General features: G+C 67.6%; 53 protein-coding genes and 2 pseudogenes. 28 read left to right on the top strand and 27 right to left on the bottom strand.

Annotated elements, in window-relative coordinates; translation table 11 throughout:
- The 8 genes from ACU0DV_RS22300 to ACU0DV_RS22265 all read left to right on the top strand — a co-directional run bounded on the left by ACU0DV_RS22300 (window position 1) and on the right by ACU0DV_RS22265 (window position 9,103).
- On the top strand, window positions 1-1,311 hold the full coding sequence (locus tag ACU0DV_RS22300; RefSeq protein ID WP_446242957.1) for a DUF5930 domain-containing protein: 1,311 nt from the start codon (window positions 1-3) through the stop codon (window positions 1,309-1,311).
- Complete coding sequence (locus ACU0DV_RS22295; RefSeq protein WP_100926890.1) at window positions 1,301-1,822, top strand: bactofilin family protein; 522 nt, start codon at window positions 1,301-1,303, stop codon at window positions 1,820-1,822. Before ACU0DV_RS22300 ends, ACU0DV_RS22295 begins: the two co-directional genes overlap by 11 nt.
- Before the next feature lie 90 nt (window positions 1,823-1,912).
- A complete protein-coding gene (locus tag ACU0DV_RS22290; protein WP_446242956.1) occupies window positions 1,913-3,283 on the top strand; it encodes a hypothetical protein in 1,371 nt (456 codons plus the stop codon).
- Window positions 3,284-3,554: 271 nt separating this feature from the next.
- The gene (locus tag ACU0DV_RS22285) at window positions 3,555-5,159 is read left to right on the top strand and encodes a glucan biosynthesis protein (protein WP_446242955.1); all 1,605 of its coding nucleotides are present in this window, start codon (window positions 3,555-3,557) and stop codon (window positions 5,157-5,159) included.
- The gene (locus tag ACU0DV_RS22280) at window positions 5,144-5,296 is read left to right on the top strand and encodes a hypothetical protein (protein ID WP_157814878.1); all 153 of its coding nucleotides are present in this window, start codon (window positions 5,144-5,146) and stop codon (window positions 5,294-5,296) included. The genes ACU0DV_RS22285 and ACU0DV_RS22280 overlap by 16 nt, the downstream gene beginning before the upstream one ends.
- Entirely contained in the window at window positions 5,289-7,106 is a 1,818-nt protein-coding gene (gene mdoH, locus ACU0DV_RS22275) for a glucans biosynthesis glucosyltransferase MdoH (protein ID WP_446242954.1), read from the top strand. The genes ACU0DV_RS22280 and mdoH overlap by 8 nt, the downstream gene beginning before the upstream one ends.
- 16 nt (window positions 7,107-7,122) lie before the next feature.
- Window positions 7,123-8,322, top strand: coding sequence for an OpgC family protein (locus ACU0DV_RS22270; protein ID WP_446242953.1), 1,200 nt, complete (start codon window positions 7,123-7,125; stop codon window positions 8,320-8,322).
- A gap of 64 nt (window positions 8,323-8,386) precedes the next feature.
- Complete coding sequence (locus ACU0DV_RS22265) at window positions 8,387-9,103, top strand: hydratase (protein ID WP_446242952.1); 717 nt, start codon at window positions 8,387-8,389, stop codon at window positions 9,101-9,103.
- Here the strand turns inward: ACU0DV_RS22265 and ACU0DV_RS22260 are convergent.
- Window positions 9,100-10,029 (bottom strand): LysR family transcriptional regulator, encoded by a 930-nt coding sequence (locus ACU0DV_RS22260; RefSeq protein ID WP_100926895.1) that lies wholly within the window; start codon window positions 10,027-10,029, stop codon window positions 9,100-9,102. The two genes, ACU0DV_RS22265 and ACU0DV_RS22260, sit on opposite strands and share 4 nt — an antisense overlap.
- A gap of 128 nt (window positions 10,030-10,157) precedes the next feature.
- Between ACU0DV_RS22260 and hydA the strand changes: the two genes are divergently transcribed.
- From hydA to ACU0DV_RS22230, 6 genes are all read left to right on the top strand, one after another.
- A complete protein-coding gene (hydA, locus tag ACU0DV_RS22255) occupies window positions 10,158-11,576 on the top strand; it encodes a dihydropyrimidinase (RefSeq protein ID WP_446242951.1) in 1,419 nt (472 codons plus the stop codon).
- Window positions 11,573-12,325 carry a maleate cis-trans isomerase family protein gene (locus ACU0DV_RS22250; RefSeq protein ID WP_446242950.1) on the top strand — a complete coding sequence of 251 codons (753 nt, stop codon included), beginning with the start codon at window positions 11,573-11,575 and terminating at the stop codon, window positions 12,323-12,325. Before hydA ends, ACU0DV_RS22250 begins: the two co-directional genes overlap by 4 nt.
- 40 nt (window positions 12,326-12,365) lie before the next feature.
- Window positions 12,366-13,391, top strand: a complete 1,026-nt coding sequence (locus tag ACU0DV_RS22245; protein ID WP_446242949.1) for a TRAP transporter substrate-binding protein — start codon at window positions 12,366-12,368, stop codon at window positions 13,389-13,391.
- Window positions 13,392-13,456: 65 nt separating this feature from the next.
- The gene (locus tag ACU0DV_RS22240; RefSeq protein WP_283983126.1) at window positions 13,457-14,011 is read left to right on the top strand and encodes a TRAP transporter small permease subunit; all 555 of its coding nucleotides are present in this window, start codon (window positions 13,457-13,459) and stop codon (window positions 14,009-14,011) included.
- Between the two features lie 3 nt (window positions 14,012-14,014).
- Window positions 14,015-15,316, top strand: coding sequence for a TRAP transporter large permease (locus tag ACU0DV_RS22235; RefSeq protein ID WP_446242948.1), 1,302 nt, complete (start codon window positions 14,015-14,017; stop codon window positions 15,314-15,316).
- Window positions 15,313-16,638, top strand: coding sequence for an amidase (locus ACU0DV_RS22230; protein WP_446242947.1), 1,326 nt, complete (start codon window positions 15,313-15,315; stop codon window positions 16,636-16,638). The genes ACU0DV_RS22235 and ACU0DV_RS22230 overlap by 4 nt, the downstream gene beginning before the upstream one ends.
- Window positions 16,639-16,663: 25 nt before the next feature.
- On the opposite strand, the gene ACU0DV_RS22225 is transcribed toward ACU0DV_RS22230, so the two are convergent.
- The 8 genes from ACU0DV_RS22225 to ACU0DV_RS22190 all read right to left on the bottom strand — a co-directional run bounded on the left by ACU0DV_RS22225 (window position 16,664) and on the right by ACU0DV_RS22190 (window position 24,732).
- The gene (locus ACU0DV_RS22225) at window positions 16,664-17,128 is read right to left on the bottom strand and encodes a RidA family protein (RefSeq protein ID WP_446242946.1); all 465 of its coding nucleotides are present in this window, start codon (window positions 17,126-17,128) and stop codon (window positions 16,664-16,666) included.
- Complete coding sequence (locus ACU0DV_RS22220) at window positions 17,125-18,297, bottom strand: amidase (RefSeq protein WP_446242945.1); 1,173 nt, start codon at window positions 18,295-18,297, stop codon at window positions 17,125-17,127. The genes ACU0DV_RS22225 and ACU0DV_RS22220 overlap by 4 nt, the downstream gene beginning before the upstream one ends.
- A 19-nt stretch (window positions 18,298-18,316) precedes the next feature.
- Entirely contained in the window at window positions 18,317-19,294 is a 978-nt protein-coding gene (locus tag ACU0DV_RS22215; RefSeq protein WP_446242944.1) for an ABC transporter ATP-binding protein, read from the bottom strand.
- The gene (locus ACU0DV_RS22210) at window positions 19,291-20,340 is read right to left on the bottom strand and encodes an ABC transporter ATP-binding protein (RefSeq protein ID WP_446273600.1); all 1,050 of its coding nucleotides are present in this window, start codon (window positions 20,338-20,340) and stop codon (window positions 19,291-19,293) included. Before ACU0DV_RS22210 ends, ACU0DV_RS22215 begins: the two co-directional genes overlap by 4 nt.
- Window positions 20,327-21,226: an ABC transporter permease gene (locus ACU0DV_RS22205; RefSeq protein ID WP_100930780.1), complete on the bottom strand. Its 900-nt coding sequence runs from the start codon at window positions 21,224-21,226 to the stop codon at window positions 20,327-20,329. The genes ACU0DV_RS22210 and ACU0DV_RS22205 overlap by 14 nt, the downstream gene beginning before the upstream one ends.
- A gap of 24 nt (window positions 21,227-21,250) precedes the next feature.
- Entirely contained in the window at window positions 21,251-22,204 is a 954-nt protein-coding gene (locus ACU0DV_RS22200) for an ABC transporter permease (RefSeq protein ID WP_100926906.1), read from the bottom strand.
- Between the two features lie 57 nt (window positions 22,205-22,261).
- Window positions 22,262-23,863, bottom strand: coding sequence for an ABC transporter substrate-binding protein (locus ACU0DV_RS22195; RefSeq protein ID WP_370312428.1), 1,602 nt, complete (start codon window positions 23,861-23,863; stop codon window positions 22,262-22,264).
- A 230-nt stretch (window positions 23,864-24,093) separates the two neighbouring features.
- Window positions 24,094-24,732, bottom strand: a complete 639-nt coding sequence (locus tag ACU0DV_RS22190) for an aspartate/glutamate racemase family protein (RefSeq protein ID WP_446242942.1) — start codon at window positions 24,730-24,732, stop codon at window positions 24,094-24,096.
- Window positions 24,733-24,865: 133 nt separating this feature from the next.
- On the opposite strand from ACU0DV_RS22190, the gene map reads away from it, so the two are divergent.
- The gene (gene map / locus ACU0DV_RS22185; protein ID WP_100926908.1) at window positions 24,866-25,612 is read left to right on the top strand and encodes a type I methionyl aminopeptidase; all 747 of its coding nucleotides are present in this window, start codon (window positions 24,866-24,868) and stop codon (window positions 25,610-25,612) included.
- Between the two features lie 161 nt (window positions 25,613-25,773).
- On the opposite strand, the gene ACU0DV_RS22180 is transcribed toward map, so the two are convergent.
- From ACU0DV_RS22180 to ACU0DV_RS22165, 4 genes are all read right to left on the bottom strand, one after another.
- The gene (locus ACU0DV_RS22180) at window positions 25,774-26,358 is read right to left on the bottom strand and encodes an HNH endonuclease (RefSeq protein WP_100926909.1); all 585 of its coding nucleotides are present in this window, start codon (window positions 26,356-26,358) and stop codon (window positions 25,774-25,776) included.
- A gap of 352 nt (window positions 26,359-26,710) precedes the next feature.
- Window positions 26,711-27,376 (bottom strand): alpha/beta hydrolase, encoded by a 666-nt coding sequence (locus tag ACU0DV_RS22175; RefSeq protein ID WP_100926910.1) that lies wholly within the window; start codon window positions 27,374-27,376, stop codon window positions 26,711-26,713.
- Between the two features lie 23 nt (window positions 27,377-27,399).
- The gene (locus ACU0DV_RS22170; protein WP_446242941.1) at window positions 27,400-27,798 is read right to left on the bottom strand and encodes a hypothetical protein; all 399 of its coding nucleotides are present in this window, start codon (window positions 27,796-27,798) and stop codon (window positions 27,400-27,402) included.
- Window positions 27,795-28,433, bottom strand: a complete 639-nt coding sequence (locus ACU0DV_RS22165; protein WP_100926912.1) for a DNA-3-methyladenine glycosylase family protein — start codon at window positions 28,431-28,433, stop codon at window positions 27,795-27,797. The genes ACU0DV_RS22170 and ACU0DV_RS22165 overlap by 4 nt, the downstream gene beginning before the upstream one ends.
- Before the next feature lie 184 nt (window positions 28,434-28,617).
- Between ACU0DV_RS22165 and ACU0DV_RS22160 the strand changes: the two genes are divergently transcribed.
- Together ACU0DV_RS22160 and ACU0DV_RS22155 are read left to right on the top strand one after the other, a co-directional pair.
- Entirely contained in the window at window positions 28,618-29,847 is a 1,230-nt protein-coding gene (locus ACU0DV_RS22160; RefSeq protein ID WP_446242940.1) for an MFS transporter, read from the top strand.
- Between the two features lies 1 nt (window position 29,848).
- A complete protein-coding gene (locus ACU0DV_RS22155; RefSeq protein ID WP_283983114.1) occupies window positions 29,849-30,520 on the top strand; it encodes a hypothetical protein in 672 nt (223 codons plus the stop codon).
- A gap of 73 nt (window positions 30,521-30,593) precedes the next feature.
- On the opposite strand, the gene ACU0DV_RS22150 is transcribed toward ACU0DV_RS22155, so the two are convergent.
- The 6 genes from ACU0DV_RS22150 to ACU0DV_RS22125 form a co-directional block, all read right to left on the bottom strand.
- Complete coding sequence (locus tag ACU0DV_RS22150) at window positions 30,594-31,373, bottom strand: squalene/phytoene synthase family protein (RefSeq protein ID WP_446243059.1); 780 nt, start codon at window positions 31,371-31,373, stop codon at window positions 30,594-30,596.
- Window positions 31,370-32,080 carry a class I SAM-dependent methyltransferase gene (locus tag ACU0DV_RS22145; protein WP_446242939.1) on the bottom strand — a complete coding sequence of 237 codons (711 nt, stop codon included), beginning with the start codon at window positions 32,078-32,080 and terminating at the stop codon, window positions 31,370-31,372. Before ACU0DV_RS22145 ends, ACU0DV_RS22150 begins: the two co-directional genes overlap by 4 nt.
- Entirely contained in the window at window positions 32,080-33,696 is a 1,617-nt protein-coding gene (gene cimA, locus ACU0DV_RS22140) for a citramalate synthase (RefSeq protein WP_370312469.1), read from the bottom strand. Before cimA ends, ACU0DV_RS22145 begins: the two co-directional genes overlap by 1 nt.
- Window positions 33,697-33,805: 109 nt before the next feature.
- A complete protein-coding gene (gene cysS / locus ACU0DV_RS22135; RefSeq protein ID WP_446242938.1) occupies window positions 33,806-35,290 on the bottom strand; it encodes a cysteine--tRNA ligase in 1,485 nt (494 codons plus the stop codon).
- A gap of 183 nt (window positions 35,291-35,473) precedes the next feature.
- Window positions 35,474-36,106 carry a BPSL0067 family protein gene (locus ACU0DV_RS22130; protein ID WP_446242937.1) on the bottom strand — a complete coding sequence of 211 codons (633 nt, stop codon included), beginning with the start codon at window positions 36,104-36,106 and terminating at the stop codon, window positions 35,474-35,476.
- A 126-nt stretch (window positions 36,107-36,232) separates the two neighbouring features.
- Window positions 36,233-36,610 carry a VOC family protein gene (locus ACU0DV_RS22125; RefSeq protein ID WP_446242936.1) on the bottom strand — a complete coding sequence of 126 codons (378 nt, stop codon included), beginning with the start codon at window positions 36,608-36,610 and terminating at the stop codon, window positions 36,233-36,235.
- Between the two features lie 93 nt (window positions 36,611-36,703).
- Here ACU0DV_RS22125 and soxR point away from each other — a divergent pair, with 93 nt between their 5' ends.
- From soxR to ACU0DV_RS22110, 3 genes are read left to right on the top strand one after another with little or no spacing between them, the layout of a single operon-like run.
- A complete protein-coding gene (gene soxR / locus ACU0DV_RS22120) occupies window positions 36,704-37,156 on the top strand; it encodes a redox-sensitive transcriptional activator SoxR (protein WP_283983109.1) in 453 nt (150 codons plus the stop codon).
- Between the two features lie 24 nt (window positions 37,157-37,180).
- On the top strand, window positions 37,181-37,525 hold the full coding sequence (locus ACU0DV_RS22115; protein ID WP_446242935.1) for an MmcQ/YjbR family DNA-binding protein: 345 nt from the start codon (window positions 37,181-37,183) through the stop codon (window positions 37,523-37,525).
- Window positions 37,526-37,583: 58 nt separating this feature from the next.
- Complete coding sequence (locus tag ACU0DV_RS22110; protein WP_283983107.1) at window positions 37,584-37,925, top strand: cupin domain-containing protein; 342 nt, start codon at window positions 37,584-37,586, stop codon at window positions 37,923-37,925.
- Between the two features lie 96 nt (window positions 37,926-38,021).
- Here ACU0DV_RS22110 and mltG read toward each other — a convergent pair whose 3' ends face one another.
- Both mltG and fabF read right to left on the bottom strand, forming a co-directional pair.
- Window positions 38,022-39,179: an endolytic transglycosylase MltG gene (mltG, locus tag ACU0DV_RS22105; RefSeq protein ID WP_100926923.1), complete on the bottom strand. Its 1,158-nt coding sequence runs from the start codon at window positions 39,177-39,179 to the stop codon at window positions 38,022-38,024.
- 111 nt (window positions 39,180-39,290) lie between these two features.
- A complete protein-coding gene (fabF, locus tag ACU0DV_RS22100) occupies window positions 39,291-40,553 on the bottom strand; it encodes a beta-ketoacyl-ACP synthase II (RefSeq protein WP_446273599.1) in 1,263 nt (420 codons plus the stop codon).
- Window positions 40,554-40,812: 259 nt separating this feature from the next.
- Between fabF and ACU0DV_RS22095 the strand changes: the two genes are divergently transcribed.
- The gene (locus tag ACU0DV_RS22095; RefSeq protein ID WP_446242934.1) at window positions 40,813-41,049 is read left to right on the top strand and encodes a hypothetical protein; all 237 of its coding nucleotides are present in this window, start codon (window positions 40,813-40,815) and stop codon (window positions 41,047-41,049) included.
- Window positions 41,050-41,297: 248 nt separating this feature from the next.
- On the opposite strand, the gene ACU0DV_RS22090 is transcribed toward ACU0DV_RS22095, so the two are convergent.
- From ACU0DV_RS22090 to ACU0DV_RS22065, 6 genes are all read right to left on the bottom strand, one after another.
- Entirely contained in the window at window positions 41,298-42,098 is an 801-nt protein-coding gene (locus ACU0DV_RS22090; protein ID WP_446242933.1) for a glycosyl transferase, read from the bottom strand.
- Between the two features lie 62 nt (window positions 42,099-42,160).
- A complete protein-coding gene (locus ACU0DV_RS22085; protein ID WP_446242932.1) occupies window positions 42,161-42,859 on the bottom strand; it encodes an SDR family oxidoreductase in 699 nt (232 codons plus the stop codon).
- Entirely contained in the window at window positions 42,859-44,028 is a 1,170-nt protein-coding gene (locus tag ACU0DV_RS22080) for a M20 aminoacylase family protein (protein WP_100926929.1), read from the bottom strand. The genes ACU0DV_RS22085 and ACU0DV_RS22080 overlap by 1 nt, the downstream gene beginning before the upstream one ends.
- 145 nt (window positions 44,029-44,173) lie before the next feature.
- Window positions 44,174-45,517 carry an NAD(P)/FAD-dependent oxidoreductase gene (locus ACU0DV_RS22075; protein WP_446242931.1) on the bottom strand — a complete coding sequence of 448 codons (1,344 nt, stop codon included), beginning with the start codon at window positions 45,515-45,517 and terminating at the stop codon, window positions 44,174-44,176.
- On the bottom strand, window positions 45,514-46,674 hold the full coding sequence (argE, locus tag ACU0DV_RS22070; protein ID WP_283983099.1) for an acetylornithine deacetylase: 1,161 nt from the start codon (window positions 46,672-46,674) through the stop codon (window positions 45,514-45,516). Before argE ends, ACU0DV_RS22075 begins: the two co-directional genes overlap by 4 nt.
- 98 nt (window positions 46,675-46,772) lie before the next feature.
- Window positions 46,773-48,635 carry an ABC transporter ATP-binding protein gene (locus ACU0DV_RS22065; protein WP_254698256.1) on the bottom strand — a complete coding sequence of 621 codons (1,863 nt, stop codon included), beginning with the start codon at window positions 48,633-48,635 and terminating at the stop codon, window positions 46,773-46,775.
- A 671-nt stretch (window positions 48,636-49,306) separates the two neighbouring features.
- Between ACU0DV_RS22065 and ACU0DV_RS22060 the strand changes: the two genes are divergently transcribed.
- From ACU0DV_RS22060 to ACU0DV_RS22030, 7 genes and pseudogenes are all read left to right on the top strand, one after another.
- Window positions 49,307-51,007, top strand: coding sequence for a peptide ABC transporter substrate-binding protein (locus ACU0DV_RS22060; protein ID WP_100926932.1), 1,701 nt, complete (start codon window positions 49,307-49,309; stop codon window positions 51,005-51,007).
- Window positions 51,008-51,431: 424 nt separating this feature from the next.
- Window positions 51,432-51,693: pseudogene (locus ACU0DV_RS22055) on the top strand (ABC transporter permease); the annotation flags it as partial.
- Window positions 51,694-51,812: 119 nt separating this feature from the next.
- Window positions 51,813-52,541, top strand: a pseudogene (locus ACU0DV_RS22050) (ABC transporter permease); the annotation flags it as partial.
- Window positions 52,534-53,532, top strand: coding sequence for an ABC transporter permease (locus ACU0DV_RS22045; protein WP_100926935.1), 999 nt, complete (start codon window positions 52,534-52,536; stop codon window positions 53,530-53,532). The pseudogene ACU0DV_RS22050 and the gene ACU0DV_RS22045, both read left to right, overlap by 8 nt.
- Before the next feature lie 60 nt (window positions 53,533-53,592).
- Entirely contained in the window at window positions 53,593-54,108 is a 516-nt protein-coding gene (locus ACU0DV_RS22040) for a DUF1697 domain-containing protein (RefSeq protein WP_446242930.1), read from the top strand.
- Window positions 54,109-54,133: 25 nt separating this feature from the next.
- Complete coding sequence (locus ACU0DV_RS22035) at window positions 54,134-54,580, top strand: hypothetical protein (protein WP_446242929.1); 447 nt, start codon at window positions 54,134-54,136, stop codon at window positions 54,578-54,580.
- A 50-nt stretch (window positions 54,581-54,630) separates the two neighbouring features.
- Window positions 54,631-55,899: a carboxylate-amine ligase gene (locus tag ACU0DV_RS22030; RefSeq protein WP_446273598.1), complete on the top strand. Its 1,269-nt coding sequence runs from the start codon at window positions 54,631-54,633 to the stop codon at window positions 55,897-55,899.
- Window positions 55,900-55,963: the final 64 nt, after the last annotated feature.

Raw genomic sequence — 55,963 nt, 5'->3', positions numbered from 1 at the left:
GTGCGAACACGTCTGGCAATAAAGACACATGCAATTCTAGAGCGCTTCTTTCCGGAGCGCCGACTCTTCCTCCGATCGGACAACGACACCCGATTCATCCGACTGAAATCCAGCACACAGGCCATCGCCTTTCTCGGCACCGCGCTCGTGATCAGCTGGACGACCATCGCGACCGCCATCCTGCTGATGGACTCCATCGGCGCCGGGAACTTCCGGGAGCAGGCGAAACGCGAACAGATCACCTACCAGCAACGGCTCAACGCCCTGTCGGCGGAACGCGACAACCGCGCCTCCGAAGCGCTGGCCGCGCAGAACCGGTTCAACGCCGCTCTGAAGCAGATCTCCTCCATGCAGACCGAACTGCTGGAGTCCGAGACCCGGCGCCGCGAACTGGAAACCGGCATCGACGTCATCCAGACGACCCTGCGCGACACCATGAAGGCGCGCGAGAGCGTGTCCGACCAGCTCGCCGCGCTCGAAGAGCAGATCCAGGGCGGTTCGGTGGCTGTGTCCGGCACCTCGCAGGAAGACAACACGCTCGACATCCTGTCCGACGCGCTGGCCCGCACCGCGGCCGAGCGTGACCAGGTGATCGCCGACGCACAGGACGCACTGATCCGCGCCTCCGAGATGCAGGCCCAGATCGAGATGATGGAAGAGAAGAACGACACGATCTTCCGCCAGCTCGAAGATGCCATGACCGTTTCCGTCAAGCCGCTCGACAAGATGTTCGAGAAGGCCGGCATGGACCCCGACCGCATCCTCAACCAGGTGCGCAAGGGCTACACCGGCCAGGGCGGCCCGCTGACGCCGCTGTCCTTCTCCACCATGGGTCAGGAGCCTTCGGGCGACACGATGCGCGCCAACAGCATCCTGAACCAGATGGACCGCCTGAACCTCTACCGCATCGCCGCGCAGAAGGCCCCCTTCGCCACGCCGCTGAAGGACCCGTTCCGCTTCACTTCGGGCTTCGGCTACCGCTGGGGCCGCCTGCACGCGGGCACCGATTTCGCGGCGCCGCACGGCACGCCGATCTATTCGACAGCCGATGGCGTCGTGGTCCACGCGGACTGGTCTTCGGGCTACGGTCGACTGGTCAAGATCCAGCATGAATTCGGCATCGAAACCCGCTATGCGCACATGTCGAAAATTCGGGTGAAGACCGGTCAAAGGGTCTCGCGCGGGCAGCGGATCGGTGATATGGGGAACACTGGACGGTCGACCGGGACCCACCTGCACTACGAGGTCCGTGTCGGCGGCAAACCCGTCAATCCCATGATCTATATCAAGGCTGCGAACGATGTTTTCTAAAAGCAAAATCAACGAACCCGGTCCCGGCAGCGATGCCGCGGCAAAACCCAGCGTTCCCGAGTCTGCGAAACCGTCCACCGGCGATTTCAAGCCCTCCGCTCCGAAGCCGAAGCCGCCGGCCTCCGTGCTGTCCCCGGACCTGCACGTAACAGGCAACATCAAGACCACCGGCGACATCCAGGTCGAGGGCACGGTCGAGGGCGACATCCGCGCCCACCTGCTGACCATCGGCGAAAGCGCCACCATCAAGGGTGAGGTCGTCGCAGACGACGTCGTCGTGAACGGTCGCATCGTCGGTCGCGTCCGCGGCCTGAAGGTCCGCCTGACCGCCACCGCGCGTGTCGAGGGCGACATAATCCACAAGACCATCGCGATCGAATCCGGTGCCCACTTCGAGGGTTCGGTGCAGCGCCAGGACGATCCGCTGAACGGCGGCAAGGCCCGCCCGATCGGCCAGGCCACCGCACAGGCCACGGCGATTCCGCCGCAGACCGGCGGCCAGCAGGGCTGACGCAAGCCACAGAAATTCCGGAAAAGGCCTCGCCAAAAGCTGGGCCTTTTGCTTTTCTGGACCGGACGATTACCGGAACGGACCTATTCAATGCCCAGACTTCTTGCCGCCCTTTTGATCACCCTCCTGCCGTCCGCCAGCATGGCCGCGACCCTCGCCCTGACCGACGATCCCGAATTCGGCTGCCTCGTGACCCTCGACGGCCCGATTGCTCCGGGCGACACCGAAACGTTCCTGTCGCTCATCAAACAGGCGTCCACCAATTCCCGCCACGCCGACCTGATCTGGTACACCGAATACGATGACGGCACACCGCCGGACATCGACCTCAAGGTGCCGTTGAACCTGTGCCTGAACAGCCCCGGCGGCGCGCTGACCGAGGCCATGAAGCTGACCGACGCGGTGCACGGCAGGCTGGGCACGATGGTGCGGCCCGGCGCGCGGTGCGAAAGCGCCTGCGCCCTCGTCTTCATGGCCGGCTCCTACGACACGGGCAGCGACATCGGCTATATCACCAGCCGCCACCTGCACGTCGACGGCAAGCTGGGCTTTCACGCGCCAAGCCTCTCGGTGCCGGAGGGCAGCTACGATGCGGCCTCCGTCGCGCGGGCTTACCAGGTGTCCGTCGCCGCCACGGCCAAGATCTTCCGCAACCTGGTGAACTACCGCTTTGCGCCCTCGCTCGCCGCGCGGATGCACGAGACGCCGCCGGAACAGATGTTCTACGTTTCCACCGTCCGCGAGGCCGCGCGCTGGGGCATTTCGGTGGTGGGTGTCGATACGCCCTCTGCCATCTCCGACGCGGTGATCCGCACCGCTTGCGGGAACCTCTATCGCCGCACCAGGGACCAGCTGAACAGTGACCCCGACTCGTGGAGCCGCAACGGCCACAACGGCGCGCCGGTGGACCGCCCCGAGCGCGAGACCTTCACCTACACCAACTTCGGGATGGAGGCGCTCGGCACCTGCGAGGGCCGGTTCCTCGACCCGGGCGACGAGTACAACCTTGCCCGCACATGGTGGCCCGTCAGCAGCGTCGTGCAGAATGCCACCTGGGCCACCGCCGCCTTCCCCGACGCCCAGCCGACGCTGTTCTTCTCGTTCCTGCAGTCGTTCATGGCCTGGCCCGGCGAGGTGCCGCTGGCCGCCCTGCCCCGCAACGGTCAGGCGATCGAGATGACGCAGCCCGGCAACTGCTTCGTCTACGACTCCAGCGACAGGCTGATCGACCGGGAGCCCTGCACCCGCATCCAGAGGGCCGAACCGGACGGGCGGCTGGTGTCGCTGCACGACTGGCCGTCCGGTGCGCGCACCGTGATCGAACTGGAGGGCGGCATCCGGCGGATCAACGGCGGCGAAGCCTACGCCTGGTACTGGCCCGAACCGAAACCGCAGGGCGCCGGTGAGACCTGCACGCAGAACACATCGTCCGGCAACTCCTTCTGTTTCCATCTGGACTGAGTCGCACCGCGGCGGCGGGCAAGACGCGCCAGTTGCCCCAGCGGCAGGACGAGTCGCATGCCCCTTTCGAGGGGCACGTTCGCGTTTCAGTTGCGCTCGAAATGCAAGCAGGTTCCCTCAGGACGCATGTTTTCGGGACGTTTTTTGCCGCGATGCGGCGGAATTGCGCGCAACTCGTTGCCCGGCGCAAAAATGCGGCGTTTCGGCGCTTGAAAAACCGCTCGCGGAAAGCAACCTAGGCTCGACAATACAGAGGCGACGCCGCAAACATATGCCCGCAACTTACCGTAATGCTGTAACTTCTTCGTTCCTCACCCGCAGGACCCTGTTCGCTCAGACCTTCGCCGCGGCCATGCTTGCCGCTTGCCGCGGCGCAGCACAGGCAGAGCCCGAGAGCAGCCCCGAACCGGAGGCCGAAGGCGCCCCCTTCTCCTTCGACTGGCTGGCCGACCGGCAGCGCGAGAGCGCCGGGCGCGAATGGGTTCCTCCTCCCGTTCTGGATGAGGAGGTGTCGGGTCTCGACTACGACGCCTACCGCCAGATCCAGTTCCGCCCGGACCACGCCCGCTGGTCCGGCCCGAAGTCACGCGTCGTGCTGCACGGCTACCATCCGGGCTGGCTGTTCGACCGCCCCGTGCGCCTGAACGAGATCGTCGACGGCACCGCGCGCCCGATGCGCTTCACCGGCGGCGACTTCCGCTACGGCGAGAACGTCGCTCAGCGCTTTCCCGACGACTTCGAGTTTCCGGGCGTCGCGGGCTTCCGCCTGAACGCGCCGGTGAACTCGCCCGACCGCTTCGACGAGGTCGTGTCTTTCCTTGGCGCGAGCTACTTCCGCGCGCTCGGCAAGGGCAACGTTTATGGCCTCAGCGCCCGCGGTCTGGCGCTCAACACCGCCATCGGCGGCGAAGAGGAATTCCCCTTCTTCTCGGAGTTCTGGATCGAGCGTCCCGAACCGGGCACCTCGCACGTGGTCTTTTACGCCGCGCTGGAAAGCCCCTCGGTCGCCGGCGCCTACCGCTTTGCCATCACGCCGGGCGAGACCACGACGATCGACGTGGAACAACGCCTGTTCTTCCGCAACGACGTGCGCCAGCTCGGTATCGCGCCGCTGACCTCCATGTTCCTGTTTGCGCCGAACGACGTGGGCCCGTTCCACGACTACCGCGAACGGGTGCACGACAGCGAGGCGCTGATCGTAGATACCAGCGACCACCGCTTTTTCCGTCCGCTCAGCAACCCGGAGACGCTGGCAAACTCCTATGTCGGGGCAAACGCGCCGACTGCCTTCGGCCTCGTGCAGCGCAACCGTGCCTTCGAGGATTACCTCGACGCCCACGCTTACTACGAAAAGCGTCCCTCGCTCATCGTGGAGCCGGTGGGCGACTGGGGCCGCGGCGCGGTCCGGCTGATCGAGATCCCGACCGACCTGGAAAGCAACGACAACATCGTGGCCTTCTGGGTGCCGGAGGCCGAGGTGCAGGCCGGAGACGCACGGGAGTTCTCCTACCGCCTTCACTGGGGCATGGCGCCGCTCGGCAGCGATACACAGTATGCCCGTGTTTTGCGCACTTTGACCGGTTTTGGCGGCGTAGCAGGCATAAATCCGCAGAAGGATCGGCAAAAATTCGTCATCGACTTCGATGCGGAACGAATGACGGAACTCGACGACGACACGCCTGTTGAGGAAGTGGTTTCCGCGGTCAACGGCGAGATCGTGGAAACCATTCTGGAACGCCTCGAGGAGCCGCACCTCTGGCGACTGGTGATCGAGGTCCGCGCAACAGGGCCTCAACCGGTCGAACTCAAGGCCGACCTTCAACAGGGTAATCGCCGTCTGACGGAAACATGGTTGTACCAATGGAAGAAAAACTGATGGGCCGGTCCGAAACTCAGGACATGTTCGGACTGCCGCCGAACGCGCCGCTCGACATGCCATCTCAGGTTCTGGAACGCAGCCGGCCGCGCTACGTTCCTCTGCTGTCGCGCTGGCTGATGTGGCGCAATGCCTGACCGGAGCGCCGTCCGTCCGGACGCCCCGACGGTTCTCGTCCGCACGCTGGCCCTGACCTTCACCTTCGGTGCGGCGGCTTTTGCCGCGACGCTGATGGCCGACGCCGCGATCAGCGACGGTGTGCAGGCGCTCGACCTCGCGCGCATCGCGCTGATCTTCGTCACCACGCTGTGGCTGGCGTGGGGCGCGGTGCAGGCGCTTGTCGGCCTGCCCCGGTTGCGGCGCCGCATCGACATGGATTCCCTGCCGAAGCCCACCGCGCCCACGGTCGTGCTCCTGCCGATCTGCAACGAGGACCCCGAGGCCGCCGCCAACCGCATCCGTGCGATGATGCGCTCGTGCATGTTCGCCGAGGTAAAGGTCGACTTCGCGATCCTGTCGGACACCCGCGATCCCAAGGCGCAACTGAAGGAGCGCGCGGCCTTTGCCGACCTGCTCCAGCCGCGCGACGACGGGCTGCGCGTGTTCTATCGCCTGCGCGAGAACAACCACGGCCGCAAGGCCGGCAACGTCGAGGAGTTCATCCGCCGTTTCGGGGGCGCCTACGAATTCGCGGTGATCCTCGATGCCGACAGCCTCATGGAGGGTGCCACCATCGGGCACCTGATTTCGCGCATGATGGCGGACCCGCGCCTTGGCCTTCTGCAGACGCTGCCGAAGGTGATCGGCGCCTCGTCGCTGTTCGGACGGGCGATGCAGTTCGCCGCCAGCTTTCACGCGCCGGTCTTTGCGCGCGGCCTGCAGCGGATGCAGGGCGGCACCGGGCCGTTCTGGGGGCACAATGCCATCGTGCGCGTACGCGCCCTCGCCCAGTGCTGCGGTCTGCCCGTGCTGCGCGGCACGCCGCCCTTCGGCGGTGTCATCCTGAGCCACGATTACGTCGAGGCGGCGCTTCTGGCGCGCGGCGGCTGGCGGGTCGAACTCGACAGCACCATTCCCGGCTCTTACGAGGAAGGCCCGGACAACATCGTGGCCTTTGCCCGCCGCGACCGCCGCTGGTGCCAGGGCAACCTGCAGCACATGCGGCTGGTCGGCGCGCCGGGCCTTCTGGGGTGGAGCCGCTTCGTCTTTGTTCAGGGCATCGCATCCTACCTCGTGCCGCTGCTCTGGGCCGCGTTCCTCGTGACCTCCGTCGCCGCGACCGCGACCGCGCCCCTGCCGGACTACTTCCCGGAACCGCACCAGCTTTTCCCGGTCTTCCCCGACGACCGCACGCGCGAGATCGTGGCGCTGGCCATCGGGATCATCGGCCTCCTTTTGCTGCCCAAGTTCGGCATCCTGCTGCACGCGGCGCTCGACCGCCGGACGCGCGATTTCGGCGGCACCGCACGCTCCGCTGCCTCAGTCACGACAGAGATCCTGCTTTCCTCGCTGCTGGCGCCGGTCATGCTGATGTACCAGACCCGCGCGGTTGTGCAGGTGCTGTCCGGTCAGGACGGCGGCTGGCCCGCGAACCAGCGCGGCGAGGGGCGGCTGTCCCTGCTCGACGCATGGCGCGCCTCCGGCTGGATCGCGCTTTGCGGACTGGCCGCCCTTCTGGCCGCCACCTACCTCGCCCCTGCGCTGACCGTGTGGCTCCTGCCGGTGACCGTGCCGATGATCGGTGCGCCGCTCCTGCTGGCCTCGACGTCTCACCCGGTCGGCCGCAGCGTCTTCCTCACCCCCGAGGAAACCGCCCCCGCGCCCGTGATCGCCGCCTTCCGGGTCCTGAGCGAGCGCGCGCGGACCGACCGCGCCCAAGACACCGCGGCAGAGCAGACCTCTGACGCCAACCCCGAGACGTCCGATGTCCCCGTCCGCGCAACCTGACCGCAAGATCGTCCCCATGCCCGCACGGCCCGGCCCCGCGCCGAAGGAGCGCGATCCGCGGATCGACTTCTTTCGTGGCGTCGCGCTGATGATGATCCTCATCAACCACATGCCCGGCAACCCGTGGGAGGCGATCACCAACCGCGAGCTCGGCTTTTCCGACGCGGCAGAGGCGTTCTTTGTCATGTCCGGCATCGCGGCGGGCATCGCCTATTCCCCTGCCATCGCCCGCTGGCTCGACGGCAAGGGCGGGCTGCGCGCGGCGCTGACGCCGATGTGGCGACGGGCATGGACGCTGTACCTTGTGCAGATCCTGCTGACGGTCATCGCGCTCGGCCTCTTTGCCTGGGCGGCGGACACCTTCCTGCTGTCGAAGTTCAGGACGATGCACAATCTGGGCCTGATCTACTCCGACACGCGGGCGGCGCTGACCGGCATTCCGATCCTCGGCTACCAGATCGGCTACGTGAACATCCTGCCCACCTACATCGTCCTGATGATGGCCGGGCCGCTGATCCTCGCCGCCGCGATCCGCTGGCCGTGGCAGACGCTGACCGCCTCTGTCGCGCTGTGGTGGGTCGCCGGTGCCTACCGGCTGAACATCCCCAACCATCCGGGCGGCGGCGGCTGGTTTCTGTCGCCGCTGTCATGGCAGCTGATCTTCCTCGTCGGGCTAATGATCGGCCACCGGCACCGGCGCGGAGAGCGGATGGTCCCGGTCAACCGCACCCTGTTCTACGCCGCGCTGTTCTTCGTGGTCTTCGCCTTCGCGTGGCGGCATGTTCCGGCCCTCGGATCCTTCATGAACCACAAGATGGCACAGCTCAGCAGCCTTGGCGCGCCGTACCACATCACGACGCACAACAAGACGCTGCTGGCCGCGCCGCGCCTGCTGCATGTGCTGGCGATGCTCTATGTCCTGTCCTGCCTGCCCGTGGTGCGCAGCATTGCCGCGCATACGGCATCGGCGCCGCTGCGGCTTCTGGGGCAGCATGGTCTGCTGGTCTTTGCGATCGGCACAGTGCTGGCGCTGATCGGGCAGATCCTGATGGATGTCGAACCGAATGTCGCATGGCTGCCTTGGATGCTGCCGCCGCTCGCTGCGCTGATCTCCTACGCGGCGGTGCGGATCGCCATCTGGGGTACCGTGCCGCGCAGCCCGACGCCGGACCGGGCGGCCACGGTCCCGGCGGCGCCGATGCGGGATCTCGCCTGAAACCGGCTTGCATGGGCGCGGTTGCCGCACGAGAGTGACGCAAACCGCGCCCGGAGCCTGACCGATGACCACCACCGAAGCCTATGCCGCCGCCCTCACCGGGGCGCACACCTCGCGACAGCGGGCGGACGCCAGCGCGCTTCCCGCGCCCACCTACGAAGAGGCGCTGGCCATCCAGTCCCTCGTGATGCCGGCCCTCGGCGCGGTCAGCGGCTTCAAGGTCGGGGACCGTGTCGACGGCCCGCCAGTCATTGCACCGATCCCGGCCAGCCGGACGCTCGCTTCGGGGGCGGTGGTTCCGGTCATCGACCTTCTCGGCATCGAGCTTGAGATCGGGTTCGAATGCCTGACCGACGACGCACCTGACCTCAGGAACCCCGCGCAAAGCTTCCGCCCGCGGATCGTTCTCGAACTGGTGGACACCCGCCTGACGGGCCGCGAGCTCGATCCGATGACCAAGCTGGCGGACATGCAGATCAACGCGGGCCTGATCCTCGGCCCGGCGCTGGAGAATTGGGACGGCAGCGACTTTTCCACCGTCAACGCGCGGCTCATCTGCAACGACCGCACGGTGATCGACGGGCCTGCGACGGTGCCCGGCGGCTCCGCCCTCGCCAACCTCGCGCTGTTCTGCGCACATGTGGGCCGGCATTGCGGCGGGCTGCACAAGGGGCAGACCGTCATCACCGGCTCGCTCTCCGGTCTCGAGTATTTTCCCGCCGGGACGAAGGTGCTCGGGCACATCGACGGCTTCGGCGGCATCGGCTGCACCCTCGGCTAGGTGTCCTCGCGCGCCTCCGCCAGCAGACCGCCTGTCCGCTCGACCAGGTACTCCGCCACCAGCCGCGCCGCCCGCGACAGCGCCCGCCGCGCATCGATCACGACGGAGATCGTCGGCGGCACCAGCCCCTTGTCCTTCAGCGGCAGGAACAGCAGATCGCCGCTGCGCAGCTCCGGCAGCACGTCGAGTTCGGAGGTGATCATCGCCACATCGCCCCTGAGCAGTGCACGTTTCAGCACCTGAAGCGAGTTCGACGCCAGCACCGGCACGTTCTCTGCGAAAAACCAGGCGTGGCGGTTGTCCATGTATTGCCGGATCGGCAGCCGCGCGCTTTGCGACACCAGCGCATGGCCCGACAGCTTGGCGAGCGAGACCTCCGCCTCCACCGCGAGGGGATGTTCCGGCGCGACGATACAGCCGAAGCGCAGCTTGTCGGTCCACAATACGTGCTGATGGCGCAGGCGCGGCATGTCGAAGGCGATGGCGACCTCCACCGCGCCCTCGTCCAGTTGCCGCGCCGCCTGTGACGGCGGCACGATGTCGAGGTTCAGGCGCAGCTGCGGGTGCTCTTCCCTCAGCCAGACGTGCAGGTCCTCGAGGACGCCGTTCGCCATGCTGTCCATCGCGGCAAGCCGCACGCTGCCGCGTTCCTGTCCGCGCATCTCCTGCAGGTCGGTTTCCAGCCGCTCGGCATCCGACCGCCAGCGGCGCGCCATGACGACGACCGCCTCTCCGGCGGCTGTGGGGCGCATGCCGCGCGGCAGGCGTTCGAACAGCGGCGCGCGGTTGGCCTCTTCCAGCGCCTTGATGTGCCGGTCGATGGCCGAAGCGGCGATTCCCAGGGCGCGCGATGCGGCCTGCACCGATCCGTGTTCGGCAACTGCCTCAACATACAGCAAAGGGCGCGGAACGAGATGCATTTTCATGCGAATACCCGAATTATCCATTCTCAATTCGAGAACGGAAACTCACACATTTTGTCATGGATGGCAATTCAAACCGTCGCTAGCCTTGGGGTCGACGGTTCGGCCCGCCAACAGAAAGACCACGCAACATGCAAGACAACGCCCCCCACAGCCAGACCCATGACACGGTGATAAAAGGTGCGCGCGTCGTGACCTCCGGCGCGGTGACGGAATGCGAGATCGGCATCGTCGCGGGGCGGATCGTAACGCTGGGCAGCGGGCTGTCGGGGCGCGAGGTCATCGACGCCACCGGCCTGATCGCCATGCCCGGCGGCATCGACAGCCACGTACATATCTCGCAGCCCTCCGGACCGGGTGTCGAGATGGCGGATGACTTCGCCTCCGCCACGCGCTCCGCCGCCTGCGGCGGGAACACCACGGTCATGCCCTTCTGCCTCGCGACCGAAGGCCAGACCCTGCGCGAAGCCGTGGCCGCCTACATGGCGAAGGCCGAAGGCCAGTGCCTGACCGACGTGTCCTTCCACCTGATCGTGACAAAGGCCGACCCGGTGACGCTTGGTCAGGACCTGCCCGCGCTGATCGCCGAGGGGATGACCAGCTTCAAGGTCTTCATGACCTACCAAGGCATGCGCCTGACCGATGCGGAGATCCTGCAGGTCATGGACGTGGCCCGCGAACAGGGCGCGCTGACCCTGGTGCACGCCGAGAACGAGGACGCCATCGAGTTCCTGCGCGACAAGGCGGAGCGCACGGGCCAGACCTCTCCGGTCAACCACGCCCGCACACGCCCTGTCCCTGTCGAACGCGAAGCCACCCACCGCGCCACCACGCTGGCCGAGGTGGCGGGCGTGCCGGTGATGATCGTGCATGTCTCGAACGGTGCCGCGCTTGAAGAGATCCAACGCGCAAGGGCCCGCGGCGTGCGCGTGCTGGCAGAGACCTGCCCGCAGTACATCACCCTGACCGCCGACGATCTGGACCGCGCGGGGTTCGAGGGGGCGAAGTGGGTCTGCTCTCCGCCGCCGCGCGACACCGCCGAACAGGCGGCGATCTGGACCGGGCTGACCTCCGGCGCCTTCGACGTCTTTTCCTCCGACCATTGCCCGTTCCGCTTCGACGACAGCCACGGCAAGGATGTGCCCGGCGCGCGCAAGTCCTTCCGCAACATCCCGAACGGCATTCCGGGCGTGGAAACGCGCCTGCCGATCCTGTTCTCCGAAGGCGTCAGCAAGGGCCGCATCAGCCTGCAGACCTTCGCCGCGCTGACCGCAACCAACCACGCCCGCATCTACGGGCTGGAACACAAGGGCAGCATCGCCATCGGCATGGACGCCGACATCGTGCTCTGGGATCCGTCGATGACCCGCACCATCACGCAGGACATCCTGCACCACGGCGCCGACTACACGCCTTGGGAGGGCTTCGAGGTGACGGGCTGGCCCGTGCGCACCATCCTGCGCGGGCAGACTGTCACGCAGAACGGCGAACCCGTGGGCCAGCCCACAGGCCATCACGTCGCCCGCGCCAAGCCGGAGGTCGCGGCATGAGCTTCGATCCCGTCGACGGCATCCGCATCGGGATGCTCACGCCGTCCTCCAATACCGTGCTGGAACCCTACACCTCGGCGATGTTCGCGCCGTTTGGCGACGCCGCCACCGCGCACTTCGGCCGCTTCCGGGTGGTCGAGATCTCCATGTCGGAGGCGTCGCAGTCGCAGTTCACACTCGAACCGATCCTCGAAGCCGCCGAGCGGCTGGCGGAGGCGAAACCCCACCTGATCGCATGGAACGGCACCTCGGCCTCGTGGCTGGGGCTGGAGAAGGACCGCGCCCTCTGCGCCGCCATCACCGAGCGGACAGGCGTGCCCGCCACCTCCACGATCCTCGCCTACGACACGCTCTTCAGGGCGATGAATGTCCGGCGGCTTGGTGTCGTCACGCCGTATATCGAGGACATCGAGACCCGGATGATCGCGAACTATGCCGCACAGGGGATCGAGGTCACCGCCACCCGGCGGCTCGACGACAAGGGCAACTACAGCTTCGCCACCTACCCGGCGGCCCAGGTCGGCGCCATGGTCGAGGAGGTCGCGGCCTCTGAACCGGACGCCATCGCCATCGTCTGCACCAACTTCCGCGGCGCCCCCGAAGCGGCGCGCATCGAAGAAGCCACCGGCATCCCGGTGCTCGATTCCGTCGCCGTCACGGCGGCGCACTGCCTGCGCGAGACCGGGCTGGACCCGTCGCGCGTCACCGGATGGGGGAGCGTCTTCGCACGTTTCGCAGCCCTGTCCTGAACACCGAACGACACGACAAAGACCCACCAAGGAGACACCCATGATCCGAACGATCGCAACCTGCGCCGCGGCGCTGGCCGTCCTCGCCGTGCCTGCGTCCGCCGAAACCCTGCGCGTGATGGGCCAGCCCGTCGCCACCGGCCTCATCCAGAAAAACGTCGAACAGCCGTTCTTCGAGAACTTCGCCGAGGAAACCGGCCTCGACGGCTTCACCGCCGATTACCAACCGGTCGACGTCACCGGCATCAAGGACACCGAGCAGCTGCGCATCCTCAAGGACGGCCTGTTCGACATCGTCTCGCTGCGCCTGTCGCAGGTCAGCCGCGACGAACCCACAATCCTCGGCCTCGACCTCGTCGGCCTGAACCCCGACTACGAAACCGGCAAGAAGACGGTCGAAGCCTTCGCCCCCGTGGTCGACGCCCGCCTGCAGGAGAAGTTCAACACCAAGCTGCTGGGCGTCTGGCCGTTCGGTCCGCAGGTGCTGTTCTGCGAGCCCGAGATCGGCTCGCTGGCCGACCTCAAGGGTCTGAAGGTACGCGTCTACGACCAGAACCTGGCAGAGTTCATCAGCCTCGTCGGCGGCACGCCCGTCCCGCTCAGCTTCCCCGAGGTGCAGCAGTCGCTGGCCCGCGGCGTGGTCGACTGCGCCATCACCGGCCCGTCCTCTGCCAATTCCGCCGGCTGGCCGGAAGTGACTTCCTACACCCTGCCGATTGCCTTCCAGCTTGCGATGAACGGCTACGGCATCAACCTCGACACATGGAACAAGATGACGCCCGAGCAGCAGGACAAGCTGCAGGCGGGCTTCGACAAGCTGTCCGACAAGATCTGGGCCTACTCCGAGGAGCTGTTCGACGACGCAGTGAACTGCAACACCGGCGCCGAGCCCTGCGAGACCGGCACCTCCTACGACCTGAAGCTGGTGGAACCGACCGCCGCCGACAAGGAACTGGTGGGCACCGCCGTGCCGAACGTCTCCTTCCCGGCGTGGAAAGAGGTCTGCGACGCCACCAACCCGGGCTGCTCGGACGCGTGGACCGCCGCCACCGGCCAGAGCATGTAATTCCCCCGATGCCTCCGGGCCGGCGACGGCCCGGGGGCGCCCTTCCCCTCGCCCGGAGACACCGAATGGACCGCCTTGCCACATGGATCAGCCGCCTGTTCGGATGGGCGCTCCTGTTCCTGTCTGCCTTCGTCGCGCTGGAAACGGTGCTGCGCAAGGTCTTCAACACCTCCCTTCAGGGTGCCGACGAGCTGGGCGGATACGTCCTCGCCCTCGGGGCCGCTCTGTCCTTCATCGTCGCCATGGCCGACCGCGCACACATCCGCATCGACGTGCTGCACGCGCGCTTCCCGGTAAAGGTGCAGGCCGCGCTCGACTGGCTGTCGGTGCTGTCGCTCGGCATCCTTGGGCTCTTCTTCCTCTATGTCGGCTGGTTCGTCATCGCCGACACGCTCGACTACGGATCTACCGCAGCGACGCCCTGGCGCACGCCGCTGATCTGGCCGCAGTCCGCATGGTACGCGGGCCTCGCGGTCTTTGCGCTCTGCTCCTTCGTCCTCGCAGGCCGCGCGACCCGGCTGTTCCTCACCGGACGCCATGCCCAGCTTGCCGCCGAATTCAACCCGACCTCCGCCGAAGAGGAGCTTTCCGAAGAGCTCCAGCAGCTTCAGGACCGCTGACACATGGGTATTCTCGACATCCTCGTGGGCTTCATCGTGATGATGGGCCTGCTTCTGGCCGGGCTGCCGGTCGCCACCGTGATGGTTGCAATAGGCGTCGCAGGCGGCATGATCCTTTACGGACCCGTCCTGCTGAAAAGCATGGGGCCGGTGCTCTGGGGCACCTCGAACGAGCCGGTTCTGACCGCCATTCCGCTGTTCATCCTGCTGGGGGAACTGCTGCTGCGCTCGGGCCTTGCCGACCGCATGTATGGCACGCTGGCGCTCTGGCTCGGGCGGTTGCCGGGCGGCCTTTTGCATACCAACATCGGCTGCTGTTCGCTGTTCGCCGCGACCTCCGGCTCTTCCGTCGCCACGGCCGCGACCGTGGGCACCGTCGCCCTGCCCGCGCTCACCGAACGCCGCTACCGCCCCTCCCGCGCGCTGGGGTCGCTGGCGGCGGGCGGCACGCTGGGCATCCTCATCCCGCCGTCGGTCAACCTCCTGGTCTACGGCTCGCTGGCCAGCGTCTCCGTCGGACAGCTCTTCATCGCGGGCATCGTGCCCGGCATCCTGCTGACGCTCCTGTTCATGGTCTTCATCGCCGCGCAGGACATCCTGTCGCCCGGCGGCGCCTTCGAGGACGCGCACGTACCCTGGGCGGTGAAGATCCGCGCGCTGAAGAACCTCGTGCCCGCTGCCACCGTCTTTGCCATCGTCATGGGTTCCATCTACCTCGGCATCGCCACACCGACCGAAAGCGCCGCGCTGGCCGTTCTGACCGCACTCGGTTTCGTCGCGGCGGAGGGCAAGCTGACCCGCGAGTTCCTCGATGTCTGCTTTCGCAAGACCGCGCGCACCACCGGCATGATCCTCATGATCATCGTCGCCGCCTTCACCCTGAACGTGACGCTTGCGCTTGGCGGCGTGACCCGGGTGATGACGGTCTGGGTCGACAGCCTCGGTCTCACGCCGGTAGAGTTGCTTTTCGCGCTTATGCTGTTCTACGTGATCCTCGGGATGTTCATGGACGTGCTGTCCATGCAGGTTCTGACGATCCCCATCGTCGTGCCGATCGTCACCGCGGCGGGCATCGACCCGGTCTGGTTCGGCATCTTCGTGGTGCTCATGTGCGAACTGGGCATGATCACCCCGCCGGTGGGCATGAACCTCTACGTCGTGCAGGGCGTCCGGAACGACAAGGGCCCCTTCACCGACGTGGTCACCGGCGCCGTGCCCTATGCCGCGCTCATGCTGCTCTTCACCTCGGCCCTGATCCTTTGGCCCTCCATCGCAACCTGGCTTCCCGATGCGGTCGGACGATGAGCCTCGACAGCATGAAGACCCTGCCCGATGCCACCGCCCTCATCGACGTCTTCGGCAACGGCACCAGCGACCCTGTCGAGGTGATCGAACGCCACCTCGACACCATCGCTCAACGCGAACCCGAACTGAACGCCTTCTCGGCCCGCGCCACCGATGTGCGCGACCTGGCCCGCGCCGCCCGCGACCGCTGGCAGGCGGGCACACCCCTTGGTCCGCTCGACGGCGTGCCGGTGATCGTGAAGGACAACCTCGTGTCCGCAGGTCTTCCGGCGGCATGGGGCAATCCGGAGCTCCGGCGCCGCGTGCCCGAACATGACGAGAAGCCGGTCGCCGCCCTGCGCGCCGCCGGGGCCATCGTCCTCGGCAAGGGCAACACGCCGGAGTTTGCCGTCGAAGGCTACACCGCCAATGCAGCCTTCGGCGTGACCCGCAATCCGTTCGACCCGGCACTGACGCCCGGCGGTTCGTCCGGCGGGGTGGTCGCGGCCGTCGCGTCCGGCATGGCGGTTGCCGGGATCGGCACGGACGGCGGCGGCTCCATCCGGCGACCCGCGGGCTACACCGGCCTCTGGGGGCTGAAGCCCGGGATCGGCAGCGTGCCGCGCGGCAACGGGCTGCCGCAGGTCCTGCTCGATTTCGAGACGGTTGGCCCGATCACCCGCTCCGCCCGCGACCTCGCGCTGTTCCACGGCGTCCTTGCCGGGCGCCCGGTCCGGCACGTGACCCGACCCGCCCGCATCCTCGCGGTCGGGCGCATCGCCGACGCCCCCTGCGACGCATCCATCCGCGCGGCCTTTGCCGAGACAATGGACCGGCTGCGTGCCCTGGGCCACGAGGTCACCGAAAGCCCGCTGCCCCTCGACCTCGATCCGCTGAACGAGGTCTGGTCGGGACTGGCGGAGATCGGCCTCGCCCATCTGGCCTGGCGCGACCCCGCGGTGATGGAAGCCGCCGCAGATAAGTACAAGGCCATGGCGGCGCGCGGCGCGCAGGTCTCTGCCGTCCAGCTCTACGAGGCGCTGACCCGGGTCTTCGCCCTGCGCGAGGAGGTCCGCGACCTCTGGGGGCATGACGCAGTGCTGATGCCGACCGCCGCCGCCCCGCCATGGCCCGCGACGGAGGTCTACCCGGACACCATCGACGGCCAGCCCGCCGGACCGCGCGGCCACGCCGTCTATACCGGCTGGGTCAATGCGTCCGGCCTGCCCGCCATGGCCTTCCCGGCGGGGCGTGCAAACGGCCTGCCCATAGGGATGCAACTGGTCGGGCGCCACGGCGGCGAGGACCTGCTGCTCAGCATTGCCGCCACGCTCGACGCCTGAGCGCGTCGGGCGCGCCAGCCGAAAATCAGGTCAGCTCGATCACCGCATCGACCTCCACCAGAGCCTTCGCCGGGAGGGAGGACACGTTGACCGCGGTGCGCGCATGGCGGCCCGCATCGCCGTAGAGATCGATGAAGAGCTGCGAGGCGCCGTTCACGATCATCGGCCCCTCGCCGAAATCCGGCGGCGCCGCGACGAAGCCGCCCAGCCGGACGACCTCCTTCACCCGGCTGAGCGACCCGGCGACCTTCTTGATGCAGAACAGCAGGTTCAGCGCGCACATCCGTGCCGCTGCCTGCCCTTCGGCCATGTCGAACCCCTCGCCCACCGGCCCGAAGTATTTCGGCTGACCTTCCCACTCGCAGATCTGGCCGGACAGGAACAGCAGGTTGCCGGTGATCTTGCCCGGCAGGAACAATGCGCGCGACGGTGCGGAGGGCGGGAGTTCCAGCCCCATCTCCGCCAGCTTCGCCTCGATAGGGCAGCTCATGCCGGCACCGCGGTCAGCGCCATGGCCGCCCGGATCAGCGACAGGTCCGAGCCGCGCGGCCCGATCAGCGAGACGCCGTAGGGCGCGCCGTCGACCTTGCCCGCGGGCATCACCACCTGCGGAAGGCCCGCCAGTCCCGCCACGCACAGAAGCCGCATCGCGTCGTGCCGGAAGCCGTCGAAGACCTCGACCGGCGCATCCAGCCGGAACGGCGCGTCATGCACGACCGGCGCCAGCAGGACCCCTTCGGCGCCGAGCAGCCGGTCCATCGACGCGGTGAAGGCTGCGCGGGCGGTGCGGGCGACCTCGGCCTCCGCCTCTGTCAGGGCTTCGGCTGCATCGGCGCGCCCGTCGATGCCGCGCACCAGCGGCATGCCAGAGGAACGGATGAACGGCACCACGTCGACCTTCGCGTCCGCCGACATGGTGGCGAGGAAGGTCTTGTAGGTCGCCTCCACCCCTTCCGGGAAGACCGTAACCTCCGCCGCCTCCAGCCCGCCGAAGGCCGCCTCGTAGACCACCCGCTGCTCCGGCCCCAGTTGCGCCAGCATGTCCACGGGCCGCATCAGGCGCGGCGCTTCCGGCAGGGGTGCCGTGTCCTCCATCAGGACCGACATGGCCCGCAGGAGCGTTTGACCGTCGCGCGCGAAGAGCCCGCAGGTGTCGTAGCTAGACGCCAGTTTCTGCACCGCCTCCAGCGAGATCACGCCATGCGTCGGCCGGATGCCCCAGATCCCGCAGAAGCTGGCGGGGGCGCGCACCGATCCGCCGGTGTCCGATCCCACGGCGATGTCGCACAGCCCCGCGGCCACCGCCACAGCAGATCCCGAAGACGACCCCCCCGGGATGCGGTCAGGTGCCGCCGGGTTCACCGGCGTGCCGAAATGCGCGTTCATGCCGTACATCGACCACGCCAGTTCGTCGGTATGGGTCTTGCCGACAAAGGCAGCGCCGGCCTCCAGCAGGGCCTCCACCGCCGGGGCGTTCGCCTGCTTGACCTCGCTCATGGCGAGTGCTGTCGGACAGCCCGACCCGGTGCGGTAGCCCGCCACGTCGTAGATGTCCTTCACGCCCAGCGTGAGCCCCGCCAGAGGTCCGCCCCCGGCAGAGGCCACGCGCACCGGCGGGTAAGGCATGAAGCAGCGGAAGGGGTCTTTGTCGATCAGCATGTGGTTTCCGGTCTTTCAGTCATTCGGCGACGACGGGCTCTTCGGCGCGAAGGCAGGCGACGCGGCGGCGCGGGGCCGGCTCGATCATCGGCGGCAGCGCGGCGCGGCACTCCGGCAGGACCCGTGGGCATCGGGGCGCAAAAGAGCACGAGTCGGGCCGTTCTTCCAGAGCGGGCGGCGCACCGGGGATGGCGTTCAGCCGCTCTCCGCGCGCCACGTCGTGCAAGTTGGCCGCCAGAAGGCCCTGCGTATAGGGATGGCGCCCGTCGCGGATGATCTCGCGCGTGGTGCCTTCCTCGGCGATCTGGCCCGCGTACATCACCGCGACCCGCTCGGAGATCTCCACCGCCACGCCGATGTCGTGGGTGACGAAGATCACGCCCATGCCGAATTCCTTCTGCAACTCGCGCAGCAGCAGCAGGATCTGGATCTGCACCGTGGCGTCCAGCGCCGTCGTCGGCTCGTCCGCCAGCAGAAGGCGCGGACGACATGCCAGCGCCAAAGCGATCATCACCCGCTGCCGCATGCCCCCCGACAGTTCGTGCGGGTAGTTGTGCAGGCGGCGGTAGGCCGAAGGGATGCGCACCCGGTCCAGCATGTCGAGCGCGGTGGACATGGCGTCCTCCCGGCTGACGCCCTTGTGGCGCATCACCGATTCCGCGATCTGGTGGCCGACGGTGTAGACCGGGTCCAGCGCCAGCGCCGGTTCCTGGAACACCATCGAAACCTCGCCGCCGCGGTACTTCTGCAGCGCCTTGCCCTTCAGCGACAGCACGTCCACGCCGTTCACGTGGATGGAACCGTCGATCTTCGTGCGCTTCGGCGGCAGAAGGCCCAGGAGCGTCTTCAGCGTCACCGACTTGCCCGACCCGCTTTCACCGAGCAGGGCCAGCGTCTCTCCCTGCTCCATGCTGAGCGAGACGTCGTTGATCGCGTGCACCGTGCGTTTGCCCGCGAAGCGGACCGACAGGTTGCGGATGTCCAGAAGCCTGGTCATGCGGGCACCCCCTCTCCTGCCTTCGGATGGCCCGACTGCGCGTCGTAGAGGTGGCAGGCCACCCTGTGCCCGGCATTGGTGGAGAGCCCGCCCAGCACCGGCACCTTCGACTTGCAGACCTCGGAGGCGAACCGGCACCGCGTGTGGAACCGGCAGCCGGAGGGGGGATTGATCGGGTTCGGCGGATCGCCCGCAAGGGGTGGCTCTTTCGTGCGGTTGTCGGGGTCCATCGACGGCATGGCCGAGAACAGCGACCGCGTGTAGGGATGCGCCTGGCGTTCCCAGATGCTGTCCACCGGCGCGATCTCGACCACCTCGCCGAGATACATCACGAGGATGCGGTCCGAGATGTAGCGCACCACGATCAGGTCATGGCTGATGAAGATGTAGGTCAGCCCGAATTCCTTGCGCAGGTCCGACAGCAGGTTCAGCACCTGCGCCTCCACCGACCTGTCGAGCGCCGAGACCGCCTCGTCCAGCACCACCAGCCTCGGCGACATGGCGAGCGCGCGGGCGATGTTCACCCGCTGCCGTTGCCCGCCGGACAGTTCGTGCGGATAGCGGTGCGCGAAGCGGGCCGGGTCCAGCCCGACGCGCTCCATCAGCTTGCGGGCGCGGACCTCCGGATTGTCGAGCCCCTGCACCTTGGCGCCGAAGGCCACGGAGGCCTCGATCGTCATGCGCGGGTTGAGCGTGGCATAGCTGTCCTGGAACACCATCTGCACGCCCTTGCGCAGCTCCTTCAGCGACAGGCGCGGACCCAGCGCCACGCCGTCGAAGACGATTTCGCCTGCGTCCTTCTCCGTCAGGCCGATCAGCAGCTTGGCGGTGGTCGACTTGCCGCAGCCGGATTCGCCGACGATGCCCAGCGTCTCGCCCTTGGCGACCTCGAAGGAAACGCCGTCCACCGCCTGCACCTGCGCCTGCGCGCGGCCGAGGATGCCGCCGCGCACCGGGAAATACTTCTTCAGACCGCGGACGGAGATCAGCGGCTGCGCCGGGCCGCCCTTGTCCTCGATCGGCGCATAAAGATCAGTCGCGGACATTCATCGCACTCCTCAGCCCGTCGCTCAGCAGGTTCAGGCACAGCGAGGTGACGAAGATCATCACCCCCGGCAGCGCCGACAGCCACGGGTTCACGTAGATGGCAGAGCGCAGGGTGTTCAGCATCAGCCCCCACTCCGGTTCAGGCGGGCGCACCCCGATGCCGAGGAACGACAGGCCCGCAGCGAGGATCATGCAGACCGAAGTCAGCGAGGTGGCATAGACGAAGATCGGCGACAACACGTTGCCGATGACATGCACCCTTATCACGGTCCACGCGTTTGCCCCCGTCGCCCGCGCCGCGTCGATGTAGTCGAGCGCGCGCACCCCGGAGGTCACCGCCTCGGCCACGCGGGTGATCGGCGGGATGAAGACGATGGTCAGCGATACGAGGCTGTTGAAGATCCCCGCCCCCAGCGCGCCGGAAATGGCGATGGCCAGCAGCACCGACGGGAAGGCAAAGAAGACGTCCACGGTGCGCATGATGATGGTGTTGGTCATGCCGCCGACGTAGCCCGCGACGATCCCGAGCGCCGAGCCGATGAAGAAGGCGAAGACCACCGGCATCAGCCCGATGAACAGCGTCAGCCGCCCGCCGTAGATCAGCCGGGCCAGCATGTCGCGGCCCTGTTCGTCGGTGCCCAGCGGGTAGCCTTCTGTGCCCGGTGCCTTCAGGCGGGCGATCATCGAGCCCTTGTAAGGATCCGCCAGCCCCAGCCATGGCGCGAAGATCGCCGAGAGGATCAGCAGCATCAGCACGCCGAAGCAGATCATGGTCAGGGGATCGCGCACCAGCCGCGCGCCCACGCCCTGCCAGTAGCCCTGCGGCTTGGCGACCGGGGCGGGCTCTGCCGCGGCTGGATCATGTGATGTTATGGTATCCGTCATTTTCGTGTCCGTCAGGGCCAAGGGTCAGGTCCTCTGGATGCGCGGGTCGATGGCGGCCTGTGCCACGTCGACGATCAGGTTCATCGCCACGAAGAACAGCGCCAGCACGAGGATGGTGCCCTGCAGAAGCGGCAGGTCGCGCTGGAAGATCGCATTCGACAATAGGAATCCGGAGCCGGGCCAGTTGAAGACCGTCTCGATCAGGATCGAACCGCCCAGCAGGTAACCAAGCTGCAGGCCCATGACCGACAGTGCGGTGGCGGCGGCGTTGCGGGCGACGTGGCGCAGCACGTCGGCGCGGCTCATGCCCTTCGCATACAAAGCCTGCACGAAGTCCATGGTCAGGATGTCGCCCGCCAGCGCGCGAACGGTGCGGGCGACGATGCCGATGGGCACCACCGCCAGCGTCACGGCGGGCAGGATCAGGTGGCGCATGTGCGCCCAGTCCCATTCCCACGCCTGGCTTCCGCCCGGGCCCGCGCCCATGGATGGCAGCCAGCCGAGGTTGACCGAGAAGATGATGACCAGGACGATGCCCAACCAGTAGTTCGGCACCGAAACCCCGGTGATCGACAGCGCGGTCACGCCCCTGTCGATCCAGGTGTCACGGAAATACCCCGCGAGGAAGCCGAGGAAGATGCCGATGGGAAAGGCGATGACGGCGGCGGAAGCGGCCAGCAGAAGCGAGTTCTGGACAGCGCCGAACACTTCTCCGGCGACAGGGCGCCCGGTGGCGATGGACTTGCCCATGTCGCCCTGCACGAGGTTGCCGATCCAGATGGCGTATTGCACTGGCAGGGGCTTGTCCAAGCCGTAGGCGGCACGCATCGCGGCCTGTTCCTCGGCGGTGGCGTCGACCGGCATGATGGCGGTCAGCGGATCGCCCGGCGCGATCTGCACCAGCAGAAAGCAGATGACCGAGACACCGAAGGCGACCGGCAGAACCAGCAGGATACGGCGAAGTAGATAGCTGAGCACGTGTGAGCCCCTTCCGAGAGGCCCCGCCACCCCGCAAAGGGCGGCGGGGCGGGTCTTTTACTCTTCAATCGTGATGGAGGAGAAGTTCTGATACCAGTTCTGCGCCTGCACGAAGCCCTTCACGGAGGGCTTCATCGCGCGGGGTGCCACGTCATGCGTGACAAACAGGAACAGCGCGTCGTTCACGAACTTCTCGTGGGTCTTCTGCAGCACCGCGTTCTGCTCCTCGGGATCGAAGGTGGTCTTGATGCCTTCGAACAGCGCCTGCATCTCGTCGTCGCAGTAATGGCCCCAGTTGGTGCCGTTCGGCGCGATCAGGTTGCAGTCGAGGTGACGGATCAGACCGGTGAACGGGTCCTGGATGAAGTATGTGAAGTTGATCGACTGCGACCCGTCGACCGACGCATCCGCCGCGCCCGCGCGCCACAGGTTGATCATCTGGTTCCACTCGACGACCATGAATTCCACGTCGATCCAGATCTCGGCGAGGCTCTGCTGGACGTATTCGTTCATCGGCAGCGGCAACATCTGGCCCGAACCCGACGGCGAGATCAGCGCCTTGACCGCAAGGCGGTTGTCGGGGCCGTAGCCGGATTCCTGCATCAGCGCCTTGGCGGCCTCGAGGTCGTAGGTCACGTCGAACTCGGGGTTGCCGAACCACTGCGAAGACGGCGGCAGGAAACCCTTCGCCGGGACCATCAGGCCACCCAGCAGCGGCATCATGCCTTCGCGGTCGATGGCGAGGTTGGCCGCCTTGCGGACGTTGATGTCGTTCCAGGGCGAACCTTCCAGCCGCGACAGGTGCCACGTCCAGTTGTGCGGATAGGCGTTCGACGAGATGACGAAGCCGTTGCCTTCCATCGCCGGAATGGTGTCGGGCGCGGGCGCCTCGATCCAGTCCACCTGCCCCGACATCAGTGCCGCGGCGCGGGCGTTCGGTTCGGGCAGCGGCAGCAGCACCATCTTGTCCAGCTTGGGGATGCGGTCCTCATCCCAGTACTCGGTGTTGGGGACCATTTCGGCGCGCTCACGCGGCACGAAGGTCTCCAGCTTCCACGGGCCGGTGCCCGACGGCGACATGGCGACCTTTTCCCAGTCCTTGTCCATCGCCTCCCAGTTCGCCTTCGACGACATCAGGATCCACGCAAGCTGATAGGGCAGCGTCGCGTCGGGTTCCTTGGTGGTGATGGTCAGCGTCAGGTCGTCCACCGCCTCGTAGGAGGCAACCGCCGGAATGCGCGACTTGCCCTGCGCGGACTGGCGCGGGTCATACTGTTCCGACTGGTCGTTCAGGAGCTTCTCGAAGTTCCAGACCGCCACTTCCGCGGTGAAGGGCGAACCGTCGTGGAAGGTCACGCCTTCGCGCAGCTTGAACGTCCAGGTCAGCTGGTCGTCGCCCACCGACCATTCGGTCGCAAGCCCGGGGATCAGGACGGAGGGCTTGTCGGCGCTCGTCAGGTCCCATTCGATCAGCGAGTCGTAGACCGTGTAGCCCATGAACCGCATGCCTTCGCCGCCCTGGTCGGTCTGGCCAGTGGTGAGCGGGATGTCTGCTGCCGTCATGCCCACGCGCAGGGTGCCCTGCGCCTGGACCATGCCGCCGCACAACAGCGTGACGGCCGTGGCAAGGGCCGCAACGCCCTTTCCGAAAGTCTTCATAGATACCTCTCCGTGTTCTGGTCCGGGCACAGCGGCCCGGCCGGTCTCCCGACGCCGTCATTGCGGCATCCACGGCACAAATTCTGGCCAAGCGCCCAATCTGCTTGCCAGCCACGAAACGTGTCAGCCGAGGATGGCGGACGGACCTCCGGGGCCGCCGCTCAGAAAACAGGCTGAGAGGGATTGACTGCCGCAAAAAGTTGCAAACGGTACACCCTTTTGATGTCAAATCAGCGGCACGGCCCGTCCAGACGCGCACGCAGCGCCCGCGCCGCCGCCCGGATCGGCGCGATCAGGGGAATCGGCGAGCGATCCGCCAACCGCTCTGCCGCCTCTCCCAGCGGTCCGCCTCCGATGATCGCCACCGCCGCACCCTGCCCCGCGGCCCGCCCGATCCCCTCCATGAGCGCGCGGTCGAGCATGCCGGCGTCCTCCATCAGGCGCAGCGGATCGCCCTCCGTCAGGAAACACCCCAGGTAGCGGCCCGCCCCGGCATGGGCACGCATCAGCCTGTCCACCGACCGTTCGAGGCCCGGCGTCGTCGTCACCACGGCAAAGCTGCGCCCGCCCGCGCCCGCCTCTGCCGCAGCAGAAGCGCCGATGCCCACCACCGGACAGTCGAGCCGCGCGGCCAGCGCCGCCATCCCCGGATCGCCGAAGGCAGAGACGATCACCCCCGCCGCATCGCCGAGGTCGGCTGTGGCCACCTCCTCCGCTGCGGCTGCGAGCGCCTCTTCGGTGACGATCATCCCCGGCCCCCTCGGCGCGGTCCAGCCTTCGACCCCGGGCAGGATCTGCCGGGCGATGGCGACCATGGCCTGCGTGGTCGCGGCGTTCGAATTGGGGTTCATCAGGATCAGTCGGGACACCGGCGCGCCACCTTGCTTGGACAGGTCCCGCCAAACCTGCCGCCGCGACGCGGCGCGCACAAGCGCCATGACCCCGGGACAAACCGCATCGCCTGCGCTATCTGTCCTGACAGATACCTAACGGAGCGCGGCCATGACCATCGACAGACAGGAAGACCTCGACGGGCTGAAAGAGATCGGCCGCATCGTCGCCAACACCCTGCGCGCGATGGCTCAGGCGATGGAGCCGGGCATGACCACCCGCGAACTCGACGCCATCGGGCGCGCGTATCTCGACCGGCACGGCGCGGTCTCGGCCCCCGAACAGGTCTACGACTTCCCCGGCGCCACCTGCATCAGCGTGAACGAGGACATCGCCCACGGCATCCCGGGCGACCGGGTGATCGCCGCAGGCGACCTCGTGAACATCGACGTTTCCGCCTCGAAGAACGGGTACTTCGCAGACACCGGCGCGACCCACCGCGTGCCGCCGGTCAAACCCTCGCTCGACCGGCTCTGCCGGGACGGCAGGCGGGCGATGCAGATCGGCATCGCGCAGGTCCGCGCAGGCCGCAGGCTGGACGGGATCGGGCAGGCCATCGGGCGCTTCGCCTCCGACCGGGGCTACACGCTGGTGCGCAACCTCGCCAGCCACGGCGTCGGGCGGTCGCTGCACGAATATCCCGGAGAGATCGCCACATGGCCCAACAAGGACAAGCGCCGCATCCACAACGGCCTTGTCCTGACGGTAGAGCCGTTCCTGTCCACCGGCGCGCTCTGGGCCGCCGACGGCGGCGACGGCTGGACCCTGCGCGCCGACCCGCAGGCGCCGGTCGTCCAGTACGAACACACCGTGGTCGCAACCGGCGGCAAGGCCATCGTCGTCACCCTGCCCGGCTGATCCGTCCCTTCAGAGGGGCGCTGCTCCGATCAGGGCACCAATAGCCAGAACCAATGCACCTGCGTCCGCAAACCTCAGGCGGACAACCCGCGCAATGGGGAAGCGCACACTATCCGCCCCGACAACTGCACGGCCCCATGGCCCCCACGCGACACGCCCGCTCAGGCCTCCAGTTCCGCGTCCCAGTAGAGGAAGTCGATCCAGCTGTCGTGCAGGTGGTTCGGCGGAAAGCGCCGCCCCATGTTCAGAAGCTCGCCCGCCGTGGGCTGCCGTGGCACCTTGCGCAGGCTCAGGCCCGACTGGCGCAGGCTCCGCGATCCCTTGCGCAGGTTGCAGGGCGCGCAGGCCGCCACGACGTTTTCCCAGCTCGTGATGCCGCCGCGCGCACGCGGGATCACGTGATCGAAGGTCAGCTCCGCCTTGGTCCCGCAGTACTGGCAGCGGAATTCGTCCCTCAGAAAAAGATTGAAGCGCGTGAAGGCCACGCGCTTCTGGGGTTTCACGAAATCCTTCAGGACGACCACGCTGGGTATCCTGATGCTCATACTCGGGCTTCGGACGACCTCGTCGTATTCCGCCACGATGTCGACCCGGTCGAGAAACTTGGCCTTCACCGCTTCCTGCCACGTCCAGAGGCTCAGCGGGTAGTAAGACAACGGCCTGTAATCCGCGTTCAGCACAAGCGCCGGATGGTGCCTCAGGGCGCCCGGCTCCCGTACGAATGTGGTTCTGAAATCTCCGTCCATTGCGGGACTCGTCCTCCGCTCCGTCTGCTCGCTTTCAAGCACCGGAGCGGGACGACCCGCCCCAGCTACATGCCACTATATCTCGCGGCAACCTTCTGGCAAGCCTTACAAGATGCTGTGGTCCAGCAGAGGAGTAGCCCCCGAATGTAATGCCTGTGTGACAGGCAGGTAGGGCGCGGGGCGAACGTATCCAGCCGGCGGCGGCGTGGCGGGCAGGTCAGCGTCCGCCGCATCTGCGACGATCGTTGACCGGACGCGGGCGTGCACCCATGGGGCGGCAATGCGCCCGGCGCTCCGACAGGTCGGAACGGGAAACGGGCCGCCCTGTCCGCAGATCGGCCCGAAGTCAGCCTCAGAAACCGCACTTGTCGCGGATGAAGGCCAGCGCGACCGATAGCCCGTCGGGCGCGATGCCGTGGGCGGTGCCCTTCATGATGTGGGCATAGACTTCCTGGAAGCCCGCGCCCTGAAGCGCCTCCGCCGCGGCGGGGAGCGAATCCACCGGCACCACGTCGTCCATGTCGCCATGCACCAGCAGGATCGGCGGCTTGGACTGCACCTCGTCCGCCAGAAGCTCCGGCTGCAGCAGACGGCCCGAGAAGCCGACGATCCCCGCCACCGCATCCTCGCGGCGCGGACCCACGTGGAGGCTCATCATCGTGCCCTGGCTGAAGCCGAAGAGGCAGACCTGCTCCGGCATGAGGTCCTCGTCCACCATCAGCGCGTCGAGAAAGGCGTTCAGGTCGTCGACCGCCCGCATCATCCCGGCGGCCGCTTCCTCTTCGGAGGAGCCGTCGATCCACGGGATCGGGAACCACTGGAAGCCGAAGGGCGCGCCCGCGCAGGCCTCCGGTGCGTCGGGGGCGACGAACAGCGTGTCGGGCAGGTGTTCGCCCATCGGATCGGCCAGCCCCAGCAGGTCCGCCCCGTTCGCCCCGTAACCGTGCAGGAAGACCACGCAGGACCGTGTCTCCCCGGATACCGGCGCGCGGCGCCCTGCCTTCAGAACCCGTGTCATCGCTATACTCCCTGATCCCTCTGTCATTCCGGCGTGCAGGTCATCCTGGCGCCGCCCTCGAACCCGTCGGCCCATCGTTCGGCATAGGCATATTCACCGCCGTGGAGCGCGACCAGCACGAAGTCGTAGAAATCCGCAACCTCGCCCGCCGCATCGCGGATCTCGTGGCGGCAGCCCGGATCGAGGTAATCCGTGCATCGCCCCGTGTCGTCGGTCACCGCACCGTCGGCGAGATTGGTCGACGTGATGCGGTATCCCTCGGCGCCGAGTGCCAGCCGCAGATCATACGTCTCGGTCGAGCCGTCCGCGTTGGCGAAGTCCATCCGCCCTGTGCAGACCATGGGCACGTCGAAGGCCGCCGCGCAGGCCCCGGCCCAGATGATCGCGGCCACCGCCCCGAGACCCGTCCAGATACCGCTCACGCAATGCCCTCTCGCTGTTTGCACACATGGTAGTAGGCCCAGAGCGCGCGCGCCGCAACCGATCTCCAGGGTGACCAGGCCTCGGCCATCTGGCGCAGCGCGCGTTCCTTCGGCCGTTCGCCAAGGTCGAACAGCAGTCGCGCGCCCTCCTGCAGGGCAAGGTCTCCGGGCGCAAAGACATCCGCGCGGCCAAGGCTGAACATCGCGTAGATCTCTGCCGTCCAGACGCCGATCCCCTTTACCGAGACGAGAGTCTTTACCACCTCGTCGGTGGGCATCCCGCGCAGGCCGTCGAAGTCGATGCCGGCAGAGGCCAGCGCCTGCGCATAGGCCACCTTCTGCCGCGACAGCCCCAGCGCCTTCAGCTCATCGTCCGTGGCCCCGGCCACCGCCGCGGCGGAGGTCATGCCCGCCCCCTCCAGCCGCGCCCAGATCGCGCGCGCCGAGGCGACGCTGACCTGCTGGCTGACGATGGCGCTCAGAAGCTGCGCGAACCCGTCAGGCCGGCGCCGCAAGGGCAGCGGCCCGGTGGCCTCCAGCGCGGCGGCAAAGCGCGGCTCGCGCAGAGCCAGCCAGTCCGCCCCTTCCGCCACGCAGGCGTCGCCCACGATGATCCGCCCGACACTCTCGCTCATGGCACTCTCCCTTCGACGGCACCCTGCCGTCCGCAGCGCCCGGGCGCAATGCCCGCGCCGTCCGCTGTGCGGCGACCCGCTTCCTGCGCATTCCGGACCGGGCCGCGCGGCGCCCCGAAGAGGTCGTTCACGAGGACACATTCACCCCTTGCGATACCTCGCGGCTGGGCCTACGACTTCGCCCATGACCACCCAGACCACGACCCAGCCCTCCGACACCCGCGCCCGGCGCAACGTCACCGTACTCGTGCTCGCGCAGGCGCTTCTCGGGTCGCAGATGCCGATGATCTTCACCATCGGCGGTCTGGCCGGTCAAAGCCTCGCGCCCAACCCCTGCTACGCCACGCTGCCGATCTCGCTGATCGTTCTGGGGTCCATGCTGGCCGCCACGCCGGTCTCGGCGATCATGCAGAAATACGGGCGCCGCGCTGGCTTCTTCCTCGGCGCGGGCGCCGGTGCGGTGGGCGGTGCGATCGGTGCCTACGGGCTCCTGACCGCCTCCTTCACGATCTTCCTGCTGGGCAGCCTCGTGACCGGCATCTACATGTCGGCGCAGGGCTTCTACCGCTTCGCCGCCGCCGACACCGCCTCCGACGACTTCCGCCCCAAGGCGATCTCCTACGTCATGGCAGGCGGCCTCGCCTCCGCCGTCATCGGGCCGCAACTGGTGAAGTTCACCGCCGAAAGCTACGTGATCCCCTTCCTCGGCACCTACGCCGGGGTGATCGCGATCAACCTGATCGGCGCCTGCCTGTTCTTCTTCCTCGACATCCCCAAACCCCCGGTCCCGGCCGAGGATGCACCGAAGGGCCGCACCCGGTGGGAGCTTCTGACCACCCCCCGCATCGGCGTGGCGGTGATCTGCGCCGCGGTTTCCTACGCGCTGATGAACCTCGTGATGACATCGACCCCGCTGGCGGTCGTCGGCTGCGGGTACGAGACCGGCGATGCCGCCAATGTCGTCACCGCGCACGTGCTGGCGATGTTCGCGCCCAGTTTCTTCACCGGCCACCTGATCGCGCGCTTCGGCGTCGAGCGGATCATGGCGACCGGCCTCGTCATCCTCGCAGGCGCGGGCGCCGTGGGCCTGTCGGGCGTGAACCTCGAACAGTTCTTCGTAGCGCTGGTCCTGCTCGGCATCGGCTGGAACTTCGGCTTCATCGGCGCAACTACCATGCTTTCCGGTGCCCATGAGGCGCACGAACGCGGCCGCATGCAGGGCCTGAACGACCTGATCGTCTTCGGCGCCGTCACCTTCGCCTCGCTGTCGTCGGGCGGTCTGATGAACTGCTCGGGCGGCTCGCCGGTGCAGGGCTGGATGTCGGTGAACCTCGCCATGGCCCCCTTCCTCGTGCTGGCCGGCGGCGCGCTGATCTGGCTCTGGCTGCGCCCCAAGGACGTGGTCGAGGCCTGAGATGTGGCCCTTCCGTTCACGCCCCAAGCAGATCATCGACAACGACCTCTGGGCCTGGATCCAGGAGCATTACGACTGGGTCATGACCAACCGTCCCGACTGGTGGGACAAGGCCCGGCTGATCACCCCGTCGCGCCACCACTTCCGCGCCACCAGGGGCACCGACCAGTTCATGGCCGAGGCCGTGCTGGCCGACATCTGCACCCTCACCGGCCAGCCGAACATCTTCCTGCTGGCCCCTCTGGCAGAGCTGCCCGACGAACTGGCCCATGAATACGGCAAGATGTCCGAGGTCGCCGGCACCTACCTGCATGACGACGCGCAGCCGGTAATCCAGTACAGCCCGCGCGGGCTCCGCCGCCCGGTGAGCTTCATCAACACGATGGCGCACGAGGTCATGCATGCCCGCCTCGCGCCCTACGCCGACGCCCTGCCCGGCGGCTACAAGATGCACGAACTGGCCACCGACCTGCACTGCATCATCGCGGGCTTCGGCGCGATCCAGATGACGGCCGCCGAGGAAAGCGGCTGGGCCGGGTACATGACCCAGCCCGCCCGCGCCGTGGCCCTGGCCGAGTTCCTGCACCACAAGGGCCTCGCCCCTGACAGCGCCAATCCCTGGCTGCCGCTGCGGTCGCAGACATGGCTGAAGAAGGCGCAACGCGACCTCTGAACGCCCCAGCTTCCTCTCTAGGAGATTGTCGCCCGTGCAGTTCCGGCCAAACCGATGCCGCCCGCCCGGCCGCTCAGACCCTGCCGAACAGCCCCGCCTTCAGCCGCGCCAGCCGAACCGTGGCCTCGGAGGGCATCACCGCCCCGGCCTTCACCCGCGTCGGATCGGCCACGACCCGCTTCAGCACCGCTTCGGCCAGCACACCGGGCATCAGCGCCGCCCGCGCCGCACGCGGCATCGCGGACTGCGCCGCCCGCGCCTCGCTCACCAGCTCCAGACCGCGCGCCGCCAGCGCCCCCACCGCCTCGGGGCGCCCGTCGGCCAGCGGCAGCTTGCCGCGCGCCTCCAGCTCCGGCACCGCCCGCAGGTAGGCCGCCAGCCCAGAGGCCGTCCCCAGTGCCCGCGCCGCGCGCCCGTCCCGGTCGCCAAGGCAGCGCGCCGCCACGGCCATGAGCCCGCCGCCCGTCGCCTCAAGGTAGGTCCACAACCCGTCCGCCTCGCCGAACGGAGCCTTCTCGATATCCGCCCGCCGCGCCTCCACCAGCGCGTCCAGCACCGCGGCGCCCTCGGCGTCCAGCACTTCCGCCAGCGGCGTGACCACCTCGTGCCGCCGCACCGCGCCGCCGCTGCCGATCTGGTCCAGTGCGTCGCGCCACCACTGCAGGCGCATCTCGGCGATCATCGGCTCCGCCGTCACCCAGGGCGCGCGCGCCACCTCGACGTTGAAGGCATACAAGGGGAACAGCGCCCGCCGCGCCTCGACCGGCGCCGCCATGGCCCCCGCGAAACGCTCCGGATCGCCGCGTTCGACGATTTCCGCGCATGCGTGAAGGTCCGACCCGGGCGCGATCATGACAACCGCGCCACGCACAGGAGGTATCCGGTCTCGTCCCTGACCTGCCGCCAGGCCACGGCCTCCGCCGCGCAAAGGTCCAGCATCGCCGCCAGCCGCGCATCGGCGTCCGGGCGCAACGCCGCGATCCGCGCTTCCATGGGCCGGTAATAGGCCTCCCAGCCCGCGTCCGGCACCTTCCGCGTGCCAAGGATGTCAAAGCCGGCCGCCGTGACCGCCGCGGCGATCCCCTCCGCCGACTGCGCCGGGTAACCCTCCCAGAAGGCCCGGGCCTCTGCGCCCGGCGCGTCCGTGAAGAAACACGGCTCCGAGAACGCCAGCACGCCGCCGGGCTTCAACGCCCGTGCCATGGCCGCCAGCCCGTCCCGAAGCCCGAGGAAATAGAGCGCACCCGCGCACCAGATCATGTCGTACGCCCCCGGCAACGCGCCAAGATCGCCCTCCACGACCGACACCCGCGCCTCGCCCGCGAACCGCGCCGCTGCCTCCGCGACGAAACCCGCCGATTTGTCCACCGCCACGACCCGCGCCCCCGGCACGGCGGCCAGCAAGGCGGCGATGTCGCCGCCCGGGCCGCAGCCCGCGTCGCAGATCACCGCGCCCTCCGGCAGCCCCGCCAGACCGCAGGCCCAGGCCACGTCCTCCGCCGTCCCCGGCCCTTCGCGCGGCAGGCCGCGATGCACGGTAAAGAACGCCTCCCAATCCATCAGGCCGCACCTGCCCGCACCAGCTTCCAGCGCACCGCGTCCAGCAGCGCCTCGAAGGAGGCATCGACGATGTTCGCCGACACGCCCACCGTCGCCCACCGCCGGCCCGAGGAATCCTCGCTGTCGATGATGACCCGCGTCACCGCCTCCGTGCCGCCCTGCGTGATCCGCACCTTGAAGTCCACCAGCCGCATGTCATCGATGAACTCCTGGTACGACCCGAGGTCCTTCGCCAGCGCCTTCGACAGGGCGTTCACCGGGCCGCGGTCGTTGCCTTCCTCGTCCATGGATTCAGAGACCGACAGCTTCTTCTCGCCGTCGACCTTCACCACCACCACCGCCTCCGACAGGGACACCATGCGGTTGTACTTGTTCTTCCGCCGCTCGACCGTCACGCGGTAGCGCTTCACCTCGAAGAACTCCGGCAGGAGCCCCAGCTCTTCCCGCGCCAGCAACTCGAAGGACGCCTGCGCGGTGTCGTAGGAATAGCCCTCGGCCTCCCGCGTCTTCACCAGTTCGAGGATGCGCGCCAGCGCCGGATCGCCCGGCGCGACCTCCAGCCCGGCCTCGGCCAGCCTGCGCCGCAGGTTCGACTGCCCCGCCTGGTTCGACATCGGCACCACGCGCCGGTTGCCCACAAGGCCCGGGTCGATGTGCTCGTAGGTGGTGGGGTCCTTCAGGATCGCGCTTGCATGCAGCCCCGCCTTGTGCGCAAAGGCCGAGGCGCCGACATAGGCCACCTGCTTCAGAGGCACCCGGTTCAGCACGTCGTCGAGCATCCGGCTCACCCGCGTCAGCCCCTCCAGGGCCTCGTGGCTCACCCCGGTCTCGTAACGGCTGGCATAGGGCTCCTTCAGCAGAAGCGTCGGGATCAGCGCCGTCAGGTTGGCGTTGCCGCAGCGTTCGCCCAGCCCGTTCAGCGTGCCCTGGATCTGCCGCGCCCCCGCCTCCACCGCCGCAAGCGACCCGGCCACCGCCGTCTCGGTGTCGTTGTGCGTGTGGATGCCGACCTGCGCCCCCGGCACGCCCGCCGCGATCACCTCGCCGACGATCCGGCCGATCTCGGCGGGCAGCGTGCCGCCGTTGGTGTCGCACAGCACGATCCAGCGCGCGCCCGCGTCCAGCGCCGCCTTCAGGCAGGACAGCGCATACGCCGGGTTGGCCTTGTAGCCGTCAAAGAAATGCTCCGCGTCAAACAGCGCCTCGCGCCCCGAGGCCACCAGATGCGCGACCGAGGCGCCGATGTTCTCAAGGTTCTCCTCAAGCGTGATCCCCAGCGCCGTGGTGACGTGGAAATCATGCGTCTTGCCCACGAGGCAAACCGCCGCCGTGCCCGCGTTCATCACCGCCGCCAGCACATCGTCGTTCTCGGCCGAACGCCCGGCCCGCTTGGTCATGCCGAAGGCCGTCAGCGTCGCCCGCGTCCGGCCCACCTCCTCGAAGAAGGCCGAATCCGTCGGGTTCGCCCCCGGCCAGCCGCCCTCGATATGATCGACGCCAAGCGCATCCAGCGCGGCGGCGATCTTCAGCTTCTCGGCGGTGGAGAACTGCACCCCCTGCGTCTGCTGGCCGTCGCGCAGCGTGGTGTCGTAAAGATAAAGCCGCTCGCGTGCCATCACCGTGCCCCCCGTTCCCGACAGGGCCGTCCCTGTGCTTCTCTGCTTTCAAAATACCTCCGGGGTCTGGGGCAGAGCCCCAGTCCGCACTCTCCGGTCGCGCCACGCATCAGACCTGCTCCAGCTTTGCCGGATCGAAATCCGGACCCGGCACCAGCTCGACGCCCGCCTTGGACATGCGCACCTCGACCCCGGCCCCGATCAGCGCCTGCTTCATCGCATCGACGCCGGAGAAATCCTTGGTCTCCATCGCAGCGGCGCGCAACTCAGTCAGTCGGTCACGACAATCGTCGAGTCTATCGGCAACCGAGAAAGCGCGTTCCACAGACGATCTAATCAACAGCCGATTGGGGTTCAGATCTTTGAAACCGAGAAATTCGACCGAAGCGAAGAAACTCTTAATTTCTCTGCTATCAACCGGAGCATTCAAAACCTCTCTATACATATTGCCGAGGCGAGAAATTGCTCCGCTCGTATTCAAATCGTCCATGAGGCGTTCAAGAAATTCAGGATCGATCATCTCTCGATCCGATTCAGACAACTCCACGGTCAGTTTCACGTGCTTAAGCTTGTTCCATAAGGACAAAGTCCTGTGGGCTGCCTGGCGCTTCTCGGCCGTCCAGTCCATCGGCTTTCGATAATGGGTCGAAAGCATCACATAGCGGATCACCTCTCCCGGCACACCCTGGTCCAGCAGATCCCGCACGGTAAAGAAGTTGCCCAGCGACTTGGACATCTTCTTCCCCTCGACCTGCAGCATCTCGTTGTGCATCCAGACCTTCGCGAAGTCGCCCTCCGGATGCGCGCAGCACGACTGGGCGATCTCGTTCTCGTGGTGCGGGAACATCAGGTCGTTGCCGCCGCCGTGGATGTCGAAACTCGCGCCGAACAGCTCGTAGGACATGGCGGAGCATTCGATGTGCCAGCCCGGGCGCCCGCGGCCCCAGGGGCTGTCCCAGCCCGGCAAGTCGTCCGAGGACGGCTTCCATAGGACGAAGTCCATCGGGTCTTCCTTGTAGGGCGCGACCTCGACCCGGGCGCCCGCCATCATGTCGTCCACCGACCGGCCCGACAGCTTGCCGTAGGCCGCGTAGGACCGGACGCGGAACAGCACGTGGCCTTCCGCGGCATAGGCATGGCCGCTTTCGATCAGCCCCTCGATCATCGCCACCATGGGCGCGATGTATTCCGTCGCGCGCGGCATCCGGTCGGGCTCCAGAGCGCCCAGTTCACCCATGTCCTTCAGATACCAGGAGATCGTCTCTTCGGTGCGTTCGCGGATCAGCTCTTCCAGCGTGCCGTCCGCCCCCGCCTCCTTGCGCGCCAGCGCCGTCGCGTTGATCTTGTCGTCCACGTCGGTGAAGTTGCGCACGTAGGTCACGTGCTCCGCGCCGTAGACATGGCGCAACAGCCGGTAGAGCACGTCGAACACCAGAACGGGCCGCGCGTTGCCCAGATGCGCCCGGTCGTAGACCGTCGGGCCGCAGACATACATCCGCACGTTTTCCGGGTCGATCGGGACAAGCGCCTCCTTCGACCGGGTGCGGGTGTTCGTCAGCCTGATCTCCAGCGGGGCGGGATTCGGGTCGGCCATTGTGCGTGGTCCTCGGCGATTGCTCGCGGCGGGATTAGCAACTTCAACTCTGAGAGGGAATAGAAGACCGGCCCGCCGACGATGTCAGCGGATAATGCAAGCGATGATGATGGCGTTGCGGTTGGTCATGCGCACCACCTATCAGCCTGCGTGCCGTCTGCCAAGCGAATCCCGCTGCCCCCTTCACACCTTGCGGATCACCGAGAACGCATCGCCGTTGTTGCTGGGGTCTTTCCACATCATCCCGTCCAGCCCCTGGAAGGTCACATGGCGCCGCTGGATCGCGTCCAGCCCGGACCATTGCTCCACGACATGGATGCCCGTCGCATCCTGGCCGTCGTAAAAGGCCCCATGGTTGCCATGCGCCTTGTTCGGATACTTGCCGTATTCGAAGGTCGCGATGGCCGTGCCCCGCTCGATGAGCGCATCGTTCCCGCGCACCCGCAGCCCCTGCCGCCAGCCGGACGTCAGGCCGACGTGGGTGTAATACTGCAACAGCGTCACGCACTGATGGGTCGAGACGAGCGGTTGCCCGACAAGGTCGCGCACCTTGTTTTTCACGTAAGGCCCCTTCAGGGCCAGCGCGTCCGCGAGGTAGTTCATGATCTTGTTGCGCGACGTGACCGATAGCGACTTCGACCAGGACACCAGGTGACACAGCGTGGCGTACTCGGCATCCGTCACCTGCGCGTCCAGTTTCGTGACGCCGATGATCCCGTCGGCTTCGTGATTGCTGATCCTGCGGTCGTTCTGGATCGCCAGAAGGATCACGCGCTTCAGTGCGCCGTCCTGTGCAGGAGGGGGAGGAGGTGGCATGGCAATGACCTCTTGCTGAAAAATGAGTGCATCTAATGCCTCGATGATCCACCAAAGGTTGTAACCTGTCAATCTCGGACCTCGGCCGGCATGCCGCCTTCCTCCGCCCCCGCTGCGCCCCGGCCCTCAGGCGTAGGAGACCATCTCGTACTCCACCCCGTCCGGCCCGTCGAAGTAGAACCGGCGCCCGGGTTCGTAGTCGGCATGGCTGTGCGGGGTGAAGCCCATCTCGCGCACCTTCGCCTCCGTCGCGTCGAGGTCGTCCACCACCAGCCCGATGTGGTTCATCGACCCGGCGCGGGTGTAGGTGTCGTCATGCGGCGCGTCGATGCGCTTCGGGCTGTAAAGCGCAAGGTAGGTCGCGTCGTCGCCCACGTGGATCGAGGTCCCGCCGTGGATCGCCGGCCCCTGCCAGCGCACCCGCCAGCCCAGAAGATCCCCCAGCAGCGCCGCCGTCGTCTCCGCATTGCTGACCGTCACGTTCACATGCTCAAGCCGTGCCATTCGGTATTCCTTTCATTCGGTTTCAACGGCTTGCATCCTAGTCGTTCAAGTCCACTTGAACTCAAGAACAAAATAACGCACGATTTCCGCACGATGAAGAGAGACGGCCTTACAATCCGCGAGATCGCCGAGCGCACCGGCCTCGCCCCCTCCGCCATTCGCCACTACGAATCGGAGGGGCTGGTCTTTCCCGCGCGCACCGCCTCCGGCCAGCGCCGGTTCCAGCGCGCCGACATCCGGCGGCTGAGCTTCGTGATGATCGCGCAGCAGCTGGGCTTTTCCCTGACCGATATCCGCGCCGACCTCGACCGCCTGCCCCGGGACCGCGCGCCTACTCGCGCCGACTGGACCCGCATCTCGCGCCGCTTTTCCCGTGTGCTGGACGCACGCATCGCCCGCATGACCGCGCTCAGGAACAACCTCGACGGCTGCATCGGCTGCGGCTGCCTGTCCCTGCAACGCTGCGCGCTCTACAACCCCGAGGACCGCGCCGCCCGCCGCGGCCCCGGCCCGCGGCACGTCATCGACGCCGCGCTGGACGACTGACACGGCGCCTGCCATGCTCCGGCCATGAACCGCGAAACCGTCAATGCTATATGTGCCTCCCTGCCCGGCGCCGAGGTCTCCGACCCCTGGGGCGGCGGACACGATGCGTGGAAGGTCGGCGACAAGATGTTCGCCAGCATCGGCGCCATCGGGCTGGGCGTCTCGGTTAAGACACCCTCCATCGAGGACGCGCAACTGCTGATCGAGATGGGCCGCGCGCAAAAGGCCCCCTATTTCCACCGCTCCTGGGTGCTGATCGACTGGAACGCGGTGCCGGAGGACGAACTCCGCGACCGGATCCGGACCTCCTACGACCTGATCTTCTCGAAACTGCCGAAGAAGACCCGCGCCGCGATCTCGTCGTCCTGACACAAGCGTCGCAGCCAGCCACCGCCCTTAGATTCCCAGCCACCAACAGGCCGCCCACATGACCCAGACCTTCCTGCGCATCACCACGGACATAGAGGCCGAGCACGACGCCCCGCCCGCCGAGAAGGTGATCTCCGGCACACCGGAATTCACCACATGGAACGTGGAGGACCGCGACGGCCTTTATTGCGGCACGTGGCGCGCGACGCCCGGCAAGTGGCAGGTCAGCTACGACGAATGGGAATACTGCCGCATCCTCGAAGGCCATTCGATCCTCACCGAGAACGGCGGCGACAGCTTCGAGGTGCGGGCGGGCGACAGCTTCATCCTTCGCCCGGGCTTCCGGGGAACATGGGAAGTGGTGGAGACGACGACCAAGGAATACGTCATCCGCCTCTGACGCGCGCGGCGGGCCCCCGCCGGGACGTCACGCCGCCGGGCGGGTTGGCGGGCGGGCGCGCTGCACATCAGCAACAGTCCCGACCCGCCAACAGCCTCAGTTGTCCCGCTGCGCCTCCAGCGCGCGATAGGCCGCCACGTTGCGGTTGTGCTCGTCCAGCGTCTCCGCAAACACGTGGCCGTCCGCCGGGTCCAGCGTCTTCGCGACGAAGTAGACGTAGTCGGAAGACGACGGGTTCAGCGCCGCCTCGATGGAGGCGCGGCCCGGGTTGGCGATGGGGGTCGGCGGCAGACCGTCGATCACGTAGGTGTTCCACGGCGTGCTTTCCCGCAGTTCCGACTGCCGCAGCCCGCGACCGAGGATGCCCTTGCCCTCGGTCACGCCGTAGATGACGGTCGGGTCGGTCTGCAGGCGGATGCCCTTCTCCAGACGATTCACGAAGACCGAGGCCACCAGCCCGCGTTCCTCCGCGTTGCCGGTCTCCTTCTCGATGATCGAGGCAAGGATCAGCGCCTCCTCCGGGCTGTTCAGCGGCAGGCCTTCTTCGCGGTTCGACCATTCCTCAGCAAGGATCAGCTCCTGCGCCTGGCGCATCCGTTCGATCACGCTCGCGCGGGTGTCGCCGACGCCGATCTCGTAGCTGTCGGGGGCAAGGCTGCCCTCTTCGGGCACCTCGACCTCGCCTTCCAGCACGTCGATCTCGCCCAGTTCCTGCACCACCTGCCAGCTCGTCACGCCCTCGGCCAGCGCCACGCGATACCGCGTGTCGTTCGCCTGCCGCACCTGGGTGTATTCCTCCGGCACCTCTTCCTCGGCCGGGTCGAAGCTCGCCTGCGTCTCGTAGCGCCCGGTGTTCGGGTCGATGGCCCGCACCTGCACCGTCGCCCTGTTGATGCCGATGCGATAGACCACTTCCGTCCCGCAGGTCGAGGCGCCGCCGCGCGTGATGATCTCGGTGATCTCGGACATGGAGGCGCGCTCGGGCACCAGGTAGCTCCCGGCCTTCAGCTCCTGCGTCTTGTCACCGTATTCGGCGCCAAGGCGGAACATCATCGCGCTCTTCACCGCGCCCTGCTCGGCCAAGTTGTCCGAAACACGGGACATGTTGGTGCCGCGCGGCACCTCGAGGCAGATCGGCGCGCTCAGCGGGCCCTCTGCCGAATACTCCGCCTGCGCCCAAAGCAGCAGGCCCCCAAAGAGAAATGTCGCGACAACCAGAAGGGTCAGCGCGTTCGAGGCGATACTGCGCCACATGATATTGCCCCTATCTTGCCCTTTGTTCCGCCCCTCGTCCGGGGGCTTGTGCTCACCTCGTTCAGGCGCGCACGACCCGTCGCGCGCGCCCTGATCTTCAGCCCGGCTGGCTCAGTCCAGCTTGCCGAAGATCACACTGGCATTGGTGCCGCCGAAACCAAAGCTGTTCGACAGCGCATAGGCGATCCGCCGCTCGCGCTTGGCGTTGGGCGCCAGGTCCACGGGCGTCTCGACCGCCGGATTGTCGAGGTTGATGGTCGGCGGCGCCACCTGGTCGCGGATCGCGAGGATCGAGAAGATCGCCTCGATCGCGCCCGCCGCGCCCAGCAGGTGGCCGGTCATCGACTTGGTCGAGGACATCGTCACCTTGGACGCATGGTCGCCAAGCAGACGCTCCACCGCGCCCAGCTCGATGGTGTCCGCCATCGTCGAGGTGCCATGCGCGTTGATGTAGTCGAGATCCGCGGGCGTGAGGCCCGCGTCCTTCAGCGCCGCGCGCATCGACCGCTCGCCGCCCTCGCCGGTCTCGGAGGGGGCGGTGATGTGGTAGGCGTCGCCGGTCAGGCCGTAGCCGCAGACCTCGGCGTAGATCTTCGCGCCGCGCGCCTTGGCGTGCTCGTATTCCTCCAGCACGACGACACCCGCGCCCTCGCCCATCACGAACCCGTCGCGGTCGGCGTCATAGGGGCGGCTCGCGGCCTTCGGATCGTAGGCGCGCTTGGTCGACAGCGCCTTGCAGGCGTTGAAGCCCGCGATGCCGATCTCGCAGATCGCGCCCTCGGCGCCGCCCGCCAGCATCACGTCCGCATCGCCGTACTTGATCAGCCGGGCCGCGTCGCCGATGGCATGGGCGCCGGTGGAACAGGCGGTCACCACGGCGTGGTTCGGCCCCTTGAAGCCGTAGCGGATCGACACGTTGCCCGAGATCAGGTTGATCAGCGCGCCGGGGATGAAGAACGGCGACACGCGCCGCGGCCCCTTGTCCCGGATCAGAAGCGCGGTGTCGGCGATGGAGGACAGGCCCCCGATGCCGGACCCGATCATCACGCCGGTCCGCTCGCGGCTTTCCTCGTCCTCGGGCATCCAGCCGGAGTCACGCACCGCCTGGTCGGCGGCGGCGATGCCGAACTTGATGAACTCGTCGACCTTGCGCTGTTCCTTCTTGTCCATGTAGGCGTCGCAGTTGAACGTCCCGTCGGACCCGTCCCCCAGCGGAACCTCGCAGGCATAGGTGGTGCCCAGGTGGCTCGCGTCGAAACGCGTGATCGGACCGGCGCCCGACTGCCCTTCCAGAAGGCGGCTCCAGCTCGCTTCCACCCCATCGGCCAGAGGGGTGACCAGTCCAAGCCCGGTGACGACGACACGACGTGCCATGGCGGCTCTCTCCATTCTCTTTCTCCGACCCGCTCTTAGCGCGCCTTGGCCCCCATCGGCAAGGCCGCGCGCTCATGGCGCATTGGGGCCACGCGACATGACCCGGGATGCGGATCGCGCCGCCGCATCGGCATCTTCCCGCCGACACGATCGCCGGACCCGCTGCGCCGAAACCGGAAACCCGCGGCCTTCGTGTCTTCTCCATGCGCCGCGCCGGAGGAGGGCCGGCGCGCCACCAACAGAGAGAGGAAATCCATCCATGCGTTATTTCATTGTCCTGATCGCCGTCCTCGGCATGTCCGCCCCCGCCATCGCCGGCCACGTGGGCACCCCGCCGGGACAGGCCGCCAAGGCAGGCGCCGACCGCAACGCCGACGGCCGTACGAACGGCAAGGACTACGCCGCAGGCCAGTCCGCCGCCGAAGAGACCGCTGAGGACCTCAACGACGACGGCAAGATCAACGGCGCCGATTATTCCTACGGCCAGAACAAGTAAGCGCCCGGACACCGCGGGTCCACGGGGCCGCCCCATCCGGTTCCCGAAGGACCATACCCCCGGACCCGCACCGAAGAAGGCCCGCCCGCACCGGCGGGCCTTCCCCGTCCGGCACGACCGGCAACGCCCCGGCCGTGGCCAACCGTGCCGACCGCCGTGCCCCTTCATCTTGGCCGAAATACCTCGGGGAGCGCGGGGGGCCGGCCCCTCGCATCCGCCGCCTCAACCGGCGCGAACGCCTGGCAGACTCACGCCCAATCGCCGCCCAGGTCGTCGCGCGACCGGTCGATCCAGTGCTCCTGCAGCCAGGCGCAGGGCTTGGAATAGCGGATGAACGACCCCGACCACCCGGTCAGCGCGTCGGTCATCTTCGGACGGCCGTGAAAGCAGACCACCCGCGCATCCTCCGGCAGCGTCGGCGGACGCAGGTAGTTCATCGGGAACGGGTTGCAGTCATACTTGAAGGACACCACCCAAGGGTCCGGAATATATGTGAAAACACCGCGATCCAGTGCCTTGGTCGAGGTATAGCGCTGCTCCGACCCGCGGGCCTTCTCGACCTCCGCGTAAGGGTTGGCGGCGATGTCCTCGTAGAGGAACCCGTGCACCGCCGGATCGAACCGGAAGACCGAGCCGTGCCCCGTCACGCGGCCCTTGCGCTTCTCGATCCAGTCGATCCGCATGGCCACCGTTTCCGGCGCGAGGTCATAGATCCCGTCCAGCCCGCCGGTCACCACCACGTCGAGGTCGAAGCCCAGCACAGGCCCCTCGAGGTCGGGCACAAGCCCCGGCCGGAACAGCGAGACCTTGCGCATCGCCCCCTGACGGTTCGCCACCTTCAGCGCCTCCGCCATGGGTTCCGCGAAGGGCTCCACCGGCAGGGGCAGCACCTCGATGTCCGGATGCAGCCCCTCGGCGTGCTCCGTCATGCAGAAGAAGCGCACGGGCCGCGTCATGTTCCGGCGCACGCCGGAATAGAGCCGGTTGACGTATTCGGGGCCGAAAAGCGTGCCCCACTTGATGCACATGATGTTGGCGGTCTGGGTCATGGCCGTGTCCTAGCCGCCGGCCGCGCCGCGCGCCAGATGAAATCCGTCCGGGCGCCGCCCGATCATTCGGCGTAGATCATCTTGCGCGTCATGCCGCCGTCGACGGTGACCACCTGCCCGGTGACGAACCCCGCCCCCGCCAGCCAGACGACCGTCCCGGCGATGTCGTCCACGCGGCCTGCCCGCCCGGCGGGATGCTGGGCGTGGTCCACCGCACGCAGGTCGTCCCAGCCTTCGGTCACGATCCAGCCCGGCGCGATGGCGTTGACCCGCACCTCCGGCCCGAGCGAAACCGCCAGCGCCTGCGTCAGCCCCTCGACCCCGCCCTTGGAGGCGCAGTAGGCCTCCGTGTCCGGCTCCGCCATGCGTGCCCGTGTCGACGAGAGGTTGACCACCGATCCGCGCGCCTGCCGCAGGAACGGCACCGCCGCGCGCACCATCAGGAAGGTGCCGGTCAGGTTGACGCCGATCCAGCGGTTCCAGTCCTCAAGCGACAGGTCCTCCACCGGGCCGCTTTCCGGCCCGGCGACGCCCGCGTTGTTGACCAGCAGGTCCAGCCCGTCGGCCAGCATGTCCGCAAGGCTGTCGAAGGCTGACGCGACAGACACTTCGTCCGACACGTCGCAGACAACCGCCCGGCCCCCTACATCGCCCTCGAACGACAGGTCGAGCGCGGCCACCTCCCAGCCTTCGGCCACCAGCCGCCCGGCGATGCCGCGCCCGATCCCGCGCGCGGCCCCCGTGACGATGGCCGTGGGCATCAGTTTGTCACCGGCATCCGCCGCTCGACAATCTCCGCCCACCACGAACAGCCCGCCGGGATGGCCTCGTCGTTGAAGTTGTAGCCGGGGTTGTGCACGTCGGCGGAATCGCCGTTGCCCACGAGGATATAGGCGCCGGGGCGTTCCTCCAGCATGTAGGCGAAATCCTCGCCGCCCATGGTGATCGGCGCGTTGCGCTCGCAGCCGCCCGAGATCGCCTCGGCCACGTCCGCCGCGAATTCCGTCTGCTCCTCGGAGTTCACCATCGACGGGTAGCCCGCGATCCAGCGCACCTCTGCCGTGCCGCCGAAGGCCTCGGCGGTCAGCGGGGCCAGCGCCTTGATCCGCTCCTCACCCAGCGCGCGGTTCTCCTTCGACATGGTGCGCATCGTGCCTTTCAGCGTCACCCGCGCCGGGATCACGTTGAACGCCTTCGACGAGCTTTCGATCGAGGTGACCGACACCACGATCGGATCGTCCGGATCGGCGTTGCGGCTGGAAATGCTCTGCATCGCCTGCACAAGCTGCGCCGCGATCACCACCGGGTCCACCGTCTGGTGCGGCTTGGCGGCGTGGCCGCCCTTGCCGTGGATGGTGATCTCGTACTGGTCGGTCGCGGCAAAGAACGCCCCCGACCGGATCGAGAAGCTGCCCACCGGCTGCCCGGGCCAGTTGTGCATGCCATAGACCTCCTGGATGCCGAAGCGCTCCATCATGCCGTCCTGGCACATCTCCTTGCCGCCGCCGCCGCCTTCTTCGGCGGGCTGGAAGATCACCACCACCGTGCCGTCGAAGTTGCGCGTCTCGGCCAGGTACTGCGCCGCCCCCAGCAGCATCGCGGTGTGCCCGTCGTGGCCGCAGGCATGCATCGCGCCCGGCGTCTTGGAGGCGTATTCCACCCCGGTCTGCTCCTCGATGGGCAGCGCGTCCATGTCGGCGCGCAGGCCGATCACCTTGCCCGACCCGGTGCCGCGCCCCTTGATGACGCCCACCACGCCGGTGCGCCCGATGCCGGTCACCACCTCGTCGCAGCCGAAGGCCTGCAGCTTCTCGGCCACAAGCGCACTGGTGCGGTGGGTCTCGAACAGGATCTCGGGGTGCTGGTGAAGGTCGCGTCGCCACGCGGTGATGTCGCCATGAAGCTCTGCGAAACGGTTCTTGACGGGCATGGAAGTCTCCTTGTGTGCGAGCGGCCCCGCAGGCGACGGGGCCAGTCAGTCATGTCGGCGGCGAGCCTAGTGAGATACATGCCGAACGCAAGCGCTCGGGCAACAATCCTGACCGTATGGTCGGAAATCGCTCAAGGGAGAGGCGTCAGATGTTCGGCCCCGGCACCAGCTTGGACCCGTCCGAAAAGCGCGACAGCCGGAAACGGTCGAGCGCGGTGCCCGGATCGCGCCCCATGGCGAGGTCGGCGGCGATCCGGCCAAAGGCGGGACCCGCGCCGAAGCCGTGCCCGCACATCCCCGTGCAGACCGTCAGGCCGGGCAGCGCCGCCACCCGGTCCACCACCGGCACCACGTCGGGCATGACGTCGATCATCCCGCCCCAGGCAGCCTTCAGGTGCACTTCACCTAGCGCCGGGTAGATCTCCGCGAAGCGGCGCAGCAGCTCCAGCACCCGCTTCCGGTTCGGTCCGGGGTCGAGGATGCGCACCCGTTCGAAGGGGCTGATCTCATCGCCGTTCCAGAACCGGGCCACGCCGGGCGCATCGGGCCAGCCGCGCGGCTGCGGCCCGCGCAGGTGCACATCGAACGATCCCTGCAGGGCCAGCTTCAGGTAGACCGGCAGATGGCGCAGCATGTCGGCGCCGGTGTAAAGCTCGGCGAAACCCGAGGGCGCAAGGGTATATCCCCCGTCCGCCCGCCGCCGGAAGGCGATCTCTCCGTCGACCGAGGCGGGCACATTCAGGTCCGGCAAAGGCCGCGTCGCCAGCGCGGTCGAGCGCACCGAAAGCTGCGGCACGCGGACCCCGTGGCGCGCCAGCAGAAGCGACGACCACGCGCCGCCCGCCAGCACCACGCTTTCGGCGCGGACCGTGCCCTCTTCGGTCACCACGCCCGTCACCTGCCCCGCGCTGATGTCGAGCCTGCGCACCGCCACCCGCTCGCGGATCATCGCGCCGTCCGCTTCCGCCAGTTTCGCCAGCCGGGGCACGGCGACCCAAGGCTCGCCCTTCATGTCCGACGGCGTCAGCAGCATGCCGCACCATCCCGCGTGCGGATAACCCATGGTGCGCGCCGTCTCGGCCCGGCCCACCAGCCGCGAGGTGACGCCCTGCCCCTTCGCCTCCGTCAGCCAGCCTTCGAAGGCGGCCATCTCGGCCTCCGACCCGGCCAGGTAGGACACGCCGACCGTCTCCACACCCAGCGCACCGCGGCATTCCGCGTCGAACTCCTGCCAGAGGCGCTGCGCCTCCTGTGCCACCGGGATCTCCGCCATGTCGCGGCCCTGCACCCGGATCCAGCCCCAGTTGCGCGAGGATTGCTCGGCGGCGATGCGGCCCTTCTCCAGCAGTAGCACCCGCTTGCCCGCGCGCGCCGCGAACAGCGCCGCAGACACACCGATCACGCCGCCGCCGATCACCGCGACGTCGACCGCCTCCGGCAGCGGACCGCGAAAGTCCCGCTCGCCCTCGTCCCTGAACGGAAAGATCACGCCAGCGCCTCCAGCAACCTCCGCATGAAGGCCTCGCCCTCCTGCAACTGGCTGATTGCAATCGACTCGTTGGGCTGGTGCGCGACCGAGATGGAGCCCGGCCCGCAGACCACAGCCCTGTATCCGGCGGTCTGGAAGTGGCTCGCCTCCGTGGCGTAGCTCACGTAGTTCTCCGAATTGTCGCCGGTCAGGCGCCGCACCAGCGCCTCGGCGGTATTGTCCTCTTCCGGCGCGAAGGGCGGCAGGGAGAACATCTCCCGCGCCTCGATCCACGCCTCCGGGCGCACCGCCTTCATCTCGGCGGTCAGCTCCTCGACCTTGGCGGCGAACAGCGCGCGGTAGGTCTCCAGTTCCTCGCCCGGCACAACGCGGAAGCCCACCCCGAACTCGCAGTCCTTGGCGGTGATGTTGTGCGCCGTCCCGCCCGAGATCTGCCCGACGTGCACGTTGGTGTAGGGCGGATCGAACAGCGCGGCCAAGCCCAGGGGCTCCGACGCCTCCGCCGCCGCGTTCACGCCGTTGCACCAGTCGATCAGCTTCGCGCCCCACATGATCGCCGAGACGCCGGTGTGCAGCATCGACGAATGCACCTCGAAGCCGTGCACATGGACCCACCAGCTCACGCCGCCCTTGTGGCCGGAGACCGCCTTCATCATCGTGGGTTCGCCCACGATCACGTCCGTCGCGCGCGGCAGGACCTGCATCGCCTCGACCAGCGCCGGGGCGCCGGTGCAGCCGACCTCCTCATCGTAGCTGAGGGCGATCTGCAAGGGCCGCGTGACGCCCGCATGTTTCGCCTCGACCATCGCCCAGATCGCCAGCGCGTCGAAGCCCTTCATGTCGCAGGACCCGCGCCCGTAAAGCCGGCCGTCCTTCTCGGTCAGCACCCATGGGTCGGTGTCCCAGGCCTGCCCGTCCACCGGCACCACGTCCGTGTGGCCCGACAACACGACACCGCCCTCGACCTCCGGCCCGACGTGGGCGTAAAGCGCCTTCCACCCCGGCGCGCCCTCCTTGTCGTGAAGGCCCACCTCGATCCCGTGGGACCGCAGGTACTCTGCCACCCAGTCGATCAGCGGGCCGTTCGGCTCCCGGCTGACGCTGGGAAACGCCACGAGCCGCTCCAGCAGCGCACGCGGCGCAAGTCGTTCCGTCATCATGCCTCCAGACAGGCCGGGGCGCGGCGCACCGCCCCCTGCTTCTTCGCTTTCAGATTTGCCTTGCGCGATCCTTCACGGAAAAACCGCCCCTGCCCTCAATAGCCGCTGTCCGAGGTCAGCACGAGGTGCCCCGGGCTGACTTCCTCGTAGACCGAGGGCCCCGGCTCGTAGCCGACCGGGTGGATCGGCGACGGGATCGGCTTGAAGTTCAGGTCCTTCTCCGCCTTCCGGCGGCGCGGATCGGCGATCGGCACCGCCTTCATCAGGGCCTTGGTATAAGGGTGCTGCGGGTCCTCGAACACCGCGCGGCGCGGTCCCAGTTCCACGATCCGGCCAAGGTACATGACCCCCACCGTGTGAGAGACCCGCTCCACCACCGCCATGTCGTGACTGATGAAGACATAGCCCAGCCCCAGCTCCGCCTGCAGTTCCATCATCAGGTTCACCACCTGCGCCTGCACCGACACGTCGAGCGCCGAGACCGCCTCGTCCGCCACGATCAGCTTCGGGTTCAGCGCCAGCGCCCGCGCGATGGCGATCCGCTGCCGCTGGCCGCCGGACAGCTCGTGCGGATAGCGCCGCATGAAGGACCGGGGCAGTTCCACCCGGTCGAACAGGTTGGCCACCTTGTCCTGGATCTCCGACCCGGACCCGATACCGTAGTTCACCAGCGGCTCCGCCACCTGGTCGGCCAGCTGCAGCTGCGGGTTCAGAGAGGCAAAGGGGTCCTGGAAGATCATCTGCATCTCGCGCCGCGCGTCGCGCAGGCCCGATTGCGACAGCGCCATGATGTCGGTGCCGTCGAGCTCGATCTTGCCCGACAAAGGCTCCACCAGCCGCAGGAGCGACCGCCCCGCCGTGGACTTGCCGCAGCCCGACTCGCCCACGAGGCTCAGCGTCTGGCCCTTGTTGAGCGTAAACGACACATCCTCCGTCGCGTGGACATAGGCCACCGTCCGGCGGAAGAAGCCGCCCTTCACCGGGAATCGCGTCACGAGGTTCTGCACCTTCAGCAGCACCTCGTCAGAGCCCTTGATCGGGTCGAGGTTCTGGTCGGTGCGCCCCACCAGCCGCATCGGTTCCGGCAGGTCCTTGCCGGTCATCTCGCCCAGCTTCGGCACGGCGGCCAGCAGCGCCTTGGTATAGGGGTGCTGCGGGTTCTCGAAGATCTCCTCGACCCGGCCTTCCTCCACCTTGTTGCCGCGGAACATCACGACGACGCGGTCGGCCATCTGCGCCACCACCGCCATGTCGTGGGTGATGAACATCACCGCCGTCCCGGTCTCGCGCTTCAGGCGGTCCATCAGGGCTAGGATCTCGGCCTGGATCGTCACGTCGAGCGCGGTTGTCGGCTCGTCCGCGATCAGGAGGCGCGGCTTGCAGGCCAGGGCCATGGCAATCACCACGCGCTGGCGCATCCCGCCCGACAGTTCGTGCGGATACTGCTTCAGCCGCCGCTCCGGTTCCGGGATGCGGACCTCGCGCAGCAGTTCCAGCGCCCGTGCCTCCGCCTGCTTCTTCGACATGCCGCGGTGGACGCGCAGCCCTTCGGTCAGCTGGCGGCCCACGGTGAACACCGGGTTCAGCGCGGTCATCGGCTCCTGGAAGATCATGCCGATCTCGTTGCCGCGGATGTGGCGCATCAGGCTCTGGTCGGCGGTGGCCAGGTCCATCACCCCGCCCTCGCGCCGGTCGAACAGCATCTTGCCGCCCGCGATGTCGCCGCCGCCGTATTCGATCAGCCGCATCAGCGAAAGCGAGGACACCGACTTGCCCGATCCCGATTCGCCGACGACGCAGACCGTCTCGCCCGGGTTGATCTCGAACGAGATGTCCTCGACGCCCACCACCGGGCCATCCTTTGTCTGGAATTCGACCCGGAGCTTCTCGATCCGGGCGATGGGCACCTGGGCCTCTGCGGCCCCGGTCGCGGCGGTATCCGTGGTGTCGTCCAGCATCTTCGAAACTCCCTTGTCGCGGCGAAGGCTAAAAGCCCGGCTCCGGGGCGTAAAGGTCCCATCGCGCATTCCCGGAGGTCAGAGCCTTCCGGGCGCACCCGGATGCCCTTTCCGGCGCCCCGCACGAGACTGTGGAACAAGGGCCGCAACGCCTTCGCGCAGCATGCCGGAAAAATGGGCAAAGCCGAACGGTTTCAGGCGGCGCCGGACAGCCCGCCCGACGCCCCGCCGCAAGGTTCCGAAACCGCACGAAATGCCATCGCGCTGGCCCGGCGCGGCAATCCGCCGCTGAAAGGCGCATGCCGCCAATGGCTTAACCCGGGGCACACACATGCCCCGACAGGCCGCCCAACCCTTTTTCCATTGCCCCGAAGGCCGCCCCGGACCCAAGCGAGACAGCCCGCCGCCGCACAACCCTCAGCGAAATCAATCCCCTGCACGGGCAGCCCGCGCCACGTCCTTCCCCCCGACCCTTCCCGAATGCGTCCGGGATGCCCTTAGGCAATGCTTGCATTTTGAGCATCCGCGGGTTTCGATGGACCGGCACAGGGGGCGAATTCGGGGCACGGGTCTTTTTCGGGTTGAAACGGACCTGACCGGATGAACAGCCTTCCCGGCATCAACGAAGCGGACCGGACATGATGCCGGTCCCGACCAACATGGAGTGAAACATGACCCTGAAATCCCTGATGATGGGTGCCGCGGCCGTGACAGCTCTCGCTGCCCCCGCGCTCGCAGAGCGCGGCGCGGACGGCGAGGTGAAGATCATCTACTGGCAGGCCCCGTCGATCCTGAACCCGTTCCTCTCGGGCGGCACCAAGGACGTCGAGGCCTCGTCGATGATCATCGAGCCGCTGGCGCGCTACGACGAAACCGGCACCCTCGTGCCCTGGCTCGCAACCGAGATCCCGACGGTCGAGAACGGCGGCGTCTCCGAGGACCTGACCCAGATCACCTGGAAGATCAAACCGGACATCGTGTGGTCGGACGGCACGCCCTTCACCTCCGCAGACGTTAAATTCACCTACGAATACTGCACCCACCCCGAAGGCGGCTGCGCGCAGCTGACGAAGTTCGAAGGCGTGACCTCGGTCGAGACGCCCGACGACCTGACCGTGGTGGTGACCTTCGGCGAAGCGAAGCCCGTTCCCTACGGCCCCTTCGTCGGCGGTGAATCCCCGATCCTGCAGAAGGCCCAGTTCGAGAACTGCGTGGGCGCCGCGGCCTCCACCTGCACCGAGCAGAACTTCAACCCGATCGGCACCGGCCCCTTCGTGGTCGAAGAATTCAAGCCGAACGACGTGATCACCCTCTCGGCCAACGGCAACTACCGCGATCCGGCCAAGCCGGCCTTCGCCACCATGACCTTCAAGGGCGGCGGCGACGCTGCGGCAGCGGGCACGGCGGTCATGGAGACCGGCGAATTCGACTACGCCTGGAACCTCCAGCTCGCGCCCGACGTCATCGCCGAGATGGAAGCCGGCGGCCAGGGTGTTGCCGTGGCAGGCTTCGGCCCGCTGATGGAACGCATCATGATCAACAACACCAACCCCGACCCGGCGCTTGGCCCGGACGAGCGGTCGGTGATCCGTCCGCACCCGTTCCTCGGCGACCCGGCGGTCTACAAGGCGATGTCCATGGCCATCGACCGTCCGCTGCTGGTCGAAGTGGGCTACGGACAGGCCGGCAAGGTGACCTGCTCCTGGGTGCCCGCGCCCGAGCCCTTCGCCTACCAGAACGAGGACTGCGGCACGCAGGACATCGAAGGCGCCAAGGCGCTTCTGGATGAGGCCGGCATCGTCGACTCCGACGGCGACGGCATCCGCGAGAAGGACGGCGTTCCGCTCTCGATCCTCTACCAGACCTCGACCAATGCCGTCCGCCAGGACTTCCAGGCGCTGATCAAGGAGTGGTGGGAGCAGATCGGCATGGAAGTCGAACTGCGCAACGTCGACAGCTCCGTGTTCTTCGGCGGCGACCCGGGCTCCCCGGACACCTTCCAGAAGTTCTACGCCGACGTCGAAATGTACGCCAACACCTTCAACGGCACCGACCCGCAGGCCTACCTGGGCAACGGTCTGTGCGACAAGGCTCCGCGTCCGGAAACCCAGTGGCAGGGCGAGAACATCTCGCGCTTCTGCGACGAGGAATACGACGCGCTCTGGAACGAGCTGTCGCAGACCGCCGACATGCAGAAGCGCCAGGAAATCGGCCGCCAGCTCAGCCAGATGGCCTACGAGAAAGGCGCGATGATCCCGCTGGTGCACCGCGGCCGCCTCTCGGCACACTCCAACAGCCTTGGCGGTGTGAAGCTGAACGTCTGGGACTCCGAGCTGTGGAACGTCGCAGACTGGTACCGCATCGAACAATAAGTTCCTGATCGCGCGCCCGTCCCGTTTCGCACGGGGCGGGCGCATTCCTGAAGACACGGAAGGGATCGCCGCGCCGATGGATGACAACCGGAGCCTCGACCGCAGCCTCTGGACCGACGGCATCGACGCCTTCGCGCCCCGCCTCGCCGGCGATGCGACGACGCTCCTCCCGCAGATGGGGTCCCCGATGCCGCGCGACGCCATCCTCTCATCGCCGATGACGAAGACCGCCCTCCACTGGACAGACGTTGACATGCAAGATTGCCACCGGCACAGGCCGGGCGATGCCAGCCTCCGCACATGCGGCACCACGGGACACCGTCCCGGCGCCGCCCCGTCTTACACCCTGTGCCCCATTGTCCGGTCCCGTGCCGGCGCTGCGGGATGCACCCACCTTCACCACAGCCCGACAGGGGGATAAGCGTTGCTCACCTACGCCACGCGACGGTTGATCCTCTCGATCCCGACGCTCATCTTTATCAGCTTCATCATCTTCATGCTGTTGCAACTGGCCCCGGGCGATCCGATGGCCCAGGTGCCGCTGACGGTGCCGGACGAGGTCAAGCAGAAGATGCGCGAGGCGCTCGGCCTCGGCGAACCGCCTCTCGTCCAGTACTGGAAATGGCTGGTCCAGATCTTCTGGATCGAACCCAAGGTCTTCATCGACTGGATGTTCGGCACGCAACTGGCCTGGCACTGGGAAACCCCCACCTTCGCGCCGACCGAAACGCTCCTCGCCTCCATGCAGGAAGCGGGCCGCGTGCGCGAGGTCAACGGCGAGATGCAGTTCTGGGTGCCCGAACAGCGCAACATCTCGTGGCAGACCCGCTCGCCGGTGATGGACATCATCATCCAGCGCATCCCGCAGACGCTGTGGGTGGTGGGCGTGGCCTACGTGGTGGCGATCCTGATCGCGCTGCCGGTGGGCATCTACTCCGCCTACCGCCAGTACTCGGTCTTCGACCAGGCCGGGACCTTCGTGACGATGATCGGCTTCTCGATCCCGCCGTTCTTCACCGGCCCGCTGCTGATCGTGCTGTTCTCGGTGCAGCTCGGCTGGTTCCCCTCGATCTACGACACGACCCACGTCGTGAACGACTGGGCCAGCTTCAAGATCCAGCTTCAGCAGATGATCATGCCGGTCATGGTGCTGGCGCTGCAGATCACCGCGCAGCTCTCGCGTTACATGCGTGCCTCCATGCTCGACAACCTCGGGCAGGACTACGTGCGCACCGCCCGCGCCAAGGGCCTGTCGGAGGCGATCGTCGTCAACGTGCATGTGGTGCGCAACTCGATGATCCCGGTGGTCACCGTGATCGCGCTCGGCATCCCGTCGATCTTCGGCGGCGCCATCATCACCGAGAACGTGTTCAAGGTGAACGGCATCGGCCAGCTCCTGATCACGGCGCTGTTCGCCAACGACCTGCCGATGGTCATGACGCTGACCTTCATCTTCGCGGTGCTCATCGTGCTCTTCAACCTGATCGCCGACATCCTCTACGGCGTGCTCGACCCGCGGATCCGTTATGACTGAAAGCCCACAGGACGATGTAATCCTCGCCGAAGGCCCCGCCGCCATCGAGGCCTTGAAGGACACCGGCCCGACAAAGCCGCCGCGTTCGCGCGGCAAGGACGTCTGGGACCAGTTCCGCAAGCACAAGGGCGCGATGTTCGGGCTGGGGTTCCTGGTCTTCATCACGCTCGCCGTGCTGATCGGCCCCTACATCTACACGGTCGACCCGCAGAAGCTGGACATCCGCAACAAGGACATGCGCCCGATCTACACCGCGATCTGGGACGCCGATGCCAAGGTCTCGTGGGAGAAGCCGCTCGGCTCCGACCAGCTCGGCCGCGACAACCTCGCCCAGATGCTCTCGGGCGGGCGCGCGTCCATGGCCGTGGGCTGGGCCGCGATGATCCTCAGCCTCGTGATCGGCACCGCCATCGGGGTGATCGCCGGCTACTTCAAGAGGCTGGACGGCCCGCTCATGCGCCTGACCGACCTCTTCCTGTCGCTGCCGATCCTGCCGCTGCTGCTGGTCGCCGTGACGCTCTTCCGGCAACCGCTCAGGGCCAACTTCGGGCCCGAGGGGGGCATGTTCATCCTCATCGTGACGGTCATCGCCGTCACCTCGTGGATGCCCACGGCCCGCATCGTGCGCGGCGACATCCTCGCCATCAAGGAACGCGAGTTCGTGCTGGCTGCCCGCTCCATCGGCACCTCGCCGTTCAAGCTGATCCGCCGCCACCTGCTGCCCAACGTGCTCTCGCCGATCATGGTGTCCGCCGCCCTCGGCCTCGCCACGGCGATCATCACGGAATCGGCGCTCTCCTTCCTCGGCGTGGGCTTCCCCTCCGACTTCCCCACCTGGGGCAAGATGCTGGCCGACGCGGTCCAGCGCATGGAGCGGTTCCCCGAACGCGTGATGCTGCCGGGTGTCGCCATCTCGCTGACGGTGCTCAGCGTGAACTACCTGGGCGACGGCCTGCGCGACGCGCTCGACCCGCGCATCCGCGGCCGCTGACACGACACCGGGCCGCCCTCCGGGGCGGTCCGCCAGGACAACGCTCAGGGAACCGACCACATGCCCGCCTATGCCGCCTTCCTCCGCGCCGTGAACGTGGGCGGCACCGGCAAGCTCGCGATGGCCGACCTCAGGGCGCTGACCGAAGGCACCGGGGCCCGGAACGTCCAGACCTACATCGCCTCCGGCAACGTGGCCTTCAGCCATGACGCAGCCCCCGCCGACGTGCAGTCCGCGCTGGAAAAGGCGCTGCACGACCATGCCGGCAAACCCGTGGGCGTCCTCCTGCGCACCCTCGCCCAGCTCGACGCGCTGACCGCCGGCACCCCCTTTCCCGACGCGCCCGGCGACAAGGTGATCTGCCTCCTGACCGACGCCCCGATCCCCGCCGCCCCCGCCGCGGACGCCACGCACCGGACCGCAGAGGACATTCGCCCCGGTCCCGGCGCGCTCTACATCCATTACCCAGATGGACAGGGCCGCTCGCGGCTCAGGCTGCCCGCGATGACAGAAGGCACCGCCCGCAACCTGAACACCATCCGCAAGATGCGCAGCCTTCTGGCCGAAAGGAGCTGACACGGAACACCGCCGGGACATCGACATGACGTTCGAATTCAGTCTGCACGAGGACCGCAACCTCGCCTTTTTCAGGATGCCGGCGCAGATCAGCGTCTCCGGCTGCGCCAACCTGCTGCGGCGCTACGTCGAGGATCCGCGCTTCGACCCGCGCCGCAACATGCTCACCGACGCGACCGGGGTGACAGAGATCGACGCCAGTTTCCTCAGCATCATCGTCGCGGTCGAACGGCTGGCGCCGCTCCTGCGCCGGTTCCCGGAAAAGGCCGACAGCGTGCTGCTGGTGGCCTCAGGTCACAGCTTCGGCATGGCCCGCATGATGCAGCAGGTGGTCGAGCCGGTCAGCACCCTGCGCTTCCACATCACCCATGACGTGGCCGAGGCGCTGCACCTCGCGGGCCAGCCCGACACCGACCTCGACGCGCTGAACGCCGCCCACGCCGCTTCCGCCTGCCCCACGCCCAACCCTTGAGCGGGCGCAGGCCCGGCACTACCATCCCACCGCACAAGCGGAGACAGCCCATGGCGCAACCGGCCTTCACCATCGGCATCGAGGAGGAATACCTCCTTGTCGACCGCGACACCTGCGCGCTGGTCGAAGCGCCCGAAGCGCTGATGACCGCCCTCTCCGAGGATCTCGAAGACCAGGTCTCGCCCGAGTTCCTGCAATGCCAGGTGGAGATCGGCACCCGGCCCTGCGCCTCCGTCGACGCGGCCCGCGACGACCTGCGCCGGCTGCGCGCCACGGTGTCGGAACACGCCGCGCGCCACGGCCTTTCGCCCATCGCCGCCTCCTGTCACCCGTTGGCCGACTGGAAGACGCAGTCCCACACCGACAAGCAGCGCTACAACGAGCTCGACCGCGACCTCGGCGGCGTGGTGCGGCGCATGCTGATCTGCGGGATGCACGTGCACGTCGGCCTCGACGACGACACGCTGCGCGCCGACCTGATGCGGCAGGCGAGCTACTTCCTGCCCCACCTGCTGGCGCTCTCCACCTCCTCGCCGTTCTGGCAGGGCGAGGACACCGGCCTCGCCTCCTACCGCATCTCGGTCTTCGACAACCTGCCCCGCACCGGCCTGCCGCCGCAGTTCCAGTCCTGGCAGGAATACGAACGCTCGGTGCAGGTGCTGATCGACCTCGGCGTGATCGAGGACGGCTCGCGCATCTGGTGGGACCTGCGCCCCTCCGCCGCCTTCCCGACGCTGGAAACCCGGATCATGGACGTGCAGCCCCGGCTGGAACACGCGCTGACGCTGGCGGCCATCTCGCAATGCCTGATGCGGATGCTCTGGCGGCTCCGGGTGAAGAACCAGCGCTGGCGGATCTACGACCGCTTCCTGATCGAGGAGAACCGCTGGCGCGCGCAGCGCTACGGCACGACCGAAGGTCTGATCGACTTCGGACGGGCGGAGATCGTGCCCTTCCCCGAACTGGTCGAGGAGCTGATCGACCTGCTGGAGGAAGACGCGGGCGTCCTGCAATGCACCGGCGCGCTGCACCGCGCCCGCGACATCGTTTCGGGCGGCACCTCCGCCAGCCGCCAACGCGCGGCCCTCGCCGATGCCAGGGCCCGGGGCGCCGACCACGACGGCCAGATGCGCGCCGTGGTCTCCCACCTGATCGAGGAATTCCACGCCGACCCCGGCCTCCGCGATGCTCTGCGTAGTGACTGGCGTTCAGACGTGTGCCCTTCCGATCGGGGGGATGCTTTCTCCTTGGGGGGATGCTTTCTCCTTGGAGATCGGAAGAGAGTCTTGTGGGGAAATAGTGTACTGTACATGGTGTAGATCTCGGTGGTCGCCGGATCATTAGGTAGTGGGGGGGGGGGTGGGGGGGGGGGGGGGGGGGGGG

The sequence above is a fragment of the Sagittula sp. genome (assembly GCF_052825245.1).
This window is presented reverse-complemented; position numbering and strand designations above follow the sequence as displayed.

Coding starts and splice junctions, on each gene's coding strand:
- ACU0DV_RS22295 (WP_100926890.1), top strand. CDS start 1,301: ATGTTTTCTAAAAGCAAAATCAACGAACCCGGTCCCGGCAGCGATGCC.
- ACU0DV_RS22290 (WP_446242956.1), top strand. CDS start 1,913: ATGCCCAGACTTCTTGCCGCCCTTTTGATCACCCTCCTGCCGTCCGCC.
- ACU0DV_RS22285 (WP_446242955.1), top strand. CDS start 3,555: ATGCCCGCAACTTACCGTAATGCTGTAACTTCTTCGTTCCTCACCCGC.
- ACU0DV_RS22280 (WP_157814878.1), top strand. CDS start 5,144: ATGGAAGAAAAACTGATGGGCCGGTCCGAAACTCAGGACATGTTCGGA.
- mdoH (WP_446242954.1), top strand. CDS start 5,289: ATGCCTGACCGGAGCGCCGTCCGTCCGGACGCCCCGACGGTTCTCGTC.
- ACU0DV_RS22270 (WP_446242953.1), top strand. CDS start 7,123: ATGCCCGCACGGCCCGGCCCCGCGCCGAAGGAGCGCGATCCGCGGATC.
- ACU0DV_RS22265 (WP_446242952.1), top strand. CDS start 8,387: ATGACCACCACCGAAGCCTATGCCGCCGCCCTCACCGGGGCGCACACC.
- ACU0DV_RS22260 (WP_100926895.1), bottom strand. CDS start 10,029: ATGAAAATGCATCTCGTTCCGCGCCCTTTGCTGTATGTTGAGGCAGTT.
- hydA (WP_446242951.1), top strand. CDS start 10,158: ATGCAAGACAACGCCCCCCACAGCCAGACCCATGACACGGTGATAAAA.
- ACU0DV_RS22250 (WP_446242950.1), top strand. CDS start 11,573: ATGAGCTTCGATCCCGTCGACGGCATCCGCATCGGGATGCTCACGCCG.
- ACU0DV_RS22245 (WP_446242949.1), top strand. CDS start 12,366: ATGATCCGAACGATCGCAACCTGCGCCGCGGCGCTGGCCGTCCTCGCC.
- ACU0DV_RS22240 (WP_283983126.1), top strand. CDS start 13,457: ATGGACCGCCTTGCCACATGGATCAGCCGCCTGTTCGGATGGGCGCTC.
- ACU0DV_RS22235 (WP_446242948.1), top strand. CDS start 14,015: ATGGGTATTCTCGACATCCTCGTGGGCTTCATCGTGATGATGGGCCTG.
- ACU0DV_RS22230 (WP_446242947.1), top strand. CDS start 15,313: ATGAGCCTCGACAGCATGAAGACCCTGCCCGATGCCACCGCCCTCATC.
- ACU0DV_RS22225 (WP_446242946.1), bottom strand. CDS start 17,128: ATGAGCTGCCCTATCGAGGCGAAGCTGGCGGAGATGGGGCTGGAACTC.
- ACU0DV_RS22220 (WP_446242945.1), bottom strand. CDS start 18,297: ATGCTGATCGACAAAGACCCCTTCCGCTGCTTCATGCCTTACCCGCCG.
- ACU0DV_RS22215 (WP_446242944.1), bottom strand. CDS start 19,294: ATGACCAGGCTTCTGGACATCCGCAACCTGTCGGTCCGCTTCGCGGGC.
- ACU0DV_RS22210 (WP_446273600.1), bottom strand. CDS start 20,340: ATGTCCGCGACTGATCTTTATGCGCCGATCGAGGACAAGGGCGGCCCG.
- ACU0DV_RS22205 (WP_100930780.1), bottom strand. CDS start 21,226: ATGACGGATACCATAACATCACATGATCCAGCCGCGGCAGAGCCCGCC.
- ACU0DV_RS22195 (WP_370312428.1), bottom strand. CDS start 23,863: ATGAAGACTTTCGGAAAGGGCGTTGCGGCCCTTGCCACGGCCGTCACG.
- map (WP_100926908.1), top strand. CDS start 24,866: ATGACCATCGACAGACAGGAAGACCTCGACGGGCTGAAAGAGATCGGC.
- ACU0DV_RS22180 (WP_100926909.1), bottom strand. CDS start 26,358: ATGGACGGAGATTTCAGAACCACATTCGTACGGGAGCCGGGCGCCCTG.
- ACU0DV_RS22175 (WP_100926910.1), bottom strand. CDS start 27,376: ATGACACGGGTTCTGAAGGCAGGGCGCCGCGCGCCGGTATCCGGGGAG.
- ACU0DV_RS22165 (WP_100926912.1), bottom strand. CDS start 28,433: ATGAGCGAGAGTGTCGGGCGGATCATCGTGGGCGACGCCTGCGTGGCG.
- ACU0DV_RS22160 (WP_446242940.1), top strand. CDS start 28,618: ATGACCACCCAGACCACGACCCAGCCCTCCGACACCCGCGCCCGGCGC.
- ACU0DV_RS22155 (WP_283983114.1), top strand. CDS start 29,849: ATGTGGCCCTTCCGTTCACGCCCCAAGCAGATCATCGACAACGACCTC.
- ACU0DV_RS22150 (WP_446243059.1), bottom strand. CDS start 31,373: ATGATCGCGCCCGGGTCGGACCTTCACGCATGCGCGGAAATCGTCGAA.
- ACU0DV_RS22145 (WP_446242939.1), bottom strand. CDS start 32,080: ATGGATTGGGAGGCGTTCTTTACCGTGCATCGCGGCCTGCCGCGCGAA.
- cimA (WP_370312469.1), bottom strand. CDS start 33,696: ATGGCACGCGAGCGGCTTTATCTTTACGACACCACGCTGCGCGACGGC.
- cysS (WP_446242938.1), bottom strand. CDS start 35,290: ATGGCCGACCCGAATCCCGCCCCGCTGGAGATCAGGCTGACGAACACC.
- ACU0DV_RS22130 (WP_446242937.1), bottom strand. CDS start 36,106: ATGCCACCTCCTCCCCCTCCTGCACAGGACGGCGCACTGAAGCGCGTG.
- ACU0DV_RS22125 (WP_446242936.1), bottom strand. CDS start 36,610: ATGGCACGGCTTGAGCATGTGAACGTGACGGTCAGCAATGCGGAGACG.
- soxR (WP_283983109.1), top strand. CDS start 36,704: ATGAAGAGAGACGGCCTTACAATCCGCGAGATCGCCGAGCGCACCGGC.
- ACU0DV_RS22115 (WP_446242935.1), top strand. CDS start 37,181: ATGAACCGCGAAACCGTCAATGCTATATGTGCCTCCCTGCCCGGCGCC.
- ACU0DV_RS22110 (WP_283983107.1), top strand. CDS start 37,584: ATGACCCAGACCTTCCTGCGCATCACCACGGACATAGAGGCCGAGCAC.
- mltG (WP_100926923.1), bottom strand. CDS start 39,179: ATGTGGCGCAGTATCGCCTCGAACGCGCTGACCCTTCTGGTTGTCGCG.
- fabF (WP_446273599.1), bottom strand. CDS start 40,553: ATGGCACGTCGTGTCGTCGTCACCGGGCTTGGACTGGTCACCCCTCTG.
- ACU0DV_RS22095 (WP_446242934.1), top strand. CDS start 40,813: ATGCGTTATTTCATTGTCCTGATCGCCGTCCTCGGCATGTCCGCCCCC.
- ACU0DV_RS22090 (WP_446242933.1), bottom strand. CDS start 42,098: ATGACCCAGACCGCCAACATCATGTGCATCAAGTGGGGCACGCTTTTC.
- ACU0DV_RS22085 (WP_446242932.1), bottom strand. CDS start 42,859: ATGCCCACGGCCATCGTCACGGGGGCCGCGCGCGGGATCGGGCGCGGC.
- ACU0DV_RS22080 (WP_100926929.1), bottom strand. CDS start 44,028: ATGCCCGTCAAGAACCGTTTCGCAGAGCTTCATGGCGACATCACCGCG.
- argE (WP_283983099.1), bottom strand. CDS start 46,674: ATGACGGAACGACTTGCGCCGCGTGCGCTGCTGGAGCGGCTCGTGGCG.
- ACU0DV_RS22065 (WP_254698256.1), bottom strand. CDS start 48,635: ATGCTGGACGACACCACGGATACCGCCGCGACCGGGGCCGCAGAGGCC.
- ACU0DV_RS22060 (WP_100926932.1), top strand. CDS start 49,307: ATGACCCTGAAATCCCTGATGATGGGTGCCGCGGCCGTGACAGCTCTC.
- ACU0DV_RS22045 (WP_100926935.1), top strand. CDS start 52,534: ATGACTGAAAGCCCACAGGACGATGTAATCCTCGCCGAAGGCCCCGCC.
- ACU0DV_RS22040 (WP_446242930.1), top strand. CDS start 53,593: ATGCCCGCCTATGCCGCCTTCCTCCGCGCCGTGAACGTGGGCGGCACC.
- ACU0DV_RS22035 (WP_446242929.1), top strand. CDS start 54,134: ATGACGTTCGAATTCAGTCTGCACGAGGACCGCAACCTCGCCTTTTTC.
- ACU0DV_RS22030 (WP_446273598.1), top strand. CDS start 54,631: ATGGCGCAACCGGCCTTCACCATCGGCATCGAGGAGGAATACCTCCTT.